At 69.2% G+C, this 55836-nt stretch carries 53 protein-coding genes, 2 pseudogenes and 1 riboswitch (1 of these 56 only partly in view); of the genes and pseudogenes, 29 read left to right on the top strand and 26 right to left on the bottom strand.

Annotated elements, in window-relative coordinates:
• The 3 genes from AB5J55_RS28225 to AB5J55_RS28235 all read right to left on the bottom strand — a co-directional run.
• Positions 1-734: the 5' portion of a ribonucleotide-diphosphate reductase subunit beta gene (locus tag AB5J55_RS28225; RefSeq protein WP_369273314.1), read on the bottom strand. The gene continues 280 nt to the left of window position 1, outside the view; 734 of the gene's 1014 nt are visible here — the first part of the coding sequence; its start codon is at positions 732-734; its stop codon lies beyond the left edge, outside the window.
• Positions 734-3121, bottom strand: coding sequence for a ribonucleoside-diphosphate reductase subunit alpha (locus AB5J55_RS28230; protein ID WP_369273315.1), 2388 nt, complete (start codon positions 3119-3121; stop codon positions 734-736). The genes AB5J55_RS28225 and AB5J55_RS28230 overlap by 1 nt, the downstream gene beginning before the upstream one ends.
• 123 nt (positions 3122-3244) lie before the next feature.
• Positions 3245-3419, bottom strand: a riboswitch (cobalamin riboswitch).
• Positions 3420-3437: 18 nt separating this feature from the next.
• Positions 3438-3944 (bottom strand): GNAT family N-acetyltransferase, encoded by a 507-nt coding sequence (locus AB5J55_RS28235; RefSeq protein ID WP_369273316.1) that lies wholly within the window; start codon positions 3942-3944, stop codon positions 3438-3440.
• 156 nt (positions 3945-4100) lie between these two features.
• On the opposite strand from AB5J55_RS28235, the gene AB5J55_RS28240 reads away from it, so the two are divergent.
• Positions 4101-7721, top strand: coding sequence for an ATP-binding protein (locus AB5J55_RS28240; protein WP_369273317.1), 3621 nt, complete (start codon positions 4101-4103; stop codon positions 7719-7721).
• Between the two features lie 37 nt (positions 7722-7758).
• Here AB5J55_RS28240 and mctP read toward each other — a convergent pair whose 3' ends face one another.
• The 5 genes from mctP to AB5J55_RS28265 form a co-directional block, all read right to left on the bottom strand.
• Positions 7759-9387: a monocarboxylate uptake permease MctP gene (gene mctP, locus AB5J55_RS28245; protein WP_369273318.1), complete on the bottom strand. Its 1629-nt coding sequence runs from the start codon at positions 9385-9387 to the stop codon at positions 7759-7761.
• The gene (locus AB5J55_RS28250; protein WP_369273319.1) at positions 9384-9650 is read right to left on the bottom strand and encodes a DUF3311 domain-containing protein; all 267 of its coding nucleotides are present in this window, start codon (positions 9648-9650) and stop codon (positions 9384-9386) included. Before AB5J55_RS28250 ends, mctP begins: the two co-directional genes overlap by 4 nt.
• 128 nt (positions 9651-9778) lie before the next feature.
• Entirely contained in the window at positions 9779-9985 is a 207-nt protein-coding gene (locus AB5J55_RS28255; RefSeq protein WP_369276325.1) for a YbdD/YjiX family protein, read from the bottom strand.
• Positions 9948-12104, bottom strand: coding sequence for a carbon starvation CstA family protein (locus AB5J55_RS28260; protein ID WP_369273320.1), 2157 nt, complete (start codon positions 12102-12104; stop codon positions 9948-9950). The genes AB5J55_RS28255 and AB5J55_RS28260 overlap by 38 nt, the downstream gene beginning before the upstream one ends.
• 122 nt (positions 12105-12226) lie before the next feature.
• Positions 12227-12991, bottom strand: a complete 765-nt coding sequence (locus tag AB5J55_RS28265; RefSeq protein WP_030947772.1) for a GntR family transcriptional regulator — start codon at positions 12989-12991, stop codon at positions 12227-12229.
• Positions 12992-13313: 322 nt separating this feature from the next.
• Between AB5J55_RS28265 and AB5J55_RS28270 the strand changes: the two genes are divergently transcribed.
• The 6 genes from AB5J55_RS28270 to AB5J55_RS28295 all read left to right on the top strand — a co-directional run bounded on the left by AB5J55_RS28270 (position 13314) and on the right by AB5J55_RS28295 (position 18899).
• Positions 13314-14591, top strand: coding sequence for an extracellular solute-binding protein (locus AB5J55_RS28270; protein ID WP_369273321.1), 1278 nt, complete (start codon positions 13314-13316; stop codon positions 14589-14591).
• Positions 14592-14736: 145 nt separating this feature from the next.
• Positions 14737-15723, top strand: coding sequence for a carbohydrate ABC transporter permease (locus AB5J55_RS28275; RefSeq protein WP_369273322.1), 987 nt, complete (start codon positions 14737-14739; stop codon positions 15721-15723).
• A complete protein-coding gene (locus tag AB5J55_RS28280; RefSeq protein WP_369273323.1) occupies positions 15720-16550 on the top strand; it encodes a carbohydrate ABC transporter permease in 831 nt (276 codons plus the stop codon). Before AB5J55_RS28275 ends, AB5J55_RS28280 begins: the two co-directional genes overlap by 4 nt.
• Before the next feature lie 9 nt (positions 16551-16559).
• On the top strand, positions 16560-18041 hold the full coding sequence (locus tag AB5J55_RS28285) for a glycoside hydrolase family 3 protein (protein ID WP_369273324.1): 1482 nt from the start codon (positions 16560-16562) through the stop codon (positions 18039-18041).
• An 82-nt stretch (positions 18042-18123) separates the two neighbouring features.
• Positions 18124-18372: a helix-turn-helix transcriptional regulator gene (locus tag AB5J55_RS28290; RefSeq protein ID WP_369273325.1), complete on the top strand. Its 249-nt coding sequence runs from the start codon at positions 18124-18126 to the stop codon at positions 18370-18372.
• A complete protein-coding gene (locus AB5J55_RS28295; protein WP_369273326.1) occupies positions 18369-18899 on the top strand; it encodes a hypothetical protein in 531 nt (176 codons plus the stop codon). The genes AB5J55_RS28290 and AB5J55_RS28295 overlap by 4 nt, the downstream gene beginning before the upstream one ends.
• Before the next feature lie 130 nt (positions 18900-19029).
• Here the strand turns inward: AB5J55_RS28295 and nagB are convergent, their stop codons facing one another.
• Positions 19030-19815: a glucosamine-6-phosphate deaminase gene (gene nagB / locus AB5J55_RS28300; RefSeq protein ID WP_369273327.1), complete on the bottom strand. Its 786-nt coding sequence runs from the start codon at positions 19813-19815 to the stop codon at positions 19030-19032.
• Between the two features lie 229 nt (positions 19816-20044).
• Here nagB and AB5J55_RS28305 point away from each other — a divergent pair, with 229 nt between their 5' ends.
• Positions 20045-21133 carry an SIS domain-containing protein gene (locus AB5J55_RS28305; RefSeq protein WP_369273328.1) on the top strand — a complete coding sequence of 363 codons (1089 nt, stop codon included), beginning with the start codon at positions 20045-20047 and terminating at the stop codon, positions 21131-21133.
• Here AB5J55_RS28305 and AB5J55_RS28310 read toward each other — a convergent pair whose 3' ends face one another.
• Positions 21134-21886 carry an SDR family oxidoreductase gene (locus AB5J55_RS28310; protein WP_369273329.1) on the bottom strand — a complete coding sequence of 251 codons (753 nt, stop codon included), beginning with the start codon at positions 21884-21886 and terminating at the stop codon, positions 21134-21136.
• A gap of 95 nt (positions 21887-21981) precedes the next feature.
• On the opposite strand from AB5J55_RS28310, the gene AB5J55_RS28315 reads away from it, so the two are divergent.
• Entirely contained in the window at positions 21982-22623 is a 642-nt protein-coding gene (locus AB5J55_RS28315; protein WP_369273330.1) for a TetR/AcrR family transcriptional regulator, read from the top strand.
• A gap of 415 nt (positions 22624-23038) precedes the next feature.
• Positions 23039-24514: a sensor histidine kinase gene (locus AB5J55_RS28320; RefSeq protein WP_369273331.1), complete on the top strand. Its 1476-nt coding sequence runs from the start codon at positions 23039-23041 to the stop codon at positions 24512-24514.
• 183 nt (positions 24515-24697) lie between these two features.
• On the opposite strand, the gene AB5J55_RS28325 is transcribed toward AB5J55_RS28320, so the two are convergent.
• Together AB5J55_RS28325 and AB5J55_RS28330 are read right to left on the bottom strand one after the other, a co-directional pair.
• Complete coding sequence (locus tag AB5J55_RS28325) at positions 24698-24955, bottom strand: WhiB family transcriptional regulator (protein WP_006142322.1); 258 nt, start codon at positions 24953-24955, stop codon at positions 24698-24700.
• Positions 24956-25274: 319 nt separating this feature from the next.
• Positions 25275-26243, bottom strand: coding sequence for a diacylglycerol kinase family protein (locus AB5J55_RS28330; protein ID WP_369273332.1), 969 nt, complete (start codon positions 26241-26243; stop codon positions 25275-25277).
• A 298-nt stretch (positions 26244-26541) separates the two neighbouring features.
• On the opposite strand from AB5J55_RS28330, the gene AB5J55_RS28335 reads away from it, so the two are divergent.
• Entirely contained in the window at positions 26542-26988 is a 447-nt protein-coding gene (locus AB5J55_RS28335) for a hypothetical protein (protein ID WP_369273333.1), read from the top strand.
• A gap of 21 nt (positions 26989-27009) precedes the next feature.
• On the opposite strand, the gene AB5J55_RS28340 is transcribed toward AB5J55_RS28335, so the two are convergent.
• From AB5J55_RS28340 to AB5J55_RS28350, 3 genes are all read right to left on the bottom strand, one after another.
• Positions 27010-28161, bottom strand: coding sequence for an RNA polymerase sigma factor SigF (locus AB5J55_RS28340; RefSeq protein WP_369273334.1), 1152 nt, complete (start codon positions 28159-28161; stop codon positions 27010-27012).
• Positions 28158-28571, bottom strand: a complete 414-nt coding sequence (locus AB5J55_RS28345; RefSeq protein WP_004925829.1) for an anti-sigma regulatory factor — start codon at positions 28569-28571, stop codon at positions 28158-28160. The genes AB5J55_RS28340 and AB5J55_RS28345 overlap by 4 nt, the downstream gene beginning before the upstream one ends.
• Before the next feature lie 270 nt (positions 28572-28841).
• Positions 28842-29102, bottom strand: a complete 261-nt coding sequence (locus tag AB5J55_RS28350; protein ID WP_369273335.1) for a UBP-type zinc finger domain-containing protein — start codon at positions 29100-29102, stop codon at positions 28842-28844.
• 94 nt (positions 29103-29196) lie between these two features.
• On the opposite strand from AB5J55_RS28350, the gene AB5J55_RS28355 reads away from it, so the two are divergent.
• The gene (locus AB5J55_RS28355; RefSeq protein ID WP_369273336.1) at positions 29197-30792 is read left to right on the top strand and encodes a Na+/H+ antiporter; all 1596 of its coding nucleotides are present in this window, start codon (positions 29197-29199) and stop codon (positions 30790-30792) included.
• Here the strand turns inward: AB5J55_RS28355 and AB5J55_RS28360 are convergent.
• A complete protein-coding gene (locus AB5J55_RS28360; protein ID WP_369273337.1) occupies positions 30774-31691 on the bottom strand; it encodes a 1-aminocyclopropane-1-carboxylate deaminase/D-cysteine desulfhydrase in 918 nt (305 codons plus the stop codon). The genes AB5J55_RS28355 and AB5J55_RS28360 overlap by 19 nt on opposite strands.
• 77 nt (positions 31692-31768) lie before the next feature.
• On the bottom strand, positions 31769-32359 hold the full coding sequence (locus AB5J55_RS28365; RefSeq protein ID WP_369273338.1) for an N-acetylmuramoyl-L-alanine amidase: 591 nt from the start codon (positions 32357-32359) through the stop codon (positions 31769-31771).
• A 293-nt stretch (positions 32360-32652) separates the two neighbouring features.
• On the opposite strand from AB5J55_RS28365, the gene AB5J55_RS28370 reads away from it, so the two are divergent.
• The 3 genes from AB5J55_RS28370 to AB5J55_RS28380 all read left to right on the top strand — a co-directional run bounded on the left by AB5J55_RS28370 (position 32653) and on the right by AB5J55_RS28380 (position 36211).
• Positions 32653-34059 carry a family 2B encapsulin nanocompartment shell protein gene (locus AB5J55_RS28370; RefSeq protein ID WP_369273339.1) on the top strand — a complete coding sequence of 469 codons (1407 nt, stop codon included), beginning with the start codon at positions 32653-32655 and terminating at the stop codon, positions 34057-34059.
• A 123-nt stretch (positions 34060-34182) separates the two neighbouring features.
• Positions 34183-35310 carry a family 2 encapsulin nanocompartment cargo protein polyprenyl transferase gene (locus AB5J55_RS28375; RefSeq protein ID WP_369273340.1) on the top strand — a complete coding sequence of 376 codons (1128 nt, stop codon included), beginning with the start codon at positions 34183-34185 and terminating at the stop codon, positions 35308-35310.
• Positions 35311-35617: 307 nt separating this feature from the next.
• A complete protein-coding gene (locus AB5J55_RS28380; protein ID WP_369273341.1) occupies positions 35618-36211 on the top strand; it encodes a GNAT family N-acetyltransferase in 594 nt (197 codons plus the stop codon).
• 21 nt (positions 36212-36232) lie between these two features.
• Here AB5J55_RS28380 and AB5J55_RS28385 read toward each other — a convergent pair whose 3' ends face one another.
• Positions 36233-36823: a TetR/AcrR family transcriptional regulator gene (locus AB5J55_RS28385; protein WP_369273342.1), complete on the bottom strand. Its 591-nt coding sequence runs from the start codon at positions 36821-36823 to the stop codon at positions 36233-36235.
• A gap of 125 nt (positions 36824-36948) precedes the next feature.
• On the opposite strand from AB5J55_RS28385, the gene AB5J55_RS28390 reads away from it, so the two are divergent.
• The 5 genes from AB5J55_RS28390 (at position 36949) to AB5J55_RS28410 (ending at position 39897) form a co-directional block, all read left to right on the top strand.
• Complete coding sequence (locus AB5J55_RS28390) at positions 36949-37533, top strand: dihydrofolate reductase family protein (RefSeq protein ID WP_369273343.1); 585 nt, start codon at positions 36949-36951, stop codon at positions 37531-37533.
• 26 nt (positions 37534-37559) lie between these two features.
• A complete protein-coding gene (locus tag AB5J55_RS28395; protein ID WP_369273344.1) occupies positions 37560-37796 on the top strand; it encodes a hypothetical protein in 237 nt (78 codons plus the stop codon).
• 96 nt (positions 37797-37892) lie between these two features.
• Entirely contained in the window at positions 37893-38309 is a 417-nt protein-coding gene (locus tag AB5J55_RS28400; protein WP_369273345.1) for a YciI family protein, read from the top strand.
• A gap of 19 nt (positions 38310-38328) precedes the next feature.
• Positions 38329-39555: an RNA polymerase sigma factor gene (locus AB5J55_RS28405; RefSeq protein WP_369273346.1), complete on the top strand. Its 1227-nt coding sequence runs from the start codon at positions 38329-38331 to the stop codon at positions 39553-39555.
• 9 nt (positions 39556-39564) lie between these two features.
• Positions 39565-39897 (top strand): DUF952 domain-containing protein, encoded by a 333-nt coding sequence (locus AB5J55_RS28410; protein ID WP_369273347.1) that lies wholly within the window; start codon positions 39565-39567, stop codon positions 39895-39897.
• 219 nt (positions 39898-40116) lie between these two features.
• Here AB5J55_RS28410 and AB5J55_RS28415 read toward each other — a convergent pair whose 3' ends face one another.
• Positions 40117-40896 carry a VOC family protein gene (locus AB5J55_RS28415; protein ID WP_369273348.1) on the bottom strand — a complete coding sequence of 260 codons (780 nt, stop codon included), beginning with the start codon at positions 40894-40896 and terminating at the stop codon, positions 40117-40119.
• A gap of 180 nt (positions 40897-41076) precedes the next feature.
• Between AB5J55_RS28415 and AB5J55_RS28420 the strand changes: the two genes are divergently transcribed.
• A complete protein-coding gene (locus AB5J55_RS28420; RefSeq protein ID WP_369273349.1) occupies positions 41077-42231 on the top strand; it encodes an anion permease in 1155 nt (384 codons plus the stop codon).
• A 50-nt stretch (positions 42232-42281) separates the two neighbouring features.
• Complete coding sequence (locus AB5J55_RS28425) at positions 42282-42515, top strand: hypothetical protein (RefSeq protein ID WP_369273350.1); 234 nt, start codon at positions 42282-42284, stop codon at positions 42513-42515.
• A gap of 56 nt (positions 42516-42571) precedes the next feature.
• Here the strand turns inward: AB5J55_RS28425 and AB5J55_RS28430 are convergent, their stop codons facing one another.
• A complete protein-coding gene (locus AB5J55_RS28430; protein WP_369273351.1) occupies positions 42572-44014 on the bottom strand; it encodes a glycosyltransferase family 39 protein in 1443 nt (480 codons plus the stop codon).
• 282 nt (positions 44015-44296) lie between these two features.
• Here AB5J55_RS28430 and AB5J55_RS28435 point away from each other — a divergent pair.
• Positions 44297-44435 (top strand): annotated as a pseudogene (locus AB5J55_RS28435) (dipeptidase); the annotation flags it as partial.
• A 671-nt stretch (positions 44436-45106) separates the two neighbouring features.
• Positions 45107-46168, top strand: a complete 1062-nt coding sequence (locus tag AB5J55_RS28440) for a hypothetical protein (protein ID WP_369273352.1) — start codon at positions 45107-45109, stop codon at positions 46166-46168.
• 175 nt (positions 46169-46343) lie between these two features.
• Here the strand turns inward: AB5J55_RS28440 and AB5J55_RS28445 are convergent.
• Positions 46344-47173: pseudogene (locus AB5J55_RS28445) on the bottom strand (MerR family transcriptional regulator); the annotation flags it as partial.
• A gap of 99 nt (positions 47174-47272) precedes the next feature.
• On the opposite strand from AB5J55_RS28445, the gene AB5J55_RS28450 reads away from it, so the two are divergent.
• Entirely contained in the window at positions 47273-47782 is a 510-nt protein-coding gene (locus tag AB5J55_RS28450; protein ID WP_369273353.1) for an N-acetyltransferase family protein, read from the top strand.
• 9 nt (positions 47783-47791) lie between these two features.
• A complete protein-coding gene (locus AB5J55_RS28455) occupies positions 47792-48502 on the top strand; it encodes a maleylpyruvate isomerase family mycothiol-dependent enzyme (protein ID WP_369273354.1) in 711 nt (236 codons plus the stop codon).
• Between the two features lie 109 nt (positions 48503-48611).
• Here the strand turns inward: AB5J55_RS28455 and sodN are convergent, their stop codons facing one another.
• Positions 48612-49007: a superoxide dismutase, Ni gene (gene sodN, locus AB5J55_RS28460; protein ID WP_007491258.1), complete on the bottom strand. Its 396-nt coding sequence runs from the start codon at positions 49005-49007 to the stop codon at positions 48612-48614.
• A 145-nt stretch (positions 49008-49152) separates the two neighbouring features.
• Between sodN and sodX the strand changes: the two genes are divergently transcribed.
• Positions 49153-49587, top strand: coding sequence for a nickel-type superoxide dismutase maturation protease (sodX, locus tag AB5J55_RS28465; protein WP_369276326.1), 435 nt, complete (start codon positions 49153-49155; stop codon positions 49585-49587).
• On the opposite strand, the gene AB5J55_RS28470 is transcribed toward sodX, so the two are convergent.
• On the bottom strand, positions 49491-50120 hold the full coding sequence (locus tag AB5J55_RS28470) for a CGNR zinc finger domain-containing protein (protein ID WP_369273355.1): 630 nt from the start codon (positions 50118-50120) through the stop codon (positions 49491-49493). The two genes, sodX and AB5J55_RS28470, sit on opposite strands and share 97 nt — an antisense overlap.
• 99 nt (positions 50121-50219) lie before the next feature.
• Here AB5J55_RS28470 and AB5J55_RS28475 point away from each other — a divergent pair, with 99 nt between their 5' ends.
• Positions 50220-50990 (top strand): trans-aconitate 2-methyltransferase, encoded by a 771-nt coding sequence (locus AB5J55_RS28475; protein WP_369273356.1) that lies wholly within the window; start codon positions 50220-50222, stop codon positions 50988-50990.
• An 80-nt stretch (positions 50991-51070) separates the two neighbouring features.
• Here the strand turns inward: AB5J55_RS28475 and AB5J55_RS28480 are convergent, their stop codons facing one another.
• Genes AB5J55_RS28480 through AB5J55_RS28490 form a run of 3 tightly spaced genes read right to left on the bottom strand, consistent with a single transcriptional unit; the run spans position 51071 to position 53790 of the window.
• Positions 51071-51832 (bottom strand): amino acid ABC transporter ATP-binding protein, encoded by a 762-nt coding sequence (locus AB5J55_RS28480; protein ID WP_369273357.1) that lies wholly within the window; start codon positions 51830-51832, stop codon positions 51071-51073.
• Between the two features lies 1 nt (position 51833).
• Positions 51834-52793, bottom strand: coding sequence for an amino acid ABC transporter permease (locus tag AB5J55_RS28485; protein ID WP_369273358.1), 960 nt, complete (start codon positions 52791-52793; stop codon positions 51834-51836).
• Positions 52794-52824: 31 nt separating this feature from the next.
• Positions 52825-53790: an ABC transporter substrate-binding protein gene (locus AB5J55_RS28490; protein ID WP_369273359.1), complete on the bottom strand. Its 966-nt coding sequence runs from the start codon at positions 53788-53790 to the stop codon at positions 52825-52827.
• Between the two features lie 663 nt (positions 53791-54453).
• Here AB5J55_RS28490 and AB5J55_RS28495 point away from each other — a divergent pair.
• A complete protein-coding gene (locus AB5J55_RS28495; RefSeq protein WP_328423525.1) occupies positions 54454-55677 on the top strand; it encodes an NADP-dependent malic enzyme in 1224 nt (407 codons plus the stop codon).
• Positions 55678-55836: the final 159 nt, after the last annotated feature.

Here is a 55836-nt window from a genome sequence, read left to right on the forward strand (position 1 = left end):
TCGGTGACCTCCTGCTCGAGCTGGTCGTCGAACAGCTCCGGTTCCTCCTTGCGGACGGTGTCGACGACGTCGAAGGCGAAGCTCATGTGCATCGTCTCGTCGCGGAACACCCAGTTGGTGCCGGTGGCGAGGCCGTGCAGCAGGCCCCGGCTGCGGAACCAGTAGACGTACGCGAAGGCGCCGTAGAAGAACAGGCCCTCGATGCACGCGGCGAAGCAGATCAGGTTGAGCAGGAAGCGACGCCGGTCGGCCTTGGTCTCCAGGCGGTCCAGCTTCTCGACCTCGTTGATCCACTTGAAGCAGAACTCGGCCTTCTCGCGGATGGACGGGATGTTCTCGACGGCGTCGAAGGCCGCCGCCCTGTCCTCAGGGTCGGGGAGATAGGTGTCGAGCAGCGTCAAGTAGAACTGGACGTGCACGGCCTCCTCGAAGAGCTGCCTGCTCAGGTACAGGCGCGCCTCGGGGGAGTTGATGTGCTTGTAGAGCGTGAGCACCAGGTTGTTCGCCACGATCGAGTCGCCCGTCGCGAAGAACGCGACCAGCCGGCCGATCATGTGCTGCTCGCCCTCGGACAGCTTCGCCAGGTCGGCGACGTCCGAGTGGAGGTCGACCTCCTCGACGGTCCAGGTGTTCTTGATCGCGTCCCGGTAGCGCTCGTAGAAGTCCGGGTAGCGCATGGGGCGCAGGGTCAGTTCGAAGCCCGGGTCGAGCAGGTTGGCGTTACGGGTAGTCATTACTGGCAGGCCTCGCAGGACTCGGGGTTTTCCAGGGAGCAGGCGACGGCGTCGGGCTCGGCGACCTGCTGGACGGGGATGGTCTTCTCGGGCTGGGCGGCCTGACCCTGGGCGGCGCGGGCGATGCGGGTCGCCGGGCGCGAGCGCAGGTAGTACGTCGTCTTCAGGCCCGATTTCCAGGCGTACGCGTACATCGAGGAGAGCTTGCCGATGGTCGGCGTCTCCAGGAACAGGTTCAGGGACTGGGCCTGGTCGAGGAACGGGGTCCGCGCCGCCGCCATGTCGATCAGGCCGCGCTGCGGGATCTCCCACGCCGTGCGGTAGAGCCGCCGTACGTCCTCGGGGATCCAGGCGAACTCCTGCACCGAGCCGTTCGCCTCGCGCAGCGCCTCACGGGTGCGGGCGTCCCAGACGCCGAGCTCCTTGAGCTCGTTGACCAGGTAGGAGTTGACCTGGAGGAACTCTCCGGAGAGCGTCTCGCGCTTGAACAGGTTGGAGACCTGCGGCTCGATGCACTCGTATACACCGGCGATCGACGCGATGGTCGCGGTGGGCGCGATGGCGAGGAGCAGGGAGTTGCGCATGCCGGTCGTGGCGATACGGCTGCGCAGGACCGCCCAGCGCTCCGGCCAGGTCAGCTCGACGCCGTAGTGATCGGGGTGCAGGACACCCCGGGCGGTACGGGTCTTCTCCCAGGCCGGCAGCGGGCCGTTGCGCTCGGCGAGGTCGGCGGAGGCCTCGTAGGCGGCGAGCATGATGCGCTCGGCGATCCGGGTCGACAGGGCTTTCGCCTCGGCCGAGTCGAAGGGCAGGCGCAGCTTGAAGAAGACGTCCTGCAGGCCCATCGCCCCGAGTCCGACCGGCCGCCATTTCGCGTTCGAACGGCCCGCCTGCTCGGTCGGGTAGAAGTTGATGTCGACGACCCGGTCGAGGAACGTGACGGCCGTGCGGACGGTGGCGTCGAGCCGCTCCCAGTCGATGTCGCCGGTCATCGTGTTCACGAAGGCGCCCAGGTTGACCGACCCCAGGTTGCAGACCGCCGTCTCCCCGTCGTCCGTGACCTCCAGGATCTCCGTGCAGAGGTTGGAGGAGTGGACGACATGGCCCGGCAGGGCCGTCTGGTTGGCGGTGCGGTTGGCGGCATCCTTGAAGGTCATCCAACCGTTGCCGGTCTGCGCGAGGGTGCGCATCATGCGGCCGTACAGGTCACGGGCGGGGATGGTCTTCTTCGCGAGCCCGGCCGCCTCCGCCTTGCGGTACGCGGCATCGAACTCCTCGCCCCACAGGTCGACGAGATCCGGCACGTCCGACGGTGAGAACAGCGACCACGGCTCGTCGGCGTTGACCCGGCGCATGAACTCGTCCGGGACCCAGTGCGCGAGGTTCAGGTTATGTGTACGGCGGGCGTCCTCACCGGTGTTGTCGCGCAGCTCCAGGAACTCCTCGATGTCGGAGTGCCAGGTCTCCAGGTACACCGCGGCGGCACCCTTGCGCCGGCCGCCCTGGTTCACCGCGGCGACCGAGGCGTCGAGGGTCTTCAGGAACGGGACGATGCCGTTGGAGTGGCCGTTGGTGCCGCGGATCAGCGAACCCCGGGAGCGGATACGGGAGTACGAAAGCCCGATGCCGCCGGCGTGCTTGGAGAGGCGGGCGACCTGGTGGTAGCGGTCGTAGATGGAGTCCAGCTCGTCCTTGGGGGAGTCGAGGAGGTAGCAGGACGACATCTGGGGGTGCCGGGTACCGGAGTTGAAGAGGGTGGGGGAGGAGGGGAGGTAGTCGAGGCGGCTCATGAGCCCGTAGAGCGCGGCGACTTCGTCCACCGACCGGGCGGTGTCGTCCTCGGCGAGACCCGCGGCGACGCGCAGCATGAAGTGCTGGGGCGTCTCGACGACCTTGCGGGTGATGGGGTGACGCAGGAGGTACCGGCTGTGCAGGGTGCGCAGGCCGAAGTAGCCGAAGCGGTCGTCGCCGTCCGTGTCGACCAGGGCGTCGAGGCGGGCCGCGTGCAGGCGCACGAACTCGGCGGTCCGGTCGGCGATGAGGCCCTCACGGTGCCCGGTCGCGACCGACCCGGTGAAGGACGTGACGCCCTGCGAGGCGGCCTCGGCGGCGATGGAGAGGGTCAGCAGCCGGGCGGCGAGCCTGCTGTAGGCGGGGTCCTCGGAGATCAGGCCGGCCGCCGCCTCGGTGGCCAGCTCGCGCAGCTCCGCCTCGTCCGCGAACGCGGACCGGCCGCGCAGCGCGGCGGCGGCGACCCGGCCGGGGTCGGCATCGGGGAGGTCGGCGGTCAGCTCGGTCAGGGTCCGCAGCAAGGCGGTTCCCGGAGCGTCCTCGTCCGTCGGGACGGTCGGAACGGCTGAGGCCGGGTCTGCTGGCGCGATGGTCACGTGGGGGCTCTCCCTCGCTCGGCACGGGGGCCTCGGCGAGGGCAGGGGGCAGCACACGAGCGCACACGGCGTCGCGTCCACCGGCCCATTCCACGAGGCCCGGACGTCGGGCGCACCGGCCGGGTGGCCGGGCGCGCTGTCGGCAGGTCCTCGGACTGACTCCTGCGCACGCCGATCCTGGGAACAGACATGCACAAGTACACCGTTGCGGGACAGTTCCGGATTCGCACCGGATTCCCCTGCGGCGACAGCGAGCATGAGCATACATCTTGTGCTCACCCGCCACGCCACCCCCAGATGTTGTGTCGTGCTGGTTTCAGAGCGTCAACTTGTAGGTGAGGAGAGTGATGTCGGCAAGGTGCTGGATCGGGCTCCAGTCCCGCTCGGGCATGCGGACGAAGCCCAGTCGTTCGTAGATCCGGTGGGCGCCGTGCATGGTGCGCTGGGTCGACAGGACGATGCGTACGCAGCCCTCCGTGGCGCGGGCGAGGTCGCCACAGGCGCGCACGAGCGCCTCGCCGACGCCGCTCCCGCGGGCCGTGTGGTCAACGGCGAGCATCCGGATCTCGGCCTCTCCCGGGCGGGCTATGTCGGCCATGGGGCCACCGGCCGGGACGAAGGTCACCCCGCCCAGCAGCAAGCCGTTCTCGACAGCCACCAGTACCTCGGCGGCGGCCGCGCGCTTGGCCACGTCCTTGAGTTCACCGAGGTATTCGTCACTCTCCCCGAAGTCGAGGAGGCCGTCCTGGAGGTAGGCCTGGGCGGTGATCTCGCCGAGGGCCGCGTACTCGTGGGGTTTCGCTTGCCGGATCAGGATGTCCATGCGGCCGAGTCTGCCGGGCCGACCCCTGGGGGCGGCTGGGGATTTTCGCCGAGGGCCGCCGGGTTGCGGGGAGTTCCGGGAGTGCTTCCATGGAGATAGGTGTCGGCGCCCCGCGGTCGCTCCGTTTCGAGAGTCCTTCTCGGAAGGAGACGAACGATGACGAGGGTCGTCCGTCGCCCGCCCGGCAAGAAGCGACCGCGCAACGCGCCGATGGCGACGCTGGCTCCGAGACGGGCGGGCACCTGGGTCTGGCAGGGGTTCGTGGCCCATTGGCACCGGCTGACGATCCGCCTTGAGGCTCGCGGCGGCACCACCCGCCCCAGGAAGTGGCGCCGGTGGTTCACCTACACCAACGTCACCCGGGCCATCTGGACGGTGGCCGCTCTCGCCTTGCTCGCGTGGGTGGTGGAGGGCCTGTACATCCTGATCTCGAGCAACACGACCAGCTTCGAGAAGTGGCGGCAGGGCAATCATGGATTCGAGACCGTCCTGCGCTTCCTCGGCCCGGTGCTCGCCGCGTCGCTCGCCGCCACCCTCTTTCTGTTCTGGTGGTACCGGTGGACCAAGCGGCGCTATCTCGCCAAGGCACGGGACGACCCCCACCGACTGGTGCTCACCGCCGGCCCGGACGCCACCGAGATCGTGGGCAGGGAGGAGATCGCCCAGGTCATCGCCGAACGGCTGCGCGAGCGCGACACGCGCCGTCCGTATCTGCTGGTCGGCGGTGTCGGCGTGGGCAAGACGGCCGTCCTGGTACGGCTCACCGAGCTGCTGGCGGAGCAGAACGCCGTACCGGTGCCGATCCGGCTGCGGGACGCGAACGGCGGCACCGACCTGAACTTCGAACGCATGGCCAAGCAGCGCTTCATCGACGAGGCACCCCGGGGCATCCTCGCGCGCACCAAGACCGAGCGGGTCTGGCAGCAACTGCTCGCCGACGACAAACCCGTCGTCATCGCCGACGGACTGGAGGAGGCTCTCCTCGGCGACGGCATCGGACAGAACCGGGACAACATCATCCGGCGAGCCATCGAGCGCGCCTACGAGGAGAAGCTGCCCCTCGTCATCGCCTCCCGTCCGCACAGCCCCCTGGAGAGCACCCCGGCCGCGATCGTGGAGCTGGAACCGCTCAGCGAGGAGGAGGCGTTGCGGTTCGTCCAGGCACGCGTCCCGGAGACGGACGAACGCCGTGTCGACTGGATCGTGGAGACCGCGGAGGTGACCGAGTCGCCCGTCTACCTCCAGATCGCCCGCGAACTGCACCGCCACGGCGCCCTGGAGCACGACCGGCCGGACAACGACCCGCAGCACATGAACACCCGCAGCCGCGACCGCGGCACGCTGCGGTTGTGGCTGCTGGAGACCTGGGACGAGGCGCTGTGCCAGGGCAGGCTGCGCCGGGACGTCGCGCTGAGCCGGCAGGAACGCCGCGACGCCCTGGAAGTGGTCTCCGCCCTGGCCTGCGTGGGGCTGCTCCAGGACAAGCTGGAGGTCGGCCTCGGGGAACTGCTCGACTCGGACGTCCACCCCGGTCCGATGCGGCGCGCGCAGGCCCGCGCCGAGCACCTGTGGACCGGCGGACGCGCCTTCGACCGGTACGGCAGGCGCGGGAACGTCTTCTCCGAGTGGCACCGGCAGCAGATCTGGGACGTGCTGTGCCGGCGGATCGGCCCGGACGAGAGGAGGCGGTTGCGCGGGGGCAACATGGACCAGTGCCGCGCCGCCCTCGCCCGGATCGCGCGCAACGCGGACAAGCTCGGACTGGTGGAGGGCTTCGAGCGCAAGGTCCGTTTCCCGCACAGCATCATCCAGGCCTACTTCGGCTACCGCGTGCTGCGGCAGCTGGGCGAGCGGGGCGCCGGCGAGCTCGTCGAGCAGGTGCTCCAGCCGCCCGGGCCCAGCCGCGAACTGCTCATGGCCCTGGTGCTGTTGTCGCGCCGCCGGGCGGCGCGGGTCAGGGCCCGCCGGGAGGGCGTACGGGCCGAGGTGACGAAGGAGGTCGAGGAGCGGCTCCGCAGGTCACGGGTGCGCGGGCACACGCTGGCCCACCGGCTCTGCAGGGCCGCGGAACGCCGCACGGACGATCCGAAGGCGCTCGATCTCTACGCGGCCGCCGTGGAGATCGAGAGCGTGGAGGACGATCCGCGGCTGCTGGGCGACATCCTGAGCGAAGTGCGCAGGACGTGGGCCGGTTTCAAGGGCGACCGGCGCAGCCTCGAAGACGCCAAACTGAGGTTGCTCAGGCAACTCGGAGCCGCCCTGCGGAGCGTGGCCGACCGGATCGACACCACCCCGCTCTACGAACACCTCGTCCAGATCGGTGTGAAGGAACCCACCTACTCGATACGCCTGGCCGTCGCCCAGGAGTTCGGCACCGGCGGCAACGCGGCGTTCGCCGTGATCCGGGGGCGGATCGGGCTGAACACCGACCCCGTGCAGGAGTACAACGAGCGGCTCGGCGAGCTGAAGGCCTGGAAACGCGGTGAGTACGAGCAGTGGGCCGAGCGCATGGCGCGGGCGCGGGCCGCGGGCGTGCCCTCACGGGCCAGGACCGAGCGCATCGGCCGGCTCCAGCAGGACCGGCGCACGCTCAACCAGGAGTACCGCAGGAAACGGGTCGATCTGTTCCGGGAGTTCGTGATGCGCGCCTGGATGATCCCCATGCTGCTGGGCTCCGTCGACGAGGCGCACCGTGACGAGGCCCTCGAACGCCTCACCAGGTGGCTGCGCCATTTGGACCCGAAGGCCACCGGCGGCGCCCCCGACCTGCCGCTCGCCCTGGAGGCCGCGCTGGCCCAGGGCTTCAAGTACGCGGCCAACCGCCGGATCCGGCACCCGCGGGCCTACCAGGGCGGTCGCGCCGACCTGATCCGGCAGGCGGAGACCGTGCTCCAGCAGTCCCGGTGCTGGTACGCGCAGGTCATGCTGCTCCAGGCGCTGTGCCTGTGGAAGCTTCCCGACAGTGTCGGCGTCCATGAGCGCGAGGCGCACGCGATGCCGGGGAAGGACGGGCACGACGGCGGGCGCGAGCCGCCCCGGGCGCTGGGCGGGGCGAGCGCCGTACAGACGGTGGAGCGCTGGCTGTCGATGGCCGGCACGGTGAACCGGGCACCCGGGCATCCCGAGGCGAACGGTGCCCCGCCCCGGCGGTCCCTGCATCCTTTCGTCGCCGAGGCGGGGGACCTGGTGGCCCTCGCGCTGGAGACCGGGCAACCCGAGCGGTTCCTCTGGATCGACGAGAAGGGCGTAGCCGACAACATCGGCGCGTGCATCGGCAACCCCGAGACGTACCGCAAGCACAACCTGTGGATCCCGCCCTCGGTCGGTTGGAGCACCCTGGACGCGCGCGCCCAGTGTCTGGTCGCCGACGTGCTGGTGATGCTGAACCTCATCGAACGGGACGGGCATCCGGACGAGGTCGAGGAGCGGATGATCCGCGCGGAGCAGCCGGGGACGTCGTCACTTCCGCCGTGCATCCGCAGCGATCGCCGCCCGCTGCGGCCCGACCTGCGGGCCGGCATGGCGGACCCGCCCACACCGGGTACGACCTGTCCGCCCGACTGCAAGTTCCAGCTCTGCCCCTACCCGCCCCGTGGCTGTGTGCCGCGCGGGGAGATCCGGGAGCCGTTCTGCCGCCAGCAGCAGGCCCTGCTGCCGGGCCGGGTACGCCGGCATCTGCCCCGGGGGCTGCGCAGGAAGACGCCGCGCTGGGTCAGCATGCGCGTGCGGGAACTCGACGGCTTCTGGCAGCAAATGGCCGGGCGTACCCGCAACTAGTGCGGTACGCCCGGCCATCGTGCGGGTGAATCCCGCGTCAGTGGCTCGTGCCCGCCGTCGCCGGGGGCAGTTCGACCTGGACTCCGGGGTCGCCGGCGTCGGCCGTGTAGTCCTCCGGCTTCGTCTCGTCGATGCCCTCCGGGGCCTTCGCGGCCTTCAGGACGAAGGTCAGGACGACCGTGACCACCACGTTCAGCACGAATGCGGTGAGGCCGATGTAGCCGATCTCACCGATGCCCGGGATCTCCTTCGCCGAGCCGCCGAAGTGCTTCTGGGTCGGGGAGGCGACGCCGTAGGCGGCGACCGTGCCGTAGATCATGCCGACCGCCCAGCCGGCCAGCAGGGCCCAGCGGTGGAACCAGCGCGTGAACAGGCCGCCGACCAGGGCCGGGAAGGTCTGCAGGATCCAGATGCCGCCCAGCAGCTGGAAGTTGATCGCGACCGTCTTGTCCATCGTCAGGACGAACACCAGCGCGCCCACCTTCACCAGCAGGGACACGATCTTGGAGACCTTGGTCTCCTGCGCGGGCGTCGCGTCCGGCTTGATGAAGTCCTTGTAGATGTTGCGGGTGAAGAGGTTCGCAGCCGCGATCGACATGATCGCCGCCGGCACCAGCGCGCCGATGCCGATCGCCGCGAAGGCCACGCCCGCGAACCAGGACGGGAACATGGTCTCGAACAGCTGCGGGATGGCCAGCTGGCCGTTCTGCACCTTGATGCCGGCCGCGATCGCCATGAAGCCCAGCAGCGCCAGGAGGCCCAGCATCAGGGAGTACAGCGGCAGGATCGTGGTGTTGCGGCGGATCACCTCACGGCTGCGCGAGGACAGCGTCGCGGTGATCGAGTGCGGGTACATGAACAGTGCGAGGGCGGAGCCCAGCGCCAGCGTGGCGTACGTCCACTGCCCCGCCTCGCCCGGGACCAGCGCACCGCGCGGCGCGCCCGTGGCCGGGTTGGTCTGGCTGTACGCCTCGCCCGCCTTGGCGAAGATCTCGTCGAAGCCGCCGAGCTTGATCGGGATGTAGATGATCGCCACCGCGATGACGATGTAGATCAGCGTGTCCTTCACGAACGCGATCAGCGCGGGCGCGCGCAGGCCCGAGGAGTAGGTGTACGCGGCCAGCACACCGAACGCGATGAGCAGCGGCAGGTCCTTGATGAACCAGTTCGTGTTCTCGCCGCCGCCGACGCCCATCACGTCCAGCACGGCCTGGATGCCGACGAGCTGGAGCGCGATGTACGGCATCGTCGCCAGGATGCCGGTGACGGCCACCGCCAGCGACAGGCTCTTCGAGCCGAAGCGGCCGCGCACGAAGTCCGAGGTCGTCACATAGCCGTGCTTGTGGGAGACCGACCACAGGCGGGGCAGGAACGTGAAGATCAGGGGGTAGACGAGGATCGTGTACGGCACGGCGAAGAAGCCGGCCGCGCCCGCCGCGTAGATCGCCGCGGGGACGGCGACGAAGGTGTATGCCGTGTACAGGTCGCCGCCGAGCAGGAACCAGGTGACCCAGGTGCCGAACGACCGGCCGCCCAGCCCCCATTCGTCGAGGCTGTTCTCGTTCTCGGCCTTGCGCCAGCGCGCGGCCAGGAAGCCCATGACCGTGACGGCCAGGAAGAAGAAGATGAAGACGCCGAGTGCGACGCCGTTCACGCCGTCGTTCATTCCGACGCACCGCCCTTCTGGGCGGCGCGGCCGCGCTGGTCACGCTGCCACAACTTGTACGCCACCATGGTCAGCAGCGTGGAGAGCAGGACCCACAGCATCTGGTACCAGTAGAAGAACGGGATGCCGGCGAACGCCGGATCGGTCTTTGCGTACGAACCGACCCACAGCATCGCCACGAAGGGCGCAACGAGGCAGAGTCCGATGACGACCCGTATGGGCGTCACCACCGGCTCTCTGTTCACCTCTGGGGCATCTGACATCTGACGGCTCCGTCCCCTCACTGATCACCTGAGAAACGCCCGGGCAATCTAGGTGACGGTGCAACGACAGCGGAAGACCCTGTCCGCATATCGGATGTGGAGGATTGGTGTGCACGCCAACCGGGCGCTCAGCAGCAGCGGAACCCCTGGCGTGGATCTGCTTCCTGACGGTCCGTCCGCATCCGCTCGAATTCGCGCCGGGAGGGTACCTCCGCGTCCGGGTGCTCATGCCGTACGTGGGTGACGTAACGGTCGTATGCCGACTCGTCGGTCAGCTCACGCACGTACCAGCGCACGCTACTGAATACCCGCCGAAGACTGACTGCTCGCCTCAGCGACCGCACGGCGTTCCTCCTCCTTCTCCTCCTTGGTCGGGAACAGCCCCGCCGGCGCCGTGATCTTCGACTCGACGTACGGCGCCTCGCTGAGCGTGGACAGCGCGGGGCGGCGGACGTGCCGGACGCAGACGCGGGTGGCGTCGACGATCACGATGACGATCAGGAGAGCCAGGACCGCTGTGAGGACACCGTCCACCGTGGAGTTGGTGACCACGGTGTGCATGTCGTCCATGCTCTTGGCGGGCGGCAGGACCTCCCCGCGGTCGATGGCGTCCTGGAACACCTGGCGCTGCTTGAAGAAGCCGACCTTCGGGTCACTGGAGAAGACCTTCTGCCAACTGGCGGTCAGCGTCACCGTGGCGTCCCAGGCGAGCGGAACCCCGGTGATCCAGGCCCACTTGAGGCGCCCCGACTTCACCAGCAGGGTCGTGCAGACGGCGAGGGCGACCGCCGCGAGCAGCTGGTTCGAGATGCCGAAGATCGGGAAGAGCTGGTTGATGCCGCCGAGGGGCTCGTGGACGCCCACCCACAGGAAGTAGCCCCACAGGCCGCACACCACCGCGCTGGTGATGACCAGACCGGGCTTCCAGCTGATGTTCCTGAAGGGCCGGTAGACGTTGCCCAGCATGTCCTGGAGCATGAAGCGGCCCACGCGGGTGCCGGCGTCCAGGGCGGTCAGGATGAACAGCGCCTCGAACATGATCGCGAAGTGATACCAGAAGGCCCGCAGGCCACCGCCCGTGACCTCGGAGAAGATCTCCGAGACGCCGATGGCAAGCGTGGGCGCGCCGCCCGTACGGGAGAGCAGGCTCGATTCCTCGACGTTCTCCGCCGCCCGGGCGAGCGCCTCCGGGGAGATCTGGTAGCCCCAACTCCCCACGACCTGCGAGGCGTTCTGCACCGTGTCGCCGATGACTCCCGCGGGCGCGTTCATCGCGAAGTACAGGCCCGGGTCGATGATGCTCGCCGCCACCAGCGCCATCACGGCGACCGACGACTCCATCAGCATGGAGCCGTACCCGATCATCCGGACCTGCGTCTCCTTCTGGATCATCTTCGGGGTCGTACCCGACGAGATGAGCGCGTGGAAGCCGGACAGTGCGCCGCAGGCGATGGTGATGAAGACGAAGGGGAAGAGCGACCCCGCGAAGACCGGGCCGTCCCCGCGCGAGGCGAAGTCCGTCACCGCGTCCATCTTCAGCGTCGGCAGGGCGATGACGACGCCGAGGGCGAGCAGGAAGATCGTGCCGATCTTCATGAAGGTCGACAGGTAGTCGCGCGGCGCCAGCAGCATCCACACCGGCAGGATCGAGGCGATGAAGCCGTACGCCACCATCCAGACGACCAGCGTCGAAGGCGCGAGCGTGAAGGTGTCGGCCCACGACGACTCGGCCACCCAGCGGCCCGCGATCAACGCGAACAGCAGCAATGCGACGCCGATCAGCGAGACCTCGGCGACCCGGCCGGGGCGTAGCACCCGCAGGTAGAAGCCCATCAACAGGGCGATCGGAATCGTCATCGCGATGGAGAAGGTGCCCCAAGGGGACTGCGCGAGGGCGTTGACGATCACCAGGGCCAGCACGCCGAGCAGGATGATCATGATGACGAAGGTCGCCAGCAGCGCGGCCGCGCCGCCGAACGGGCCGATCTCCTCGCGCGCCATCTGGCCGAGCGAACGCCCGTTGCGGCGGGTGGAGAAGAACAGCACCACCATGTCCTGGACCGCGCCCGCGAAGATGACGCCGACGATGATCCAGATGGTGCCGGGGAGATACCCCATCTGCGCGGCCAGGACCGGGCCGACGAGCGGCCCGGCGCCGGCGATCGCCGCGAAGTGGTGGCCGAGGAGGACTCGGCGGTCGGTGGGGTGGAAGTCGATGCCGTTGTTGAGGCGTTCGGCCGGGGTGGCCCTGGTCCGGTCGACCTTGAGGACCTTGTACGCGATGAACTTGGCGTAGAAGCGGTACGCGATGGCGTACGAGCCGAGGGCGGCGGCGACCATCCAGGCGGCAGAGACCTCCTCGCCGCGGGAGAGTGCGAGTACGGTCCACCCCGACGCACCGACCAGTGCAACGAGGCTCCAGACGACGATGGTTCGGACGTTCGCGGTACGCACCGGGTGGCCCTCCCGTCCATGCGGCGACGGGAGGAACGTAGAGCAGGTTGAGGAGACGCGCTACACCGCGTGCGGGAGTTGTTGTCCCTTCACGTGTTGTCCCTTCACCTTCCCGGGCGGGCTCAGTCCTGAGGCCGCTTGAGCCTCGCCACGAACTTGTAGCGGTCCCCGCGGTAAACGGACCGCACCCACTCCACCGGCTGCCCGTCCCGGTCCAGCGAGTGCCGGGACAGCATCAGCATCGGCAGGCCCACGTCCGTGCCGAGCAGGCCGGCCTCGCGCGGGGTGGCCAGGGAGGTCTCGATCGTCTCCTCGGCCTCGGCGAGATGGACGTCGTAGACCTCGGCGAGTGCGGTGTAGAGGGAGGTGTACTTGACCAGGGACCTGCGCAGGGCCGGGAAGCGCTTCGCGCTCAGGTGGGTCGTCTCGATGGCCATCGGCTCGCCGTTCGCCATGCGCAGCCGCTCGATGCGCAGCACCCGGCCGCCGGCCGTTATGTCGAGGAGGTCGGCGAGGCGGTCGTCGGCGGTGATGTAGCCGATGTCCAGCAGCTGGGAGGTCGGCTCCAGGCCCTGGGCGCGCATGTCCTCGGTGTACGAGGTGAGTTGCAGGGCCTGCGAGACCTTCGGCTTGGCGACGAACGTGCCCTTGCCCTGGATGCGCTCCAGGCGTCCCTCGACGACCAGCTCCTGCAGGGCCTGGCGCACGGTCGTGCGGGAGGTGTCGAACTCGGCGGCCAGCGTGCGCTCGGGCGGTACCGGGGTGCCGGGCGCCTGGGTCTCCGTCATGTCGAGAAGGTGCTTCTTCAGGCGGTAGTACTTGGGCACGCGGGCGGTACGGACGGTGGCGCCGTTCTCGTTCTCCGCACTGCTGACGTCGGTGCTCATGCTTCGCCTTCCCGGCTCCGGATGCGGGTCACATCGTGATCCCTTCTATATACCCGTCGCCGCCTCTTTTGGTCTAGTCCACAGTGCCAACTGGTCTAGCGGACGAGAGTACTCCGGCGGCGGTGTTTTCGCTGGCTTCTTACTTAAAGGTTCCTTCATATGTAGGTCGCATAACGGCTGGTCAGGCCCCTTTCCGTGCCCCTTGACACGCTTTCTGGTCTGGTCCAAGCTCCCCGTACTGGTCTACACCATTGGTCCAGGTCCCGGCCCAACGCTCGTGCGGGGAGGCAGGGGGGTTTGTGGCATCCCTGAGGAGGGTGGCGTGAAGCGCAAGCTGATATCCGCGATCGGTGTCGCGGGCATGATGATCTCCCTGGCGGCGTGCGGGGGCGACAACGGCGACGGCGGGGACAAGGCAGGGGCCGACGGCTACGCGGGCGAGACGCTCACGGTGTGGGTGATGGACGGCTCGTCCCCGGACCAGTGGCAGAAGGACGTCCAGGCCGCCTTCGAGAAGAAGACCAAGGCCAAGGTCAAGTTCGAGATCCAGCAGTGGAACGGCATCCAGCAGAAGCTGACCACCGCCCTGTCGGAGGAGAACCCGCCGGACGTCTTCGAGATCGGCAACACCCAGACCCCGGCCTACGCCAAGACCGGCGGCCTCGCCGACCTCGCCGACCTCAAGACAGAGATCGGCGCCGACTGGGCCGAGTCTCTCAACGAGTCGTCCATCTACGACGGCAAGCAGTACGCCGCCCCATGGTACTTCGCCAACCGCGTCGTCCTCTACAACAAGAAGGTCTGGGCGGACGCCGGCATCAAGGACATCCCCAAGACCCGCGACGAGTTCTACGCCGACCTCAAGCAGATCGGCGAGAAGACCGACGCCGAGCCCATCTACCTGCCGGGCCAGAACTGGTACCACTTCGTCGGCCTGACCATCGGTGAGGGCGCCGAGCTGGTGAAGAAGGACGGCGATAAGTACGTCTCCAACCTCGACGACCCCAAGGTCGCCGCCGCCATGGAGACGTACAAGAAGTTCCAGGCCCTGTCCAAGGCCCCCAAGGACAAGGACGAGGCGACCCCGCAGCAGGCCGAGGTCTTCGCCAAGGGCAACGTCGGCGCCTTCATCGGCATGGGCTGGGAGGCCGGTACGGCGATCGCGGCCAACAAGAAGATCGAGCAGGACATCGGCTACTTCACCATCCCCGGTGCCACGGCCGACAAGCCCGAGGGTGTCTTCCTGGGCGGCTCCAACCTCGCCGTCGCCGCGGGCAGCAAGAAGCAGGAGCTCGCCAAGGAGTTCCTGAAGATCGCGCTGTCCGACCAGTACGAGGGCGAGCTCGCCAAGCAGAACGGCGTCATCCCGAACAAGGAGGCGCTGCAGACCAACCTGAAGGGCAACGCCGTCGCCGAGGCCGCCGCGCCGGCCGCCGCGGGCGGTGGCACCACGCCGCTGATCCCGGAGTGGGCGGCCGTGGAGAACGCGCCCAACCCGGTCAAGACGTACATGACCGCCGTGCTGAACGGTAAGTCGCCGGCCGAGGCGGCCAAGCAGGTCGAGGACGAGTTCAACAAGCGTCTGGCGCAGAAGCAGTAAGGGCAAACGGTCGCGCCGGGGCGGGGGATGCGCGTGACGCCCCCCCCGCCCCGGCGACCGTACGCGGGTCCACGTACGCAGGTCGAGACACGCAGGCCGAGTTACGCAGGCCGAGACACGCAGGCCGAGAAGAGAGATCGCGAGCATGACCGTGCAGACCGAACGGCCGCCTTCCGGTCCGGTGGACGCAGTCGGGAAAGCCGAGAGCGGTTCCGCCGGGCCGCCGCCCCGAGCCGCGTCCCGCCTCGGCGCGCTCACCCCGTACCTCCTGCTGCTGCCGGCCTGCGCGGCCACCGTGCTGCTGCTCGGCTGGCCGCTGGTCAAGGACATCCTGCTGTCGTTCCAGAACCTCAACATGGCGCAGCTGATCCAGCACGTCACCGAGTGGAACGGCATCGACAACTACAAAGAGGTCCTCACCGGCGAGGACTTCTGGCGCGTCACCCTGCGCTCGATCCTGTTCACGGCGGTCAACGTCGCCCTGATCATGGTCATCGGCGCCCTGGTCGGCCTGCTGCTCGCCCGCCTCGGCAGGCGGATGCGGGTCACGCTGCTGGTCGGTCTTGTGCTGGCCTGGGCGATGCCAGTGGTCGCCGCGAGCACCGTTTACCAGTGGCTGTTCGCGCAGCGCTTCGGTGTCGTCAACTGGGTGCTGGACAAGCTGGGTTGGCACTCCATGGCCGACTACAGCTGGACCAGCAGTCAGATGTCGACGTTCTTCGTGGTCACCCTGCTGATCGTCTGGATGTCGATCCCGTTCGTCGCGATCAACCTCTACGCGGCCACGACCACCATCCCGGGCGAGCTCTACGAGGCCGCGGCGCTGGACGGCGCGGGCGCCTGGAAGAGCTTCACCACGGTGACGCTGCCGTTCCTGCGCCCCTTCCTCTACGCCACGACCTTCCTGGAGATCATCTGGGTCTTCAAGGCGTTCGTGCAGGTCTTCACCATCAACGGCGGCGGCCCCGACCGGCTGACCGAGATCCTGCCCGTCTACGCCTACATCGAGGGCGTCGGCAACCAGCACTACGGCATGGGCGCGGCGATCGCCGTCCTGACCATCCTGATCCTGCTCGGCCTGACCGCGTACTACCTCAGGATCGTGCTCAAGCAAGAGGAGGACGAGCTGTGAAGCGCTCGCTCTTCGGCCGCCTGTGGCCCAACGTCACGGCCGTCGTCCTGTTCATCGGCTTCGTCTTCCCCGTGTACTGGATGTTCTCCACGGCCTTCAAGCCGACCGGCGACATCATCTCGGAGAACCCGGTGTGGTTCCCGACCGACATCACCTTCGCGCACTTCAAGCGGGCGACCGGCGTCGACCACTTCTGGTCGTACGTCAGCAACTCGCTGATCGTCACGCTCTGCGCGGTCGGCCTCTCCCTGATCATCGCGCTGGCCGGCTCCTTCGCCCTCGCCCGGATGCGGTTCAAGGGGCGGCGGGGGTTCGTCATCGGCTTCATGATGGCCCAGATGGCCCCCTGGGAGGTCATGATCATCGCGATGTACATGATCGTGCGGGACGCGTCGATGCTGAACAGCCTGCTGCCGCTGACGGTCTTCTACATGATGATGATCCTGCCCTTCACCATCCTGACGCTGCGCGGCTTCGTCGCCGCGGTGCCCCGGGAGCTGGAGGAGGCCGCGATGGTCGACGGCTGCAGCCGCGCCCAGGCCTTCCGCAAGGTCATCCTGCCGCTCCTTGCGCCGGGGCTGATGTCCACGTCCCTGTTCGGCTTCATCACCGCATGGAATGAATTCCCCCTGGTCCTGGTGCTGAACAAGGAGGCGGAGGCGCAGACCCTGCCACTGTGGCTGTCCAGCTTCCAGACCGCCTTCGGCAACGACTGGGGCGCGACGATGGCGGCGTCCTCCCTCTTCGCCATCCCGATCCTGATCCTCTTCGTCTTCCTGCAGCGCAAGGCTGTCAGCGGCCTGACGGCCGGCGCCGTGAAGGGATAACGCCACCCGATGACGACATTCGCCAGCGGCACCGACACTCTGACGCGCGATGCCCTGACCGTCCTCCAGCCCGGGTTCACCGGCACCACCGCCCCCGACTGGCTGCTGCGCCGCCTCGGCGAGGGCCTCGCCTCCGTCGGCCTGTTCGGCCGCAACATCGCCTCGCCCGAGCAACTGGCCGCCCTGACGGCCCAGTTGCGCGCCGAGCGCGACGACGTGCTGGTCGCGATCGACGAGGAGGGGGGTGATGTGACGAGGCTGGAGGTGCGGACCGGTTCCAGCTTCCCCGGCAACCACGCCCTGGGCGCGGTGGACGACGTGGAGCTGACCAGGGAGGTGGCCTTCGAGATGGGCCGCCGCCTGGCAGCCTGCGGAGTGAACCTCAACTGGGCCCCGTCGGCCGACGTGAACTCCAACCCCTCGAACCCGGTCATCGGCGTACGTTCCTTCGGCGCCGACACCGCCCTGGTCGCCCGGCATACCGCGGCCTACGTCACCGGCCTCCAGTCGGCCGGCGTCGCGGCCTGCACCAAGCACTTCCCGGGCCACGGCGACACGGCGGTCGACTCCCACCACTCGATGCCCCGCATCGACGCGGCGGCCGCGGTCCTGGCCGACCGGGAACTCTCCCCGTTCCGCGCGGCGATCGCCGCCGGCACGAGGGCGATGATGAGCGCGCACATCCTGGTTCCGGCCCTGGACCCCGACCACCCGGCAACCCTGTCCCGCCCCGTCCTGACCGACCTGCTGCGCGGCGAACTGGGCTACACCGGCCTGATCGTCACCGACGGCATGGAGATGCAGGCCATCGCCGCCACCTACGGCATCGAACGCGGCAGCGTGCTGGCCATCGCGGCCGGCGCCGACGCGATCTGCGTGGGCGGCGGCCTCGCCGACGACGAGACGGTACGACGTCTGCGCGACGCCCTGGTCGCGGCGGTCCGCGCCGGCGAACTCCCCGAGGAACGGCTGGCGGACGCGGCGGAACGGGTCCGCGAGCTGGCCCACTGGACGGCGACCGTCCCCGGCGCCGAGGGCGAGGCGCGTTCGGACGTGGGCCTCGTCGCCGCCCGGCGCGCACTGAGGGCGACCGGCGCGGAGGGCTTCACCCCGCTCACCGAGGCACCGTACGTCGCCGCCTTCACTCCGGTCGCGAACATCGCCGTCGGCGACGAGACCCCCTGGGGCGTCGCCGCCGAACTGGCCCGGCTGCTCCCCGGCACCGAGACCGCCGGCTACACGGGGCAGGAGGCGGGGCTGGAGGCGCTGCAGGCAGCGGCCGGCCGCCGCATCGTGGCTGTCGTCCGCGACGAACACCGCCACCCCTGGATGGCAACGGCCCTCGACACCCTGCTGCGATCCCGCCCGGACACGGTCGTCGTCGAAATGGGCGTCCCCCAGGCCAAGCCCCGCGGCGCCCTGCACATCGCCACGTACGGCGCGGCCCGCGTGTGCGGACGTGCGGCGGCGGAGGTCATCGCCGGGGCATGAGGCCCCGAGGCTGAATCCTCTCCGCGACCCGCTCGATGCCCTGTGGTTGCAGCTCCACTCCCGAATGTAGTACTTCTTATACATGAGCGAGCAGGTGCACAACAGGTTGGCGATGGTGCGTGCCGAACGCAAGGTGTCGCGCCAGAGCCTGGCCGAGGCAGTGGGAGCCCACTACCAGACCATCGGCTACATCGAGCGGGGGCAGTACAACCCGAGCCTCGACCTGGCACTGAAGATCGCGAAGTTCTTCGGACTGCCGGTCGAGGCGCTGTTCTCCCTCGAACCGTTCCGGCCGCTCACGGACGAGGTCTACGGGAGGAAACGGTCATGACCACGACGCGGCTGACGCGCTACGACCGGAGCATGCTGCGGTTGATGAACGACCCCCGAGGGCGCCCGCTGTACGCCACGACCACGCGTCGCCGGCTGGTGGTCGCCGCGCATGTCGCACTCACCGTGGCCATCGGGGCCCTGACCACGTACTTCTCCCTCTCTTCGGCGGAGCCGATGTGGGCCGTCATCGCCACGGCGGTGCTGATGCTGCCCTGGATGGTGGCGACAGGCGTGATCAACGGCGCCACCCGGGGCCTGCTCGAACTGCGCGAACGCGCCCTCGACGAGCGGCAGTCGGCCGAGCGCCGGCGGGTACTCGCGCGTGCCCACCGCGCAATGACCAGCCTGCTGCTCGCGGCCGTGGCCGGCCTGCTGACGGCGGGCGCGGCCGACGGCGACGCCCTCCGCGTCTACGCGGCACCCGTCCTCGCCGCCGTCCTCGCGGCCCACTGGCTGATGCCGCTGTGGGTGGCCGGCCTGACGGCACAGGACGAACCGACCGAGGACGAGGCGGCCGGCCTCTAGACCGGGGAGGCAGTCGGCCTCCGGAACCGACGGGCGGCCGGCTTCTGGAACCTGCGTATGTCCGGCGAGCGCACGGCGGGCCCCTCATCACGGGCGCCCGCCGCACGCATGCCCGGCATGCAAGGCGCCCCTAAATCCCCTGCCACTCCGGCTTGTTGGCGTATGTGTGCCGGAAGTAGTCGGCCAGCTTGAGCTTGGACGCGGCGGCATCGTCGACGACGACCGTCGCGTGCGGGTGCAGTTGCAGTGCCGAGGCCGGGCAGACGGCCGCGATCGGCCCCTCGACGGTCGCGGCGACCGCGTCCGCCTTGCCCTCACCGGTGGCGAGCAGCACCAGGTGCCGCGCCTCCAGGATCGTCCCGATCCCCTGGGTGATGACGTGGTGCGGCACCTGCTCGATGTCCCCGTCGAAGAACCGCGCGTTGTCGACCCGGGTCTGCTCGGTCAGCGTCTTGATCCGGGTCCTCGACGCCAGCGAGGAGCACGGCTCGTTGAACCCGATGTGCCCATCGGTCCCGATCCCGAGCAACTGCAGGTCCACGCCCCCGGCTTCAGCCAGCGCCATGTCATACGCCTCGCACGCCCCGGTCACGTCCTCGGCCGTACCGTCCGGCCCCATGAACGCGTCCATCCCGATCCCGAGCGGCTCCAGCACCTCGCGGCGCAGCACCGACCGGTACGACTCCGGGTGCTCCGCGGGCAGCCCCACATACTCGTCGAGCTGCGCGATCCGCGCCCGCGAGGCGTCGACGGCGCCGGAGCGCACCTTGGCCGCGAGTGCCGCGTAGATGGGCAGTGGCGTCGAGCCGGTGGCCACGCCGAGCAGGGCGTCGGGCTTGCGCCGCAGTAGCTGGGCCATGGCCTCGGCTATCAGCTCGCCACCCGCCTTGGCGTCCGGAACGATGACAACTTCCACGCTGGGCCTGCCGATCTGAAGTAGGTCTCGAAGGGCACCCTGAAGGGGCATGTGGTTTAGACCAATCTAACAGAGCGAGGCTACGCGGCCCAGGTGAACGGAAGCCTCGCGGACATTTCGGCGGACCGTCGGGCAGGCGTCATTGCCCATGGGGGAGTGGAATGGAAACTGTCCGCCGGAAGCGGCAGGCGCCATGCCCGGCAGCGGGCGCTAGAGCAGGGAAGGTCCCATGACCACCACGACCCCGTACCCTCCCGACCCGCACGCCCCTCACAACGACCTCCCCGGCCGGATCATGGCCCGCGAGATGGCCGAACAGCCCGCCGTGCTGCGCAGGATCCTGTCCCAGGGCGCGCCCGCCATCCGCCGCGTCGCGCAGGAGATCGCCGCCCGCGCACCCCGCTTCGTCCTGCTCACCGCCCGCGGCACCTCCGACAACGCCGCGCTCTACGCCAAGTACCTCCTGGAGGTCCGCCTCGGCCTGCCCTGCGGCCTGACCTCCATGTCGACCACCACCGCCTACGGCGCCCGTCCCGACCTCACCGACGTCCTGGTCATCACCGTGAGCCAGTCCGGCGGCTCCCCGGACGTCGTCGCCTCGACCAGGGCCGCCCGTGAGGCCGGCGCGATCACGCTCGCGGTGACCAACAACCCCGACTCCCCGCTGGCCGCCGTCTCCGAGTACCACCTCGACATCATGGCCGGACCGGAGAGGGCCCTGCCCGCGACCAAGACCTATACGGCCTCCCTTCTCGCCCTGTACCTCTTCGTCGAGGGTCTGCGCGGCGGTGACGGCGCCCCTGCCCTGCCGCTCCCGGATCTCGCCGAGCAACTGCTCGCCCGGCAGGACGAGGTGCGCACCCTCGCCGCCCGCTACCGCTTCGCCGAACGCATGGTGATCACCTCCCGCGGCTACGGCTACCCCACGGCCAAGGAAGCCGCCCTCAAGCTGATGGAGACCAGCTACATCCCGGCCCTCGCCTACTCCGGCGCCGACCTGCTGCACGGCCCGCTCGCCATGGTCGACAACGTCTCCCCGGTCATCGCGGTCGTCACCGACGGCAAGGGTGGCGAGGTCCTCCAGCCAGTCCTCGACCGGCTCCGCGGCCGCGGAGCCGACCTCGTCGTCATCGGGGCCCGGCGCCAGGTCGAGCAGGCCTCGGCCGGTTTCGTCCTGCCCACCGAGGGCGTCGCCGAGGAGCTCCAGCCGATCCTGGAGATCCTCCCGCTCCAGCTCCTGGCCTACGAGGTCACCATCGCCCGAGGCCAGGACCCGGACGCGCCGCGGGCGCTGGCGAAGGTGACGGAGACGCGCTGACTAGTGCAGGCTCAGCAGCGAGCCCCCGGTCGCGTCGATGTGCTGCCCCGTGACCCAGCGGGAGTCGGACGACGCCAGGAAGGCCACCACGTCGGCCACGTCAGACGACGTACCGACGCGTTTGAAGACCGAGACGGCCTCGGCGTGCCCGCGTATGCCGGGGTCGGCGAGTGCGGCGCTCGTCAGGTCCGTGTCGATGAAGCCGGGCCCGACGGAGTTGGCGGTGATGCCGCGCGGCGCCAACTCGGCGGCGAGTGAGCGGGTCAGGGTGGTGACTGCGCCCTTGGCCATGTGGGTGGCGGCTATGGGGGCGATGGCGTAGTCCGTGGCGGCCGTCACATTGATGATCCGGCCGTGGTCGCGCAGGCGTCCGAGGCCGTGCTTGACGATGAAGAACGGTGCCTTCGCGTTGACCGCCTGCGTCCGGTCGTACGCCTCCTCGTCCGTCTCCCCGATGGTCGCGAAAATCGCCATGCCCGCGTTGTTCACCAGGATGTCCACGCCCTGCGCATGGCGGTCGAAGGCCTCCCATAGGGTCTCGGCGTCACCGGGCACGCCCAGTTCGGCGCGGATCGCGAATGCGCTGCCGCCCGCCGCCTCGATCGCGGTGACCGTCTCCTTCGCCGCCGCCTCGTTACTGCCGTAGTGCACGGCGACCCGCGCCCCGTCCCGTGCCAGCCGCGCGGCGATCGCCCGTCCGATCCCCCTGCTCGCCCCCGTGACCAGTGCCGTCCTGCCCGCAAGCACGCCCATGCCGACGCCCTCTCGCATTTCCCTAGCGGTCGCTACAGAAAGAACGTACAACAGCCCGCCGACGTTTCTCTAGTGCTCGCTATAAAATGCACTCCATGGTGAACGGCGAGGTGGCGACGGAGACGGGGGCGGGAGCCCGACCTGCGGCGAAGACGCGCGGTCGACCCCGTTCCTTCGACCGTGAAACCGCCCTGGAGAAGGCGATCCTGGCCTTCTGGGAGCGCGGCTACGAGGCGACGTCCGTCTCCGACCTCACCCGCGCCATGGACATCGGCGCCCCGAGTCTGTATGCGGCCTTCGGTGACAAGCGCTCGCTCTTCGAAGAGGTCGTCCGGGTCTACACCTCGCGCTACGCCTCGTTCGCGGACCGCGCGCTCGCCGAGGAGCCCACCTCCCGGGCGGCCGTCGAGCGGACCCTGCGAGAGGCGGCCGGCGTCTATACGGATCCCGTCCATCCGCAGGGCTGCCTCATCGCCCACGCGGCCATCAACTGCACGACCCCGGAGGTCGCCGACTCCCTGCGCGACCGGCGCAACGCCACCATCGCCGCCATCCGCAGCCGCATCGAAGCAGACATCACCACCGGCGCCCTCCCTGCCGACGCCAACGCCCCCGCCCTCGCCCGGCACGCCGGCGCGATGATCCAGGGCATGTCACAACAGGCGCGCGACGGGGCGAGCCGGGAGGAACTGGAGGCACTTGCGGAAATTGCCATGGCCAACTGGCCTCGCACATGAACCCACACGGGTTAGGCTGCGTGGTGGATGACAGGGCCGTCCCACTGCTTCTCCAGCCGGTTCGGAGCCCGCGAAGAAGCGCCAACAGCAAACACGCTCCAACGCATGGACACACCAGAGTGGTCTAGTCCACAATGCGAAGGAGTGCGTAGTACGAGAACGCACCGACTTCCGTCTTCCCCGCACAGGAAGGCGGACCGAGGAACCGGAGCTCTCTGCCCTGACTGCCCCGGCTCCTCATCCTTCGGCCGACCGGGACCGCACACCCCACGGCCGATATTGCTCCGGGCTGCGGTGCCGGGAGGGCTGAGGGTCCCTCTCAGGCGCCGCGGCCCGCGGGTGTTTCCGGGGCCGGATCGCCTCCCGTAGCGGCTGGTTTCCAGCCATGTCCGTACCGCCAGGTACGCTCGGCCACGTGCCCTCCATGAACGAACTCGTACGCCAGCACACGGCCCTCGACGACTCCGACCTCGAGTGGCTCCACCTGCTGGTCTCGGAGTGGCAGCTGCTCTCCGACCTCTCCTTCGCCGACCTCGTCCTGTGGGTCCCCACCCACGACGGCACCCGCTATGTCTCCGTGGCGCAGATGCGGCCCAACACCGGCCCTACCTCGTACCAGGACGACATGGTCGGCCACCTCGTCCCGCGCGGCCGCCGCCCGATGCTGGACGTTGCCCTCGACGAGGGCCGGATCGTGCGGGAGGGCGACCCCGAGTGGCGCGAGGAGGTCCCGGTCCGCGTCGAGTCGATTCCCGTACGACGGGAGGGGCGCGTCCTCGGTGTCATCGCGCGCAACACCAACCTGCTGACCGTCCGCACCCCGAGCCGCCTGGAGTTGACGTACCTCCAAAGCGCCTCGGATCTCGCGCAGATGATCGCGGCCGGATCGTTCCCGTTCGCCAACCAGCAGGTCGACATGGACGCCTCGCCCCGCGTCGGCGACGGCCTGATCCGCGTCGACGCGGACGGCATCGTCCAGTACGCCTCCCCGAACGCGCTGTCCGCCTACCACCGCCTCGGCCTCGCCGCCGACCTCGTCGGCCATCACCTGGGCAAGACCACCGCCGAACTCGCCCCGACGCAGGGACCGGTGGACGAGGCGCTCGCCAAGGTCGCCAGCGGCTGGGCACCCCGCGAGTTCGAGATCGAGTCCGGTGACGGTGTGATCCAGTTCCGATCGATCCCGCTCAAGCCCAAGGGCACGCGTATCGGTTCGCTGGTGCTCCTCCGGGACGTCACCGAACTGCGCCGCCGCGAGCGCGAGTTGATCACCAAGGACGCGACCATCCGGGAGATCCACCACCGCGTCAAGAACAACCTCCAGACGGTGGCCGCCCTGCTGCGCCTCCAGGCGCGCCGCATCGAGTCCGACCGCGGCCGTGAGGCCCTGGAAGAGGCGGTACGGCGGGTCGGGTCGATCGCGATCGTGCACGAGACGCTCTCCCAGAACCTCGACGAGCGCGTGGAGTTCGACGACATCGCCGACCGCGTGCTGGCGATGGTCGCCGAGATCTCGCCCGGCAAGGTCACCGGCCGGCGCACCGGCCGCTTCGGCATCCTGGACGCCGAGGTCGCCACCCCGCTGTCGATGGTCCTGACCGAGATCCTCCAGAACGCGCTGGAGCACGGCTTCCGCGAGGGCGACACCGGCACGGTCGAGGTCTCGGCCGTCCGCGGCGGTACGACGAAGCAGGTCCGCCTTCTGGTCACCGTCCAGGACGACGGCGTGGGCCTCCCCGAGGGCTTCGACCCGCACACCGCGGGCAACCTCGGCCTGCAGATCGTACGGACGCTGGTGGAAGGCGAGTTGGGCGGGACGTTCGACATGGTCCCGGCCCCGGAGCGGGGGACCAGGGTGATCCTGGACATCCCGGTGCGGGCGCACAAGTAGCCGCGGACGGTAACACCAGCGGGCGGGGACAGCAAAGAGCCCTGGACCATCTGGTCCAGGGCTAGTGCTCGTTGCTGCTCTGCAATCGCTAAGCAGGGGTACTGCGCGCTGCGGCTCGGGGGCGGGAGATGCGTACGCGCTGTACGCGCCGCCAAGCTGAGGCTGTTTGCGGGGCGGGTGTTGTCAGGCGGAGGCCTGACGGGCCCGGTTGCGGGCGGCGCGGCGCTTCATGGCGCGACGCTCGTCCTCGCTGAGACCACCCCAGACGCCGGAGTCCTGGCCGGACTCGAGCGCCCACTGCAGACACTGATCCATAACGGGGCAGCGACGGCAGACGGCCTTGGCTTCCTCGATCTGCAGCAGCGCAGGACCGGTGTTGCCGATGGGGAAGAAGAGCTCGGGGTCTTCCTCGCGGCAAACGGCGTTGTGACGCCAGTCCATGGCTGCTACCTCTCCTTGGTATTACGTGCTGGTTGCTTGTGAATGTGAACGCTTTCACGAATCCCTCAACAAGTGAAGGGCCGACCGCCAGGTTCCCTGGCGAGGTCCTGTGATTTGAAGAGGGGTTCCGGTGATCAGTGGAGGCCGGTCTTGCGGGCCGTCTCGATCGCCACGTAGAGACTCGCAAACCTCAGCGACGGATACAACCCCTTCCGGAAAGTTTTTTTTGATTCCTCGGTGTCGACTAGGTCACAGCCGTACTTCCATGGGGTGGATCCTGGCCTAAACGTTCGAGTGAAAGGACTTTAGCCCGTTCCGCTCACACAATCACACGCAGTGCACGGCGTACGCCTGTGAACGTCACGCTCGTGCGCAGCCCCAGGTGGTCGCCGTCCATCTGAAGGGGCAATGGGACCTTCGAATGCAAGGTGAACTGGTCCAGGTCGTGCAGCGTGACCGCATGCTTGCCATGGGCTCCACGCTCGGGGGACGAAGTAAGCAACTGGGTTGCATACCGGGCAACCGCGACCGTGGACATACGGCTGAGACCGAGTACGTCGAGGCCGGTATCGAACGACGCCTTAGGCGCCGCGTACACCGGGCGATTGCCCAAATAAGTCCACGGAGCGGTGTTGCAGACTATGGACAGCACCAAATCGGTCACCGGGTCCTGGCCCGGCCGCTCCAGCGTGATAGTGCCGTGCCGGCGGTTGGGCTCCTGCAGGAACTGGCGTACCACCTGGCGCAGATAAAGGGCGTGCGTCGATTTCCTGCCCCGCTCGCGCTGCTGCTCGACCCGGCCGACTACGCCGGCGTCGAAGCCGAGGCCCGCACAGAAGGTGAACCATCTGCCGGGTACGGCTTCGTCCTCCGTCCCCGGGGTGCCGCCCGCTATGCCCATTCCGACCGTACGTTCGCTGCCTTCACGCAGGGCGTCGAGCAGGGCGCCGGTCGCCTCCACGGCGTCGTTGGGCAGGCCGAGGGCGCGGGCGAAGACGTTGGTGGAGCCGCCGGGGACCACGGCGAGGCGGGGGAGGCGGTCCGGGTCGGGGCCGTTGTGCAACAGTCCGTTGACGACTTCGTTCACGGTGCCGTCGCCGCCGAGGGCGACCACCAGGTCGACGTCGTCACTCTCCGCCGCCTGCCGGCCCAGGTCACGCGCGTGGCCGCGGTACTCGGTGGTGACCGCTTCCAGCTTCATCTCGCTGGCGAGCGCGTGGATCAGGACATCGCGCGTACGTGCGCTTGTGGTGGTTGCTGCCGGATTGACCACGAGAAGTGCACGCATGACTGGCAGCGTACCTACTGGGGGGTACTGGGCACAGGTCGAGGTTGGGATCCGGTAAGAGATGAGGCGTGAGTCTCGACACGGGTGGACTCCCGTCGGCTTGGCCGTGGGTTTCTGTGCGGTCGGTTTCATGGGCGGTCGGCTCTGCTGCGGGCCCTGCTGGGGGCTGCCGCCCCCAGACTCCTGACTCGGCCCTTGAGGGGCCTTGTCCTCAAACACCGGCCGGGCTGGTTGCTGTCGGCCGTCGGGCAGGAGCCTCCGTCTCCGAGGGCGATATCGCGGCGGCTACCCTTCAAGGGTGACCAAGCAGCAGACCCCCACCACCCCGGAAACCGCCGGTCCGCGTCCGCGGCGGCTGACGTATGCGGCGGCACTGACCGCGCTGGAAGGGCTGGCGCTGGCCGTCGGGGGCGTCTGGGTGCTGGTGCTGGGGCTCGCCGGGGATCCGGACGATCGGCAGCAGGCCGTCACCCTGGGCGTGACACTGGTCGTGCTTGCCCTGCTGCCGCTGCTCGCCGCGCGAGGGCTGTTCGCTCAGCGCAGCTGGAGCCGGGGACCGTCCGTCATCACGCAGATCATGGCGCTGCCGGTGGCCTACAGCCTGCTGCAGGCCGACAGCATTGCGATCCCGGTCGGCATTGCGATCGCCGCGGTCGCGATCGCCACGCTGGTGCTCCTGATCAACCCGGAGACCACCCGGGCCCTGGGCATCCGCGGGCCGGGCAGCGCACCGGATCAGAAGTAGCCGGCGGCTCTCAGGGAGCCGTCACTCCTCCACCAGCAGCTTCTCCCGCAGCTGCGCCAGCGTGCGGGCCAGCAGGCGGGACACGTGCATCTGGGAGATGCCGACCTCCTGCGCGATCTGCGACTGGGTCATGTTGCCGAAGAAGCGCAGCAGCAGGATCCGCTTCTCGCGGGGCGGGAGATCCTCGAGCAGCGGCTTGAGCGACTCGCGGTACTCGACGCCTTCCAGCGCCTCGTCCTCCGCGCCGAGGGTGTCCGCGACCGCGGGGGACTCGTCGTCCGTGTCGGGGACGTCCAGCGACAGCGTGGAGTACGCGTTGGCGGACTCCAGGCCCTCCAGGACCTCCTCCTCCGAGATCGCCAGCTTCTCGGCGAGTTCGTGGACGGTCGGGGAGCGCCCGTGCTGCTGGGACAGCTCGGCTGTGGCCGTCGTCAGGGCGAGGCGCAGCTCCTGGAGGCGCCGCGGCACCCGCACCGCCCAGCCCTTGTCGCGGAAATGCCGCTTGATCTCGCCGACGACCGTCGGGGTCGCGTATGTCGAGAACTCGACGCCGCGCTCCGGGTCGAACCGATCGACCGACTTGATCAGACCGATGGTGGCGACCTGGGTGAGGTCGTCGAGCGGCTCGCCGCGGTTGCGGAAGCGGCGCGCGAGGTGCTCGACGAGCGGCAGGTGCATGCGAACGAGCTGGTTGCGCAGGTTCGCGTACTCCGGGCTGCCGTCCTGCAGCTTGCGCAGCTCGACGAACAAGGCGCGCGCCCCGCTGCGGTCCTGAGGGTCGTGCTGCGTGGCCTGCACGCTGTGCGCGCTCATCGCCTCGTCCTCGGCGTTTCGCTGGTGCTCGCTCATCGTCCCGCCCGTTGCCTTCTCCCGAGCCCTCGCCCCCGCTCGGACTGGGGAGACCCCGATCCGCCCGCCCGCGGGCGGGCCCTGCACGGCGCCTTCGTCATCCCGTCCGTCGGCCAGGAAGCCGGCCTCCGCGGAGTTGTCCTCCGGGTGCGGCCGGGCCTGTTCGGGGATGCCGTCGATGCCGTCCGCCATGCGCCGGGTACCGCTCGGACCGCTCGGGTCCGCTCCCAGGCTCTCGGCTCCGTCCGAGCAGGGGGCAGCGCCGTCCGGCAGCTCCCGTGTGCCGCGCTCTTCGTCCCGCACCGGCCCGTCCCCGTTCCTCACGCCGGCCCGGGTCCCGCGCCGCGCTGTTTGTAGAGGCTGATCGAAACGGTTTTGTCCTCGTCCACGGCGGAGGAGACCTTGCCCGCGAGGGCCGACAGCACGGTCCAGGCGAAGGTGTCCCTGGAGGGGGCGTGGCCGTCCGTGGTCGGGGCCGAGACGGTGACCTCGAGCGAGTCGTCGACTAGTCGGAAGACACAGCTGAGCACCGAGCCGGGCACGGCCTGCTGGAGCAGGATCGCGCAGGCCTCGTCCACCGCGATGCGCAGGTCCTCGATCTCGTCGAGGGTGAAGTCCAAACGGGCCGCGAGGCCGGCAGTCGCCGTACGCAGCACCGACAGGTAGGCACCCGCAGCCGGCAGCCGGACTTCCACGAAGTCCTGGGTCGCGGGCTCGCCTGCGATCTGGGACACCCTCACCTCCAAGGTGGTACAAGCTTCTCGGGGCCGAGGGTCGCCCCCCGGGGTAACGCGATCTGTGGTTCAGCGGTGACGCTATCGCGCTCTGAACTTTCCTGTCCCCAGGACCCCAACCCCTTGCTGTCACTCATAGTAAACACACGGATACGCTCCGTGGCTAGGGGGTCTGCGGGCCCAATTGGGAAGAGCGCGCGCCGGTTTGACGTACCCAGGCGTCAGACGGTCGAACCGTCCGGATCCTCGGTTGTCCAGCGTACGTCCCCGTCACACGAGTACGTGGTCGACAAAGCACCAGCGCCAGAGTTCGCCGGGCTCGAACGTCCGCATGATCGGGTGGCCGGACTCCTTGTGGTGTTCCGTGGCGTGGCGTCCCGGCGAGGAGTCGCAGCAGCCGACGTGACCGCAGGTGAGGCAGAGCCGCAGCTGTACCGGGTGCCAGCCCTCCGCCAGACACTCGGGACATGTCTCGTTGAGCGGATCGGGTTCCGGGTGCGGCAGCGCGTCGGCGTGCGTGCACTGTTTCATGATTGCCAGGTTACGACGGCCACGCGCACGACGGCGCGGAAAATCGAGGGCGGGCCGCGACGACGATGCACGAGGGCGAGGGTGGGCGAGGCGTATGGATGTGATGCCACTGCTGTTGCTGGTGGCCGGGAGTGCCGCTGTTGCCGCGGCCGCTCGGCGGGCGCCGGTGCCGGCGCCGCTGCTGCTGGTCGCCGTCGGCCTCCTCGTCTCGTACCTGCCGGGCGTGCCCGAGTACACCCTCGACCCGCACATCGTCCTGCCGCTGGTGCTGCCCCCGCTGCTGCACAGCGCTGCGACGGACAGCTCGTATCTCGATCTGCGGGCTCAGATGCGGCCCGTGATGCTGCTGTCGGTCGGGTACGTGCTGTTCGCGACCTTCGCCGTCGGCTGGATCGCGTATCTGGTCGTGCCGGGTCTTCCGCTGACCGCGGCGCTGGTGCTGGGCGCGGTGGTGGCGCCGCCGGACGCGGTCGCCGCGACGGCGGTCGCGCGCCGGGTGGGGCTGCCGTCCCGGATCACCACGATCCTGCAGGGCGAGTCCCTGGTGAACGACGCCACCGCGATCACCGCCTACCGCGTGGCGCTCGCGGCCGCCGTCGGTGAGGGCGCCACCTGGGCCGGCGGCATCGGCGAGTTCCTGCTCGCGGCGTTCGGCGGCATCGGCATGGGCCTGGTGCTGATGGTGCCGCTCCACTGGCTGCGCACGCACGTGAAGGAGGCGCTGCTGCAGAACACCCTCTCGCTGCTGATCCCGTTCGTCGCGTACGCGGCCGCCGAGCAGGTGCACGCTTCCGGAGTGCTGGCGGTCGTGGTCGTGGCGCTGTACCTGGGACACCGCGCGTGGGAGGTCGACTTCGCCACCCGCCTCCAGGAGGAGGCCGTGTGGAAGATGGTCGCGTTCGTACTGGAGTCGGCGGTGTTCGCCCTGATCGGACTGCAACTGCCGGTGGTGCTCAAGGGGCTTGGCGAGTACGAGGGGACCCGCGCCGCCTGGTACGCGTTCGCCGTCTTCGCGGTGGTCGTCGCCTCGCGCTTCGTGTGGGTCTACCCGGCGACGTTCCTGCCGCGCATGCTGTCGGCACGGATCCGCAAACGCGAGGCGAACCCGACCTGGAAGGGCGCGTTCGTCATCTCCTGGGCCGGCATGCGAGGCGTGGTGTCGCTGGCCATCGCCTTCTCGATCCCGCTCACGATGCACGGCGGCGAACCGTTTCCCGAGCGCAACCTCATCCTCTTCCTGACGTTCACAACGGTCATCGGCACGCTCGTCGTCCAGGGCGTGACCCTGCCGCCGCTGATCCGCCTGCTGAAACTCCCCGGCCGTGACACCCAGGCCGAGACCCTCGCCGAGGCCAACGCCCAGGCACAGGCCTCCCGCGCCGCCGAACGACGCCTGGAGGAACTCCTCTCCGACGACCGCAACGACCTCCCCGAGGCCCTCGCCGACCGCCTGCGAGCCGTCCTGGAGCGCCGCCGCAACTCCGTCTGGGAACGCCTCGGCCAGGCCAACCCCATCACCGGCGAGTCCGTCGACGACACCTACCGCCGTCTGTCCCGCGAGGTGATCGGCACCGAGCGAGCGGTGTTCGTGAAACTACGGGACGGCCGCTTCATCGACGACGAGATGCTGCGGACACTGCTGCGCAGGCTGGACCTGGAGGAGGCGGCGGCCTATCGCGAGGCGGGCTGAGCCTCGAACGGAGCGCCGGTGACAACGGCGGCGACCGTCGCGCCAGGCGCGAAGGCCCCTTCCTCCATCAACACAACGAGCCCATACAACAACTTGGCGACATAGAGACGCTCAACAGCCACCCCATGCCGCTCCTCGAAATCATCGGCGAAGGCTTCAAGCTCACCGGTCGTTCGGGCATACCCCCCAAAATGAAACCGCTCATCAAGCCACCAATCACCCCGCGGTCCTCCGAACGCCTCCGCCTGGAGCCCCCGTACCTCATCACCCAGGAAGCCACCCTTGAGAACGGGCACACCCAAGGCCCGCTGCCCGGGCCCCAGCCCGGCAGCCAGCCCCGCGAGCGTCCCGCCCGTCCCACAGGCAACGGCGACCACATCGGCCTGCCCCCGCAACTCCTCCCCGAGCGCCCGGCACCCCCGTACGGCAAGGGCATTGCTCCCGCCCTCCGGCACCACGTAGGCCCCCTCCGCACCCGCCGCCCGCAGAACGGCCGCCAATGTCTCCGGCTCGGCCTTGCGTCGATAAGTCGCCCTGTCGATGAAGTGCAGCCGCATACCGTCGGCCACGCATCGCTCCAACGACGGATTGAGGCGCCGCTCACCAAGCTCCTGGCCACGCACCACACCGACCGTGCTCAGCCCGAGCAGGCGCCCCGCGGCAGCGGTGGCACGCAAGTGGTTGGAGTAGGCGCCGCCGAAAGTGACAACCGTGCGCCCACTCGCGGCCACCAGATTCGGCACAAGCTTGCGCCACTTGTTGCCGACCAACTCCGGATGGATCAGATCGTCCCGCTTGAGAACCAACCGAACGCCACCCCGCCCGAACCGGGAGTCCACAACCTCATGCACCGGCGAGGGGAGCCGGGGCTGCAGACCGGTCAGGGCAAGGCGCTTCACCAGTCCATTGTCGCCCGCCGCCCGCCGCCCGCCGGCGCGCCCCACTCACCGGCACGGGCCGCCGCAGGCATCCCGCCCTAGGACAACCGATCCCGGATCCGCGAACGCATCGAAGCCATGGTGAACCCCCGAGGATCCACCTTCCCGGGCTGCCACTCCAGATGCCCGATCACCGACCGCTCCGTCCACCCGTGATGACGGCACACAGCCGCCGACACGCGCTCGATCGCCTCCAACTGAGCCGCCGGCCAGGGATCCTGTCCATCACCCAGGTTCTCGCACTCGAAGCCGTAGAAGTGCCGGTTGCCGTCGGTGTTGGCCTCGTTGTCGGCCGGCAGCGCGCTCTCGGCGATGACCGCGCGGAGAACGTCGTCGTCGCCCAGCCCGGCATGGTTGGCACGGCCGTAGCCGACCAGATGCACCCGCCCGTCCTTCGTGATGACGCCGTGGCACAGGGGCCCGGGCAGCCCCTCGTAGCCCTTGCGGCAGAGCTCCACCGTCTGCGCGCTGCCCTTGGTCACCGTGTGGTGGATCATCACGCCGTGGACGGGGCCCCACGGCCCCACGTGGTTGCGGTTGTGGTGCTCCCAGTCGCCGACCTCGACGACAGTCGCACCCTCCGCCCGGAGTCTCTCCAGGAATCTGCTCGCGGACATGGGTGAGGCCATGACCGCCCCCTTCGTGCCGTCCGCCGACCGCCCACCGCGGCCGACTCGTATCGGTGCTTTACCGAAAACGGCCTCACGGGACTCCTCGAATCGCACGGTGTACGAGTCGTTTTGGCCAACCACAGAGCCGGCACGGGTGGACAAGGTCCCTCTATTTGCCCAGCGGACCGTGATCCATTCCCGCTCTTTCGGGTAATAGCACCGGCACCCTCCGTAATGGAAGGCTCGGTCGCGGAGATCGCGATACGTGGCGCCAGACCGGCGCCGGTGCACGACCGGGAGGGCAATTCCTTATGTCGGTAGGCGAAGAGGTCCGCACTGAGCAGGGCAAGCCGCAGCAGAGCCTCGGCACGGCGGCCGCGCGGAACCTGGCCACCACGACCAAGTCCGCACCCCAGATGCAGGAGATCAGCTCCCGCTGGCTGCTGCGCATGCTGCCGTGGGTGAACGTGCAGGGCGGCACGTACCGGGTGAACCGCCGTCTGACCTACGCCGTCGGGGACGGCCGTGTCACGTTCGTGAAGACCGGGGACCGCGTCGAAGTCATCCCGGCCGAACTGCGCGAACTCCCGGCCCTGCGGTCGTACGAGGACGAGGACGTGCTCGCCGAGCTTGCCCAGCGCTGCCAGCAGCGGGAGTTCACGGCGGGGTCCGTGATCGCCTCGTTCGGCAGCCGGACCGACGAGGTCTTCCTGCTGGCGCACGGCAGGGTCGAGAAGCTCGGCACCGGTCCCTACGGGGAGGACGAGTCCCTCGGCGTCCTCGCCGACGGCGCCTACCTCGGCGACCAGGCGCTGCTCGACTCCGAGGCCATCTGGGAGTACACGGTCCGTGCCGCCACGGCGTGCACGGTGCTCGTCCTGCCCCGCCAGGACGTCGAGCAGGTCGCGGAGCGTGCGGAGACGCTCAGCCGGCACCTCGAGCAGCTGCGGGCGATCCCCGCGCAGCGCACCAACAAGTACGGCGAGAAGGAGGTCGACCTCGCGGCCGGCCACAGCGGTGAGCCGGACATCCCGCACACCTTCGTCGACTACGAGGCCCGGCCCCGCGAGTACGAACTGAGCATCGCCCAGACCGTGCTGCGCATCCACTCGCGCGTTGCCGACCTCTACAACCAGCCGATGAACCAGACGGAGCAGCAGCTGCGCCTGACGGTGGAGGCCCTGAAGGAGCGGCAGGAGCACGAGCTCATCAACAACCGCGAGTTCGGGCTGCTCAACAACTGCGAGTACGACCAGCGGCTCCAGCCGCACGACGGCGTGCCCAGCCCCGACGACATGGACGAGCTGCTGTGCCGGCGGCGCGGAACCAAGCTGTTCCTCGCCCACCCGCGCGCGATCGCCGCGTTCGGGCGTGAGCTGAACAAGCGCGGCCTGGTCCCGGAGACCATCGAGATGGCCGGCAACCGCATCCCCACCTGGCGAGGCGTGCCGATCTTCCCGTGCAACAAGATCCCGGTCACCGACGCCCGTACGACCTCGATCATCGCCATGCGTACCGGCGAGGGGGAGCAGGGTGTCATCGGCCTGCAGCAGGCGGGCATCCCGGACGAGATCGAGCCGAGCCTGTCCTGCCGGTTCATGGGCATCAACGAACAGGCCATCATCAAGTACCTGGTCACGGCCTACTACTCGGCCGCGGTCCTGGTCCCGGACGCCCTCGGCGTGCTGGAGAACGTCGAGATCGGGCGCTGGCGGTGACCTTTGCCGCCACTGCGCCGTGTCCCGCGCTCCCCGTGTGGGTAGACCCTCGGCGTAGGCGCCCAGCCGTAGCGGAAGGGCCACCGTCCGCCGACTCTCCGAGGCGATGCCATGGGTGAGTTCATGACGGAGACGCAGCAACGCCCCGCCGGGGCGGGGCCGTCCACCGAGACGCTCGAAAGGCAAGGGCCCATCGCGACCGAGACGGACGGCGGGCCGGGCCCGCTCGACGGGCCCGAGGCGGAGGTGATCCTGGAGCGCGTCCGGGCATCGGTCGACCCCGAACTGCGCGCCGCCGTCGAGTCGTTGCCGCCGTCACTCCGCCGGATCGCGCGCTACCACTTCGGCTGGGAGCACCCGGACGGCACGCCGGCGGCGGGCAACGCCGGCAAGGCGATCCGGCCCGCGCTCGTCCTCACCGCGGCCGCCGCACTCGGCGGACCGAGGGCGCGGGCGGCCGCCGTACGGGCGGCGGTGGCGGTGGAACTGGTCCACAACTTCACGTTGTTGCACGACGACGTGATGGACCGGGACACCACTCGCCGGCACCGGCCGACCGCCTGGACCGTGTTCGGCGACGCTGACGCGATCCTCGCGGGGGACGCCCTCCAGGCGCTGGCCCTGCGGCTGCTCGCCGAGGACCCGCACCCGGCGTCCGCGGCTGCCGCGGCCCGGCTCGCGGACTGCGTCGTCGAGCTGTGCGCCGGCCAGCAGGCGGACACGGCGATGGAGAAGCGGGGCCCTGGCGAGGTCGGCCTCGACGAGGTGCTCGCCATGGCCGAGGCCAAGACCGGCGCACTGCTGGGGTGCGCCTGTGCCCTCGGCGCGCTGTACGCGAGCGCTGCGGACGAGGACGTGGCGGCGCTGGACGCGTTCGGCCGTGAGGCCGGGCTCGCCTTCCAGCTCATCGACGATGTGATCGGTATATGGGGCGACCCGAGCCACACCGGCAAGCCGGCCGGCGCCGACCTCGCCGCCCGCAAGAAGTCCCTGCCGGTCGTCGCCGCGCTGACCTCGGGCGGTCCGGCGGCGGCGGAGCTGGCCACGCTGTACGAAATGCCCTACGACAAGGAGGACCTGGAGCGGACCGCGCTCGCTGTCGAGCGGGCCGGTGGCCGCGACTGGGCGCAGACCCAGGCTGCCGAGCGGATGGCCCGCGCCATGCAGGAACTGGCCCGCGCGGTGCCCGACCCGGAGGCGGCGGGCGGACTGCTGGCCCTTGCCGAGTTCGTGACGCGGCGCAGCACTTGAGGGCCGCGGCAGCCGGCGGCCGTACTGGTCGACGGCGCGTCGACCGACGGTCGTGAAGACCCCGGAGCCCCCGGGGCCCTACGGTTCCTGACCCCGTACGGCCGCCGAGCGGCTCCGGACCGGCGGGTCCCGCACATCCCCACGGTGTGCGGGGCCCGCCTCTGCGTACCGGGTCCCCGTGCAGCGGGTCATCGATCAACCGGGTCGCCGTGTACCGGCCGTATCTCGACAAAGTCGGCTCTCGGACCGCACGCAGGCTCGCATCGCCCTACGATCAAGGCCGGTTGACGCGAAGGGGCGGGTGGAGATGGGCGTGGCGATCCGGACGGCGGGCGAGGCGGACCGGGAGTCGGTGGTCCGGCTGCTGGACGCGGCTTTCCAGGACGATCCGGTCAGCGCCTGGGTGTTCCCGGGCGAGGAGTACCGCCGTGCGACCCACCGCAGGCTGATGGCCGCGTTCACCGACATCGTGCTGGCCCACGGCCGAATAGACGTCACCGAGGACGGCACGGCGTGCGCGCTGTGGATATCCGTGCCGGCCGTCGAGCACGACGAGGACGACGACGGGCCCGCGCTGCTGCGCCAGGACGTCGACCCGGACAACGAGCGCGTCGAGATGATCGGTCGCCTGACGGCCCGTATCCATCCCTCGGGCCGTGCCCACGAATACCTGTGGATGATCGCCGCGGCACCGGGGCGCCAGGGCGAGGGACTCGGCACCGCGCTCATGAACGCGGTGCTCGACCGCTGCGACCGGGACGGCCTGCCCGCCTACCTGGAGGCGAGCAGCGACCGCAGCCGGCAGCTGTACGAGCGTCTCGGCTTCGAGCTCAAGGGCCGTCCCCTCGACCTCCCGGACGGCCCCCGAATGTGGCCGATGTGGCGCGAACCGCGCGGTTGAAACGCCTCCGGCAGCCCTGACCTACTCCTCCGGAACGATCGTCGCCACGATCCGCTCGACCAGCCCGTCCGGCACGCCGACCCCGGGCAGAACGCCGTCCAGGACGTCGGGCAGCGTCAGGTGCTCCAGGAGCAGCCCGAGGACCGCGAGATAGAGCACGGTGACGACCTCGTCGCCGCCGGGCAGTCCGGCGTTGCGATGGAACTCCAGGGCCTCGTCCAGGTCGCCGCGCACCGACTTGGTGAAGGAGGAGCGCAGTTCGGGGCGCCGCTGGGCCTCCAGGCGCATCTCCAGCAGGGCCAGATAGCCCGTTCTGTCGCCGGTCGCGCGGGCCATCAGGTCGTGCATGAAGGCGGCGACGAGGGAGCGGTCCTTCGGCCGGGTCATCAGCGCGGCGATCACCTCCGGGTCGGGCGCGAGCCGCACGTGCAGCCGGGCGTCGATCTGACGGAGCAGGTCGTCGCGCCCGGTGAAGTAGTTGGAGGCGGTGCCGACCGGCACCCCGGCCTCGGCGTCCACCGCGCGGAACGTCAGCCCGCGTGCCCCCTCGCGGGCGAGCACCTCGACGCCCGCGTCGACGAGCGCGGCCCGGCGCTCCGGATTGCCCGCCATTCGGAATCCCCTCTCTCACTTTCAGCCGGTCCAGGAAATGCCCTTGCAACCACTACAAACGAAGTACTACAACTGAAGCACTACAACCGAAGTGGTTGTGCGCCACCCTACGAAAAGAGACCGGCTTGCGAAAGCTCACGTACTTCATCGCCTGCTCGATCGACGGCTTCATCGGAGACCCGAGCGGCGATGCGACCTCGATGTACACCTTCGTCGACGAGGAGTTCCTGGAGTTCCTCAAGACGGAACACCCGGAAACCGTGTCGACCCCCGCCCGTCGCGCCCTCGGGTTCGACGACCTGCCCAACCGGCGGTTCGACACGATCATCCAGGGCCGCAGCAGCTACGACCTGGCCCTGAAGGAGGGCCTCACCAGCCCGTACGCCCATCTGCGTCAGTACGTCGCCTCGCGCACGCTGACCGAGTCGCCCGACCCGCAGGTCGAGATCGTCTCGGACGACGTGGTCGGCAAGGTCCGCGAACTGAAGGCGGAGGACAGCGAGTTCGGAATCTATCTGTGCGGCGGCTCGCAGCTCGCCGGCGCGCTGATCGACGAGATCGACGAGCTCGTCATCAAGACGTACCCCATCGTGTACGGCACGGGCATGCCGATGTTCGGATCGAGCTTCGCCATCACCGAGTTCGGCCTCGGCGAGGTGCGCACGTTCGGCAACGGCGCCGTGGTTCGTACGTACAGCAGGAAGCGCTGAGCCCTCTCCCGTCCTACTCTGAGGACATGGGCAGCCAAGAGCACCACTGTCCCGACTGCGGACAGCCCGTAGAGACGGTCGTCCGGCGCCACAAGACGCTGGGCGCCTGGGTCCCCACGTGGGTGGCGGGCCCGTGCCACAACCCCGAGTGCGGGGCGTACGCCGAGGAAGGCGCCGCGCACGAGGAGAAGCACGAGCAGCCGGACACTCCCAGCACACCCACCGTGGACACCACCGTGAAACCCACCGCGAAAAATTCCTGAGCCCCGTGTCGAGAATCCCGGCCCGGCTCCGACGTCCCCTGTGAGAGCCGCCCGTCAAGGGCGGCCCGAGCCGACGGAAGCAGAAGGAGCGGACTGATGAAGTACCTGGTCATGGTGCAGGGCACGCAGGCGGACTACGAGGCGATGCAGGGCAAGGGGTCCGAGAACTCCGTCGCCTGGAGCCAGGAGGACATCCAGGCGATGTACTCCTTCATGCAGGCCCTCAACGACGACCTCGCCGAGAGCGGCGAGATGGTCGACGGACAGGGGCTGACCGAGCCCGCGAAGGGCCGGCATGTCACCCTGGGTGACGACGGCAAGGCAGTGATCACCGACGGCCCGTACAGCGAGACCAAGGAGCTGCTTGCCGGCTACTGGGTGCTGGACTGCGCGAGCCTGGAGCGGGTCACGGAGATCGCCGAGCGCGTCCTTCAGTGCCCCCAGCCCGCCGGTGCCCCCGTGTACCCGGTGGTGATCCGGCCCATCGACGACGGGTCCGGGGACGTCGGCTGAGACATCGGCCGAGCCGTAAGTGAGCGCCACACCCGAGACCGAGGACCTGCTGCGCCGACACGCGCCGCAGGTCCTCGGCGCGCTGGTACGGCGGTACGGCCACTTCGACAGCGCCGAGGACGCCGTACAGGAGGCTCTGCTCGCGGCGGCCGAGCAGTGGCCGCGGACCGGGGTTCCGGACAACCCCCGCGGCTGGCTGATCAAGGTCGCGGCGCGGCGGCTGACCGACGCGCTGCGCGCGGAGCAGTCGCGCCGGGCCCGGGAGGACAAGGTCGCGGCGCTGCTGCCGCGGGACGCCTTCACGGCCCCGCCGCCGGGCGCCGACCGGGCGCCCCGCGAGGACGACACCCTCACCCTGCTCTTCCTCTGCGTCCACCCGGACCTGGCGCCGCCCGCCCAGATCGCCCTCACCCTCCGTGCCGTCGGCGGTCTGACCACGGCGGAGATCGCCCGGGCGTACCTGGTCCCCGAGGCGACCATGGCGCAGCGCATCAGCCGGGCCAAGCAGAAGGTCCGCGGGGTGCGCTTCGGCCGGCCCGACAACTGGGAGAACCGCCTGCCCGCGGTTCTGCAGACCCTGTACCTGATCTTCAACGAGGGCTATACGGCGACCTCGGGCACGAGCCTGCTGCGGCGCGAACTCGCCGGCGAGGCGATCCGGCTCACCCGCGAGGTCCACCGCCTGCTCCCCGACCACGGCGAGGTGGCCGGCCTGCTCGCGCTGATGCTGCTCACCGACGCCCGTCGCGACGCGCGCACCGGCCCGCACGGCGAACTCGTCCCCCTCGACGAACAGGACCGCGACCGCTGGGACAAGGCCGCGATCGACGAGGGCGTCGCCCTGGTCACCCGCGCCCTGTCCCGGGGCCCCGCCGGCCCGTACCAGCTGCGTGCCGCCATCGCCGCCGTCCACGACGAGGCGTCCTCCGCGCCGGAGACCGACTGGCAGGAGATCCTCGGCCTCTACGACGTCCTCGTACGCCTCGTCCCCGGCCCCGTCGAGCGCCTCAACCGCGCGGTGGCCGTCGCCATGGCCCGGGGCCCGCGCGCGGGGCTGGCCGAACTGGCCGCGCTGGAGGACGAACTGGGTGCCGGGCACCGCCTTGACGCGGTCCGCGGCCACCTCCTGGAGCGGGCCGGCGCCCACGACGAGGCCCGCGCCGCCTACGAGGCCGCGGCAGCCAAGACGCTGAGCCTGCCGGAGCAGCGCTATCTGCACGCGCGGGCGGCACGGCTGAAGCCGTAACCTCGCCGCATGCCCGAACACACGTACATCCTCCACATCACCGAACGCTCCCTCTGGGACGAGGCCCGCGCGCGTGGTGCGTACGAGATGTCGACGCGCGGTCGCACGCTCCAGGACGAGGGCTTCATCCACTGCTCGACCCGCGCCCAACTCCCCGCTGTGGCCGCCTTCCTGTACGGCTCCTACGACGGCCCCGACGAACTGGTCGTCCTGGTCGTGGACCCGGCCCGGCTCGAAGTGCCGCTCAAGTACGAGGCGCCGGAGCCGGGCGGCGCGGAGTTCCCGCATGTGTACGGGCCCATTCCGGTGAACGCGGTGGTGGATGTGGAGCCGTGGGGGTGAGGGGACGCCGCACGTTATGGCGATGGGTCGTGGGGGCGTGGGTGATCCTCGTGGCCGTCGCGGGAGGGCTGACGCTGTGGCTGCGAGACTCGGCCGAGCCACCGGGGTCGTACGGCCGGGAGGAGGCCGGTCCCACGCCGACGCTCCCGGAAGGCCGGGAGAGGCCCTGCCCGACCCCCGAGCCCTACCAGGGCGGCTGGATACAACACCTCTGCGTCTTCACGACGCGGTAGAGCCGGCCAGTCCGCCCGTCTCCGGGTCCCGCCCCGTCAGGCAGTACGTGCCGCCCGCCGGATCGCGCATCACCGTCCAGTGGGCGCCCTCGGCGACGAAGCTCGCGCCCAGTTCCTCGTGCCGGGCACGGGTCGCCGCGATGTCGGCGCAGGCGAGGTCCAGGTGGGCGGAGGCCCGGGGCTCCTCACCGAGCCGCTCCTCACCGAGCCGCTCCTCGCCGAGCCGCTGGAGCAGGATGCGGACGGGCAGCCCGGACGGTGGCTTGAGCACATGGAACTCGGGGCGGGAGCCGGGCGCCGACTCCCAGCCGTCCAACAGGGCGCTCCAGAAGGCGACTTCGGACTCGTACAGCGACGGCGGTGCATCGACGCAGACCTGGTCGAGTCGGCTGCCGTGCACCACGGGCGGCCGCACCGACTCCCCGTGCCAGGGCACGGCACAGAACAACTGCCCGGCGGGCGAGCGCAGTACGGCCCACCCCTCGTGCTCGGCGGCGACACCCGCTCCCCGCGCGAGCGCCGACATCACGAATCCCGGTACGTCGTCCACGGCAAAGTCGAGATGCGCGCCACCGGCGCCCGACTCGACCCCCTGGGCCTTCAAGCAGGGGTCGGCCCCGCCGCCCGGCAGCAAGGTCACGAACTCCCCCTGCTCGCCCCGGAATTCGGACAACCGGGTGTTTGTCACCGCAGTCCAGAAGGTGTGCGCCCGGGTGAAGGACGCGAAGGGGCGGTCGACGAAGGCGTAGGTCCAGCGGATGCTCATGGGGGCGATCGTAGATCCGCCGGCGCGGCCGGGGCTCGCGGCGGCCGTACGGCGCACTCAAGCGCACTCAAGCTGCACCACGCGGGCTTTGCAGGACCCTTACCAACCGCGCGCCGGCTCCTGGGACACGCTTTGCCGTCGGTTCTCCGCGAATTGGCCCGCGCTTGTTTGCATTGGGGAATGGACCACATCACGTTCCTGGTGGCGGTCGTCATCGTGACGGCCCTCGCTTTCGACTTCACCAACGGATTCCACGACACGGCGAACGCGATGGCCACGTCCATCGCCACGGGGGCGCTCACACCAAGGACGGCCGTGCTCATCAGCGGTGTCCTGAACGTCGTAGGTGCCTTCCTGTCCACCGAGGTCGCCAAGACGATTTCCGGCGGCATCGTGGACGACAGCCTCGTCAGCCCGGGCATGATCTTCGCGGGCCTGGTCGGGGCGATTCTGTGGAATCTCCTCACTTGGCTGGTCGGGCTGCCGTCCAGTTCGTCGCATGCGCTGTTCGGCGGACTGATCGGGGCCGTCTGGGTGGGCGCGGGGTCGCACGGCGTGCACTTCGACAAGGTTGTCGAGAAGGTACTGATCCCCGCCGTCGCCTCGCCGCTCGTGGCGGGGATCGCGGCGCTGCTGGCCACGTACCTGGCGTACAAGCTCACTGCTCGCGCCCGCAAGCAGTCCGTCACCAAGGGCTTCCGCGTCGGCCAGATCGCCTCGGCGTCGCTCGTCTCCCTGGCCCATGGCACCAACGACGCGCAGAAGACGATGGGCGTCATCACGCTGACCCTGATCTCGGCGGGCGCCCTGGGCCATGACGCGGGCCCGCCGCTGTGGGTGATCGCGTCGGCCGGTCTGGCCATCGGCCTCGGCACCTACCTCGGCGGCTGGCGGATCATCCGCACGATGGGCAAGGGCCTGACGGAGATTCAGTCCCCGCAGGGCTTCGCCGCCGAGACGGCCTCCACGACGGTGATCCTCACCTCGGCCCACCTGGGCTTCGCCCTGTCCACCACGCAGGTCGCCTCGGGCAGCATCCTCGGCGCGGGTCTGGGCCGCCGGCTGGCGGAGGTCCGCTGGGGGGTGGCCGGGCGCATGGTCGTGGCCTGGCTGGTCACCCTGCCCGCCGCCGCGCTGGTCGGCGGCGTCTCGGCGGGCGTGGTCAAGCACGGCGGCAACATCGGTACGGCCGTGGTCGCGCTGGTGGGTGCGGCCGTGGCCGCCGGGATCGTGTTGATCTCCCGCCGCAACCCGGTGTCCGCACACAACGTCAACGACACCCACGAGGTCACGGTCCGCAGCACGGAGGCGCCCAAGGTCGGCGCGGCCGCCTGAGACAGCGATCGCGCGGTACAGCGATCGCCCGAGACAAGGGAGTTCACATCATGAGCCTCGACTGGACCGCACTCGGCCAGGTCGCCGCGGTGAGCCTCGCCGTCACCGTGGCCGTGGTCGGCGTCTTCGCCCTCGGCGTGCTGGGCCTGGCCCGCTACGAGGGGGCACGCGAGGAGGGCGGTGGCACGTCCACGCTGAGCCTCACGCAGGCGGGACTGTGCTTCGTCGCCTGCGCGGCGGTGGTGGTGTACGGGATCTATCTGATCGTGCCTCAGTTCCACTGACCGGGGCGCGGACGGACGGTTGGGGAGCCGGGCCCGGCGTTGCGCCGGCCGGCTTCTCAGCGTCGCTCGTACACCGTCACCCGTCGCCCGCGGACCTGCACGTCCGTCACCACCTTGAAGTGCTTCTTCAGCACAGCGGCCTTGGCGTGGTCACGCTTCCCCGCCAGTGGCCGCGCCACCTCGGGTGCGTCGGTGACCAGCAGCATCCGCCGCTGTGCCAGCATCGCGGCCCGTATCCGGTCCGGACCGGCCTCCTCGCCCTTCAACGTCCCCGACGCCACGGGGTCTTCCGCGAGCGCGACGTCCCGCAGCCCGGCGAAGTCGTCGGGGGAGACAAGCGCCGAGTCGCGCCGGGCCGCCGGTATGTAGACCACCGCGTCCCCGGTCTGCTTCAGCCTCCGTACGTCCGCCGCCACCGCCAGGACGTCGTCCACGCGGCTCTCCGGGGACCGCTTGGCCAGGGACTGCGGCAGCAGCGCGACGACCGCCACGGTGACCACGGCCGGGACGAGCCACGGCGCCGCTCTCGGGAACCGCGGCCGGGCCGCCCGTACGGCCGTGCCGAGTACCGAGCCGATCAGCAGGGCCAGTCCCAGCATGCTGAACAGCACGTAGCGGTCCAGGAAGAGCGGCTTGGCCAGGGAGAGCCCGATGAGGGCGACTTGCGGGACGGCCAGCAGGGGCAGCCCGACGGGCGCCACCGACAGGCGCCCCGCGCGCGGCCGGTCCAGCAGTGCCCCGAGCCCGCCGATCGCCAGCAGGACGGCGGGCCCGATCAGCATGTGCCAGGTCAGCGGCGGTATCCAGGAGACCTGGGCGGACTGGCGTCGGCTGAACAGGATCAGCGGCAGCACCGCGGCAACGGCGAACGCCGTGGCCGTCGCCCAGCGCATCCAGGTCCCGCGCCGGGCCCGCGTCCACAGCAGGGTCGCCAGGTGCGCGGGCAGGATCAGCAACGACAGCCAGTTCAGCACCCCGCACACCGCGACCGTGCCGCCGTACGCGATCCAGTGCACCGCTCGGCCGCGCCCTTCGAGGACGGTCACCAGCAGCAGGGTCGAGATCCCGGCGCCGGCCGCGATCAGCGCGTAGGGGCGGCCCTCCTGGAGATAGAACTGCACGGCCGGAAGAAGCCCGAACGCCAGCCCTCCCGCCAGGCCCGCCCAGGCCCCGGCCAGCCGATGGCCGATGGCCGTCACACAGGCCGCCGCCACCGCCGTGGCCAGCACGGAGGGAAGCCGCAGGGTCGTGGTGCCGGCCCCGAACCATTCGAAGAGCCCGTGCATCAGCAGGTAGTAGAGCCCGTGCACGGAGTCGACGTTGCCCAGCATGTGCCAGATGTCGCCGGCGGGCCGGCGGGCCACCTGCCAGGTCGCGGCCTCGTCCCGCCACACACTGTCCTGCCGGGACAGCCCCCACAGCCCCAGGGCGAGGGTCCACAGCAGGGGGATCGGCCAGAGATGCGGGCGGCGCAGGGGTATCTCCCAGGGGATCGACATCCGTCCGGCGGGAGACGGACCGCCGGATGATGTGATCTCCACTCGCCCGCTGTCGCAGAGCACCCCGGACAACGCCTCGGCCGCACGGGCCGAGACGGGAGCCGAGTGCCGCTGACCTTCCCCCGTGGGTCCATCGCCAGAGTGTTCGACCCCCGGGTGGACGTTCCAGAACCTACGGGACGTGAACGATGTCCGGCCACCGTTTACCGCGTGAACACAATCACCGCGAATTCACGGAACCTCGGGCCCCGATCGGCCAGGGCGGTCGGCCATGATCGGGGCATGGACGAGATCGTGCTGATGTCGGATCCCAGGATCGCGGCAATCCCCGTGATCGACTGCGGCGAACCACGTGGACGTCCGGCTCCACGAACTCCTTGCCGTCGACCCTCGCAAGGCTGATCGAGCAGGGGCGTTCGCAGCCGTGTCCCTGAGCTGCTGCGCACCCGGCCGTGACCGGTCAGTGATGCGCGGAGCGCCGGCCGACGGCCGACGAACCGAGTGAGGGCTGCCCCGGAGTGCCGGAGGCTGGCGGCTGATCAGTCGATTACGTGCGCCGTGACGTACCTGTCTCCTGGCGCAAGGCCTTGATTGCCGGGGCGCCGGGCTTGCGGATCCGGATCTCATGGCCCTGGGCTCGGGTACCCGGCGGGTGGGTCCGTGTGCGGACGGGGAGAGTGGGACGAGCACACCACCTGGATCACAACGACCGAGAAGACACGGCAATACGCAACCGACTGCACTTTCTCGATCGATCGAGTCTATGTCGAAACCAAGTAGCGCACGACGCCGTCTTCGAAATCGGCAAGCACGGCCGGTTTACCACACTCTAGGGCCGGATGGTGCGCGGTCATCCTTGCATGACCACCAGGGAACTGGGATACAGTACACGACGAGACGGATCCGCCCCGGTACACACATATCATGTCGGGTCCGTCTCTTTTTCTACACACACTTCCCCACCTAGGGACTCGGGCAGTGTGTCATCGTTAAGGTTTGCTACTCATGTTTACCATCGATTGGCGCGAATCGCTGCGGAGCATATCTGCACCGAGCTCCGACCGCCCGAATGACGCACACCCGATTGCCGTCATGGCATTGGTCAAGGTCATCGGGCTGGCGGTCCTGACTCTGTGGTCTTCGCTGAACGGTAAGAGCGCACACGTCCTGCTATCTGCTCGGTGGGATTCACTCTGGTACGTCAGAGTTGTGGAACATGGATACAGTTTCACCGTGCAGGCGCGGGATGGGCGAATCCTGTCCGACATGGCCTTCTTCCCGCTATTTCCAGCCCTTGAGAGAGTGCTCTCACACCTCCTGCTCATTTCTCCAGCAGATGCCGGGCTGGTGATCAGTGCGGTGTCATCATTGTTTGCTGCGGCCGGTATATACCGGCTCGTCGGGCTGTTCACCGACTACAGGACAGCTCTCCTTGTGGTCGCCCTCTGGGCAACTGTCCCGGTGAGCATCGTGCAGAGCATGGCCTACAGCGAGTCACTCTTCACAGCCGTATCTTCCTGGGCCCTGTACTGTGCACTCAAGGAAAAGTGGCTGTTTGCCGGCCTTCTTGCGTGCGCGGCAGGATTGACGCGTCCCGTAGGTGTTGCCGTGGCTCTGGGCTTGTGGAGCGCTGTAGCCGTCAGCGTACACAAAAAGGGGTGGAGCATACCAAAGGTCACCTCTCTTATTGTCTCGCCTGCCGGTTTCTCCTCGTATATTCTATGGGTGGGGGCCCAGAAGGGCTCTCTTTTCGGCTATCTCGACGTCCAGTCGGAATGGGGCAACGGATTCGACGGCGGAGTCACCTTCCTGAAGTTCGCAGGCACCCTCGTGGTCACCCCTCCGTACGTGGGGGGCGTCGCACTCATCGTCGCTGTAGGTCTAGCGATATGGTCCTACGTGCTGGGGTTCCTGGGCAGATATCCCCTTCCCGTTCAGGTCTATTCTGGAATCGTGGTCCTGCTCGCCTTGGGTTCGTCGGGGTTCTTTGGATCGAAACCGCGCCTCTTGATTCCAGCATTCAGTCTGCTCATCCCCCTTGCGATATTCCTGGGCCGGAAGGCAAGGGTGGTGCGGGCCTCGGTGATTGTTTCGATGTGCTTGGTTTCCGCCTCGTACGGGGCATTTTGGCTCAACGGTTCTGGCCCTCCGTAGCAGCGGCTGACGCAGAGAGCGGGGTTGTCCCCCCGGCAGGGTTCAGCAGCTTGGGGAAGGCCCCTTGGAGGGCACAGAACAGAACGCACGGTTGAGACAACAACCTCGAGTTGGCAGCCGCCTTCCGCCAAGGGGTCCTCGACACCATCTGCGTTGATCGTCAAGGCGCGCAGCACCGGTCCCGGCGCGGATCGTTCGCGGCCGTCAGACGCTGCAGCACCCATCGACGCAGCTCGCTGTCGCCGGGCCGGCCGGGCGTGCGCGCGCAGTCCGTGGCCAGAGCTGCGACGACTTGGTCGGACCGGGGCGACTGCGGGGGATTCCGGAAGCGAGGGCCGCCGTCGCATGGTCACGCGCGATCGCCACGACGTCCGGACGCGGCAGCCCGGCGCCGCCGTCGGACTGGTCGGCCGCGTGATCCTCGGCCCCGCGCCGCACACTGGTGCGGAAGTCCGGGTCCAGGGACAGTTCCGCCAACTCCACCCATGCCTCCAGCTGTTCCTCAGTCGGGTCATCGGGCAGGGGCGTCATGGAGCGCTGGGCCCCGGGCCGCCACCTGCCACCGACGGGATTCGTGAACACGGCGTCGAGGAAGTCGTCGATCAGCCGCTGACGTTCGTCCTCGGTGAGTCGGGCCGGCCGGTGCGTGCGTGCCGTCTCCTCAGGAGTGGGACTGCGCTTGGTCATGGCGGTCAGTACCGCTCGCCGCAGCCGCAGGATGCTGATCTGCGCCTCCAGCGCGGCGGCGTGCTGCTCGGCGACTTGGCCGAGCGTCAGTTCCCGGTCCACGACCTTCCGGATCGCGTCGAGGCCGAGTCCCAGTTCGCGCAGCGTCCGCACCAGAGCCAGCCGGGCAACGGCGTCCGGGCCATAGCGGCGATACCCGGCGAGGGTGCGCTCGGCCGGTACGACGATGCCGCGGTCGGAGTAGAACCTGATGGTCTTGACCGCCAGCCCGGTGCGACGGGCCAGTTCACCGATCGAGCAGAGGGCGCCACTGTCCATGCGCCCAGCTTCCACTCTGCCCCTGCGGGAGACTCAAGTCCGCCGAGCCGCCGCGGAATTGGATGGACACGGTCGGTAAGGTGACCGATGATCTCCAGCATGATCCGTCCCGCCACCGTGAACGACGTCGCGACGATCCGCGCGATGATCCGTGAACTCGCCGAGTACGAACGAGCTGTTGAGCACGTTCGGGCGACCGAGGAGCAACTTCGCGAGGCGCTGTTCGGAGAGCATCCCGCCGCCTTCGTACTGATCGCCGAGGACGACGAGACGGGCGAGGCCGTCGGCTTTGCCCTGTGGTTCCCGCGTTTTTCGACGTGGACCGGCACGCGCGGCATGCACCTGGAGGATCTCTACGTGCGTGAGTCCGCCCGTGGCGGTGGACACGGCAAGGCTCTGCTCGCCTCCCTCGCCGCGATCTGTGAAGAGAGGGGCTACGAGCGCTTCGAGTGGTGGGTCCTAGCCTGGAACGAGCCGACGATCGACTTCTACAAGTCCCTCGGCGTGGAGTTTCTGGACGAGTGGCGGATATGCCGGCTGAGCGGTGAGCCCCTCAGGGACCTCGCCGGCCGGGTCCCGGCTGTTCTCGACCGGACCTCGGCCTCGTAGGACGGGGCCATGCAACCTCCAGTCGCAGCAGTGATCGAAGCCCACGGTGTCCTGGAAAGGCTCGTGGCCGAATTGAACGACCAGCAGGTCACCGAGGCATCCGGACTTCAGGGCTGGTCACGCGGCCACGTCCTGGCGCATCTCACCGACAACGCGCGAATGTTCGGCCGGCTCGCGGAGCATGCACTGCGCGGAGAGCTCGTGGCGGGCTACGACGGCGGGACGGCCGAGCGGAACGCGATCATCGAGGCCACGGCGGGGCGCAGTGCCGCCGAGCATCGCGCGGAACTCGTCGCACAGACAGCCGCGCTGGAAGCAGTCTGGGCACGCGCCGACGACATGGACTGGCACCGTCCGGTCACGTTCCGCAACGCGGACCTCGCCGCCACGGTGTTCGCGCGCTGGCGCGAGGCATGGATCCACATGGTCGACCTCGACCTCGGTGTCCGGCCCGACGACTGGCCCGATGACCTGGCCGCACACGCCATCGACTTCCTCCTCGGCCGCCTTCCGGCAGGCACGCGCCTCCACACCGACGACGCGCGACGCCAGTGGTCGGTCGGCGACGGACCGCCGGACACCGTGGTCACCGGACACGTATGCGACCTGGCGGCCTGGCTGGCCGGACGCACGCCCGCCGTCTCACCGGTGGCGGCCGAGGGGCTGCCTGCTCTCGGGCCCTGGCCGCCTCACCCGCCACAACGAACGGACCGTGCGTGACTGCTCCCCGGAGAGGGATCCCGGAGAGAAGCCACCCATGCCGAAAGGGGCCCGACCGGCGAACCGGTCGGGCCCCTTCAGGTCGGGAGAGCGACGAAAGAGCCTTGAGTCAGGCCTTCTTGGTCTCCCAGAAGATCTTGTCGATCTGGGCGATGTAGTCCAGAGCCTTCTGGCCCGTCGCCGGGTCGGTCGAGCCCTTGGCGGCCGAGAGGGCCTTCAGGGCGTCGTTGACCAGCTGGTGCAGCTCCGGGTACTTCTCGAAGTGCGGGGGCTTGAAGTAGTCGCTCCAGAGCACCGAGACGTGGTGCTTGGCGAGCTCGGCGCGCTGCTCCTTGATGACGGTGGCGCGCGCCTGGAAGTGCGGGTCGTCGTTGGCGGCCATCTTCTCCTGCACGGCCTTCACCGACTCCGCCTCGATGCGGGCCTGGGCCGGGTCGTACACGCCACAGGGCAGGTCGCAGTGCGCACTGACCTTGACCTTGGGGGCAAACAGGCGGGAAAGCATGGAGCATTCCTTCCTCGTGATCGTCTTCTCAGGTGGGACATTACCCCCTGCAAGACGGGATTTCGCGAGTGCCCCCATGGGCTTAGGACAAAAGTCCAGGGTCAGACTGAGACTGGTGGAGGACCGTACCGGGGAGGTGCCGGGGATGCCGGAGTTGTCGCAGGAGACCGAGCGTGGACGGGCGGCCCAGCCCTTTGGGTGGGCCGAGGTGACCGGGCCGTCGATGGTGCCCACGCTGTACAACGGCGACCTGCTCGTCGTTTCGCACCGGGGCCGGATCAGGCCCGGTGACGTCGTCGTCCTGCGTCATCCCTTCCAGCAGGACCTGCTGGTCGTCAAGCGGGCCGCGGAGCGCCGCGAGGGCGGCTGGTGGGTGCTCGGGGACAACGCGTACGCCGGTGGCGACAGCACCGACTACGGAGTTGTGCCGGACGAGCTGATTCTGGGCAAGGTGCGCCTGCGGTACCGGCCGCGCAAGGCGGATCAGCGCTCGCCGTTCGCGCTGGCGCGCTGGGCGCTGTCGGCCGTACGGCCCGTACTCTCCGACCGGTCGGCCTCCAGGCGCTTGCGGGCGCGGTAGGCGGCCACGTTGGCGCGGGTCGCGCAGCGGTCCGAGCAGTAGCGCCGGGAGCGGTTGGTGGAGGTGTCCAGGTAGGCGTTGCGGCACGGGGCCGCCTCGCAGAGGCCCAGACGGTCCACGCCGTACTCCGTCAGGTGGAAGGCCAGGCCCATCGACGCGATGGCCGCGAAGCCCGCGGTCGCGTTCGACGGGTGGTCCGCGAGGTGCATGTGCCATAGGGGGCGGCCGTCGTCGTCGCGGAAGTCGTGGCCGGAGATCTGCGGGCTCACCGGGAACTCCAGGAGCAGGGAGTTCAGCAGGTCGACGGCCAGGGTCTCGTCGCCGGTGTCCGCCGCCGCGAAGACCGAGCGCAGCCGGGCCCGGACCGCGCGGAACCGCGTGACGTCGGCGTCGGTGGCGCGGCGGGCCGCCGACTGGTTGCCGCCGAACAGGTCGCGGACGGCCTCGACCGAGGTCAGTGAGTCCTTGCCCCGGGCCGGGTCCTCGCTGTTGACGAGTCGTACGGCATAGTCCGAGTAATAGGCCAGTTCCACTTGTAGTCCTTACGGAGGCGTTCTATCGTCGTGGTGCGGTCGGGGTAACAACTGATCGTGCTTCCAGGGTATTACGTGACATGCGCGATGGAGGGTTCGATGACGGACACGGACATCACCACGACCGGCACCGACTGGGCCGCCTGGCAGGAGAGCTGGGACCGGCAGCAGGAGTGGTACATGCCCGACCGTGAGGAGCGTTTCCGGCTCATGCTCGACATGGTCGAGGCCCTCGTCGGCCCTGCCCCGCGCGTGCTCGATCTCGCCTGCGGCACGGGGACCATCACGGCCCGGCTCCTTGCGCGGTTCCCGCAGGCCACCAGCACCGGCGTCGACCTCGACCCGGCGCTCCTCGCCATCGCCGAGGGCACCTTCGCGACCGACGAGCGGGTCTCCCTGGTCACTGCCGACCTCAAGGACCCGGACTGGCCGGCGAGGCTGCCGTACGACTCGTACGACGCCGTCCTGACCGCTACGGCCCTGCACTGGCTGCACCGTGAACCCCTCGCGGCCCTCTACGGTCAGGTCGCGGAGCTCGTCCGCGACGGCGGTGTCTTCATGAACGCGGACCACATGATCGACGACTCGACGCCCCGCATCAACGCCGCGGAGCGCGCGCAGCGCCACGCCCGTATGGATCAGGCCAAGGCGGACGGCGCCCTGGACTGGGCCGAGTGGTGGCAGCTGGCGGCGAAGGACCCGGTCCTCGCCGAACCCACGGCACGACGCTTCGAGATCTACGGCGAGCACGCCGAGGGCGACATGCCGTCCGTCGAGTGGCACGCGCGCGTACTGCGCGAGAAGGGCTTCGGGGAGGCCCGGCCGGTGTGGTGCTCGCCGTCGGACACGCTGCTGCTGGCTCTCAAGTAGCGCCGGGCCCGTGGCATGAGGGAGGGGCGGTACGGGAATCCCGTACCGCCCCTTCACCTACGGCCACCTGCGACCGACCGTCAGAGCACCTTGGACAGGAACGCCTGCGTCCGCTCGTGCTGCGGGTTGGTCAGGACCTCGCGCGGGTCGCCCGACTCGACGACCACGCCGCCGTCCATGAAGACCAGGCTGTCGCCGACCTCGCGGGCGAAGCCCATCTCGTGGGTGACGACGACCATCGTCATGCCGGACTCGGCGAGGTCGCGCATGACGTCGAGGACGTCGCCGACCAGCTCCGGGTCGAGGGCGGAGGTGGGCTCGTCGAAGAGCATCAGCTTCGGGTCCATCGCCAGCGCCCGGGCGATGGCGACGCGCTGCTGCTGGCCCCCGGAGAGCTGCGAGGGGTAGCTGCCGGCCTTGTCGGCCAGGCCGACGCGGTCCAGCAGCTCCCGGGCGCGCTCCTTGGCCTCGTTCCGGCCCACGCCCTTGACCTGGATGGGCGCCTCCATGACGTTCTCCTGCGCCGTCATGTGCGGGAACAGGTTGAACCGCTGGAACACCATGCCGATGTCCCGCCGCTGCTGTGCGACCTCGCTGTCCTTGAGCTCGTACAGCTTGTCGCCCTTCTGGCGGTAGCCGACCAGCTCACCCTCGACGTACAGCCGACCGGCGTTGATCTTCTCCAGGTGGTTGATGCACCGCAGGAACGTCGACTTGCCGGAGCCGGAGGGGCCGATGAGGCAGAACACCTCGCCGGTCTTCACCTCCAGGTCGATGCCCTTGAGGACCTGTACGGGACCGAAGGACTTGTGGACGCCCTCGGCCTTCACCATGGCGGTCATCTCACACGCCCCTCTCGCTGCTGAAGGCCATCAGGTTGACCTTGATCTTCTGCCACGGAGTCGGCGGCAGGTTCCGCAGCGAGCCACGGGCGTAACGGCGCTCCAGGTAGTACTGGAAGACGCTGAACACGCTGGTCATGACCAGGTACCAGATGCACGCCACGAACAGCATCTCCATCACGGCGTACGACGTGGAGCCGATGGTGGAGGTGGCGCGCAGCAGTTCGTTGTACGTCACCGCGTACACCAGCGACGAGGTCTTCAACATGTTGATGAACTCGTTGCCGGTCGGCGGCACGATCACCCGCATCGCCTGCGGGATCACGATGCGGCGCAGGGTCTTCGCGTGGCTCATGCCGAGCGCGTGCGACGCCTCGGTCTGGCCCTCGTCGACGGCCATCAGACCGGCGCGGCAGATCTCCGCCATGTACGCCGCCTCGTTCAGGCCCAGCCCCAGCAGGGCGGCCATGAACGGGGTCATGACGTCGACCATCTCGTCCTTGTAGATCGGACCGAGATCCAGCACGGGGAAGATCAGCGCCAGGTTGAACCACAGCAGCAGCTGGACGTAGACCGGCGTGCCGCGGAAGAACCAGATGTAGACCCAGGCCACCCAGCTCGTCACCGGGTTCTTGGACAGGCGCATCACGGCCAGGATCACGCCGAGGACCACGCCCATGACCATCGCGAGGACGCTGATCAGCAGGGTGCGGCCGGCGCCGGCGAGGACTGTGGAGTCGAAGACGTAGTCGCCGACGGCGCTCCACTGGATCTTCTCGGCGCTGGCGAACGCGTTGACGAGCAGGCCCACCAGGGCCAGCACGACGACGGCGCTGACCCAGCGGCCGTAGTGCCTGACCGGGATGGCCTTGATCGCCTCGGGCGGGAGGGCCCCGCCCTCCTTGGAGACGGCGGCCGACGGCTTCGCGTCGGCCGGCTCCTTGTCGAACTTGTCAGTCACTGTGACTGCCCTTCAGTCTTGCCCGGGACGGTCACTTGCCGCCGTTGATCGCGGCCTTGTCGATCGCGCCGGACTCGGCGCCCCACTTCTTGAGGATCTCCTCGTACGTGCCGTCCTCGATGATGGCGTTGACGGCCTCTTCGAGGGCAGCGGTGAGCTCCTTGTTGTCCTTGTTCACCGCGATGCCGAACGGACCGGCGTCGACCTGCTCGCCGACGACCTCGAAGTCGTTGCCGCCACCGGACTTGCGGGCCAGGTCCACGGCCACCGGGTAGTCGTTCACGCCGGCGACGGCGCCGCCCGACTTCACACGGGTCTGGGCCTCGGTGTCGTTCTCGAACGACTCGATGTTGATCTTCTTCTTGCCGTCGTCCGTGCAGGCCTTGGACTGGGTCTGCAGCGCCTTCTCGTACGTCGTACCGCGCTGCACGGCCGCCGTCTGACCGCAGAGGTCCTCGATCGAGTTGATCTTCTTCGGGTTGCCCTTCTGCACGTACACGGCGGTGCCGGCCGTGAAGTAGTCGACGAAGTCGACACCCGGGCCGAGCTTCTTGCCCTTGTCGTCCAGGCCCTCCTGGCGCTGCGGAGTGTCCGTGATGGAGGACATGGCGATGTCGTAGCGGCCGGAGTTCAGGGCGGTGATCAGGCCGTCGAAGGAGCCGGAGGTGAACTGGACCTTCACGCCCAGCTTCTCGCCCAGGGCCGCGGCGATGTCGGGGTCGACGCCGACGATCTTGCCGCCCTCCTGGAACTCCATCGGGGCGTACTCGGCGTTCGTGCCCGCCTTGATGACGCCGGCGTCCTGGATCTCCTTGGGCAGCTTGGAGAAGAGCGGGGCGCTGTTGGCGTTCCCCGTCTCGTTGGTGCCCTCGCTGCCGCCGTCACTCGTCTGGTCACCGCAACCGGTGAGAATCAGGGCGCCTGCGACCGCGATCGAGCCGACCGCTGCCAACCGGGAGCGCGTGGCGGTCGTACGACGGGTGGTACTTGCGGTCATGGTGGGTTCCTCCGGCGGATGGGTGGAGTTGCCGATGGGGCGGGCGCCCGCCGGGACTCGGCAGGTGCCTTGGTTTCATAGGCCGACGAGAGCACACGCCTTCGAGTGTCGCGACCTCGTGTGATTACGGCATCTTGCCATTCGGACTTAGGCATTCAGGGCGCTCGCGATGTCAAAATCGGATAACGGGTTACCCCCGAACCGCCTCAGGTCGGTACATCCTGACCGCACCTTCTGCGGGAATCTGCCGTTCCGGCCGGAAGATCTTCGGTGTATCCCGGGACATGGACCAGCTGTGCGCGGGCTTTATGGCCGCCGGTTGTTCTTCGCGTCTTTTGATGTCGATTGTCCACTTATTTGACCACGAATCACACTGGTGTCGCCGTCGGGTCGTGTCTGATTCGTGTCCCTGCGTGCGGGTGTTTCCGTGCCCGTCATGTGATCTTGCACGTATTGGACTCGTCGGCGGCGCGGTCCGTCCGGTAAGAAGGTTCTTTACACCCCTCATCCGGGGCTCGTGGCGCGTGTGCGGCGCGCCGTCGCGTATGGGTCCGTACGTCGTACGTCGTACGTATCAACGAGCAGGGCCATACGCGGTCCCGCCCACTTCTCACCAGGAGTGGTTCCACCCTCAAACCATGAACACTTAAGGGGTCAGACAAAGTGGCAGCGGAGATCGTCAATCCTCGCGGCGGAGGCAATACCGATCAGGACGGTGGGGTCGAACCCCTCGATTCCTTCGATCCGGCCTTCGCGCTGCATCGTGGCGGCAAGATGGCTGTGCAGGCCACCGTGCCGGTCCGCGACAAGGACGACCTGTCCCTGGCGTACACGCCCGGCGTCGCGAAGGTGTGCAGCGCGATTGCCGAGCAGCCGGAGCTCGTGCACGACTACACGTGGAAGTCGTCCGTCGTGGCCGTCGTGACCGACGGCACGGCTGTGCTGGGGCTCGGGGACATCGGGCCTGAGGCCTCCCTTCCGGTGATGGAGGGGAAGGCGATTCTTTTCAAGCAGTTCGGTGGTGTCGACGCGGTGCCGATCGCGCTCGACTGCACGGGCGTCGACGAGATCGTCGAGACCGTGGTCCGCCTCGCGCCGTCCTTCGGTGGTGTGAACCTGGAGGACATCTCGGCGCCTCGGTGCTTCGAGATCGAGCGGAAGCTGCAGGAGCGGCTGGACATTCCGATCTTCCACGACGACCAGCACGGTACGGCTGTCGTGACGCTGGCTGCGCTGCGGAACGCCGCGCGGCTGACCGGGAAGGGGCTCGGGGATCTGCGAGCCGTCATCTCGGGGGCGGGCGCGGCTGGTGTCGCCATCGCGAAGATGCTGGTCGAGGCCGGGATCGGGGACGTCGCCGTGGCGGACCGCAAGGGTGTGGTCTCCGCCGATCGGGACGACCTGACGTCGGTCAAGCGGGAGCTGGCCGGGTTCACGAACAAGGCCGGGATCACCGGGTCGCTGGAGGCGGCGCTGGAGGGCGCGGACGTGTTCATCGGGGTTTCCGGTGGCACGGTGCCGGAGGAGGCTGTCGCCTCCATGGCCGAGGGCGCGTTCGTTTTCGCCATGGCCAACCCGAATCCCGAGGTGCACCCCGATGTCGCGCACAAGTACGCGGCGGTCGTTGCCACCGGGCGGTCGGACTTCCCGAACCAGATCAACAACGTGCTCGCGTTCCCGGGGATCTTCGCCGGAGCGCTTCAGGTCCGGGCGTCCCGGATCACCGAGGGCATGAAGATCGCGGCGGCCGAGGCGCTGGCGTCGGTCGTCGGGGACGACCTGGCCGCGGACTACGTCATCCCCTCGCCGTTCGACGAGCGCGTCGCTCCGGCCGTTACGGCGGCCGTTGCCGCCGCGGCGCGGGCGGAAGGTGTTGCGCGGCGCTGATGTGCCGTTGAGTGAATGGCCCCGTCCGGCTGGGCGGGGCCATTTCCTTGCCCTGGGGTCGGGGCGGCCGTTCGGGTGGGCAGGGGTTCCGGTCCAGGCCTGCGCCGACCCGTGGGCCTTGGCAAGAGGGTGTGTCTCACAGGGCGTCGTGGTTCCGCC

Source organism: Streptomyces sp. R11 (assembly GCF_041051905.1).
Taxonomy (GTDB): Bacteria; Actinomycetota; Actinomycetes; order Streptomycetales; family Streptomycetaceae; genus Streptomyces.

Bases quoted from the DNA above. Each gene is read 5' to 3' on its own strand.
- AB5J55_RS28395 (WP_369273344.1), top strand. From the start codon at position 37,560: ATGGGCAGCCAAGAGCACCACTGTCCCGACTGCGGACAGCCCGTAGAG.
- AB5J55_RS28325 (WP_006142322.1), bottom strand. From the start codon at position 24,955: ATGGACTGGCGTCACAACGCCGTTTGCCGCGAGGAAGACCCCGAGCTC.
- AB5J55_RS28430 (WP_369273351.1), bottom strand. From the start codon at position 44,014: ATGTCGATCCCCTGGGAGATACCCCTGCGCCGCCCGCATCTCTGGCCG.
- AB5J55_RS28350 (WP_369273335.1), bottom strand. From the start codon at position 29,102: ATGAAACAGTGCACGCACGCCGACGCGCTGCCGCACCCGGAACCCGAT.
- AB5J55_RS28330 (WP_369273332.1), bottom strand. From the start codon at position 26,243: ATGCGTGCACTTCTCGTGGTCAATCCGGCAGCAACCACCACAAGCGCA.
- AB5J55_RS28355 (WP_369273336.1), top strand. From the start codon at position 29,197: ATGGATGTGATGCCACTGCTGTTGCTGGTGGCCGGGAGTGCCGCTGTT.
- AB5J55_RS28240 (WP_369273317.1), top strand. From the start codon at position 4,101: ATGACGAGGGTCGTCCGTCGCCCGCCCGGCAAGAAGCGACCGCGCAAC.
- AB5J55_RS28385 (WP_369273342.1), bottom strand. From the start codon at position 36,823: ATGGCGGGCAATCCGGAGCGCCGGGCCGCGCTCGTCGACGCGGGCGTC.
- AB5J55_RS28425 (WP_369273350.1), top strand. From the start codon at position 42,282: ATGAGCCTCGACTGGACCGCACTCGGCCAGGTCGCCGCGGTGAGCCTC.
- AB5J55_RS28305 (WP_369273328.1), top strand. From the start codon at position 20,045: ATGACCACCACGACCCCGTACCCTCCCGACCCGCACGCCCCTCACAAC.
- AB5J55_RS28440 (WP_369273352.1), top strand. From the start codon at position 45,107: ATGGCATTGGTCAAGGTCATCGGGCTGGCGGTCCTGACTCTGTGGTCT.
- AB5J55_RS28365 (WP_369273338.1), bottom strand. From the start codon at position 32,359: ATGGCCTCACCCATGTCCGCGAGCAGATTCCTGGAGAGACTCCGGGCG.
- AB5J55_RS28410 (WP_369273347.1), top strand. From the start codon at position 39,565: ATGCCCGAACACACGTACATCCTCCACATCACCGAACGCTCCCTCTGG.
- AB5J55_RS28480 (WP_369273357.1), bottom strand. From the start codon at position 51,832: ATGACCGCCATGGTGAAGGCCGAGGGCGTCCACAAGTCCTTCGGTCCC.
- sodX (WP_369276326.1), top strand. From the start codon at position 49,153: ATGCCGGAGTTGTCGCAGGAGACCGAGCGTGGACGGGCGGCCCAGCCC.
- AB5J55_RS28250 (WP_369273319.1), bottom strand. From the start codon at position 9,650: ATGTCAGATGCCCCAGAGGTGAACAGAGAGCCGGTGGTGACGCCCATA.
- AB5J55_RS28450 (WP_369273353.1), top strand. From the start codon at position 47,273: ATGATCCGTCCCGCCACCGTGAACGACGTCGCGACGATCCGCGCGATG.
- AB5J55_RS28455 (WP_369273354.1), top strand. From the start codon at position 47,792: ATGCAACCTCCAGTCGCAGCAGTGATCGAAGCCCACGGTGTCCTGGAA.
- AB5J55_RS28285 (WP_369273324.1), top strand. From the start codon at position 16,560: ATGACGACATTCGCCAGCGGCACCGACACTCTGACGCGCGATGCCCTG.
- AB5J55_RS28295 (WP_369273326.1), top strand. From the start codon at position 18,369: ATGACCACGACGCGGCTGACGCGCTACGACCGGAGCATGCTGCGGTTG.
- AB5J55_RS28475 (WP_369273356.1), top strand. From the start codon at position 50,220: ATGACGGACACGGACATCACCACGACCGGCACCGACTGGGCCGCCTGG.
- AB5J55_RS28310 (WP_369273329.1), bottom strand. From the start codon at position 21,886: ATGGGCGTGCTTGCGGGCAGGACGGCACTGGTCACGGGGGCGAGCAGG.
- AB5J55_RS28420 (WP_369273349.1), top strand. From the start codon at position 41,077: ATGGACCACATCACGTTCCTGGTGGCGGTCGTCATCGTGACGGCCCTC.
- AB5J55_RS28265 (WP_030947772.1), bottom strand. From the start codon at position 12,991: ATGAGCACCGACGTCAGCAGTGCGGAGAACGAGAACGGCGCCACCGTC.
- AB5J55_RS28315 (WP_369273330.1), top strand. From the start codon at position 21,982: ATGGTGAACGGCGAGGTGGCGACGGAGACGGGGGCGGGAGCCCGACCT.
- AB5J55_RS28375 (WP_369273340.1), top strand. From the start codon at position 34,183: ATGACGGAGACGCAGCAACGCCCCGCCGGGGCGGGGCCGTCCACCGAG.
- sodN (WP_007491258.1), bottom strand. From the start codon at position 49,007: ATGCTTTCCCGCCTGTTTGCCCCCAAGGTCAAGGTCAGTGCGCACTGC.
- AB5J55_RS28235 (WP_369273316.1), bottom strand. From the start codon at position 3,944: ATGGACATCCTGATCCGGCAAGCGAAACCCCACGAGTACGCGGCCCTC.
- AB5J55_RS28415 (WP_369273348.1), bottom strand. From the start codon at position 40,896: ATGAGCATCCGCTGGACCTACGCCTTCGTCGACCGCCCCTTCGCGTCC.
- AB5J55_RS28380 (WP_369273341.1), top strand. From the start codon at position 35,618: ATGGGCGTGGCGATCCGGACGGCGGGCGAGGCGGACCGGGAGTCGGTG.
- AB5J55_RS28400 (WP_369273345.1), top strand. From the start codon at position 37,893: ATGAAGTACCTGGTCATGGTGCAGGGCACGCAGGCGGACTACGAGGCG.
- AB5J55_RS28490 (WP_369273359.1), bottom strand. From the start codon at position 53,790: ATGACCGCAAGTACCACCCGTCGTACGACCGCCACGCGCTCCCGGTTG.
- AB5J55_RS28275 (WP_369273322.1), top strand. From the start codon at position 14,737: ATGACCGTGCAGACCGAACGGCCGCCTTCCGGTCCGGTGGACGCAGTC.
- AB5J55_RS28290 (WP_369273325.1), top strand. From the start codon at position 18,124: ATGAGCGAGCAGGTGCACAACAGGTTGGCGATGGTGCGTGCCGAACGC.
- AB5J55_RS28370 (WP_369273339.1), top strand. From the start codon at position 32,653: ATGTCGGTAGGCGAAGAGGTCCGCACTGAGCAGGGCAAGCCGCAGCAG.
- mctP (WP_369273318.1), bottom strand. From the start codon at position 9,387: ATGAACGACGGCGTGAACGGCGTCGCACTCGGCGTCTTCATCTTCTTC.